This window comes from Streptomyces sp. 3-6 (genome assembly GCF_056323165.1).
In genome coordinates, this window is record NZ_JBWHZP010000010.1 from 168,095 (window position 1) to 224,335 (window position 56,241).

48 protein-coding genes and 1 pseudogene (2 of these 49 only partly in view) are annotated in these 56,241 nt (G+C 75.0%); 15 read left to right on the top strand and 34 right to left on the bottom strand.

The window, feature by feature from the left end; translation table 11 throughout:
* Positions 1-313 carry the 5' portion of an apotyrosinase chaperone MelC1 gene (melC1, locus tag AC02VZ_RS15645; protein WP_476475637.1) on the bottom strand. Its footprint begins 128 nt before the window's first position, so the window shows 313 of its 441 coding nt (coding positions 1-313); its start codon is at positions 311-313; its stop codon lies off the left edge, out of view.
* A gap of 393 nt (positions 314-706) precedes the next feature.
* On the opposite strand from melC1, the gene AC02VZ_RS15650 reads away from it, so the two are divergent.
* Both AC02VZ_RS15650 and AC02VZ_RS15655 read left to right on the top strand, forming a co-directional pair.
* Complete coding sequence (locus AC02VZ_RS15650; protein WP_476475663.1) at positions 707-1,933, top strand: FAD-dependent monooxygenase; 1,227 nt, start codon at positions 707-709, stop codon at positions 1,931-1,933.
* A 13-nt stretch (positions 1,934-1,946) separates the two neighbouring features.
* The gene (locus AC02VZ_RS15655) at positions 1,947-2,930 is read left to right on the top strand and encodes an aldo/keto reductase (protein ID WP_432057496.1); all 984 of its coding nucleotides are present in this window, start codon (positions 1,947-1,949) and stop codon (positions 2,928-2,930) included.
* A 293-nt stretch (positions 2,931-3,223) separates the two neighbouring features.
* Here the strand turns inward: AC02VZ_RS15655 and AC02VZ_RS15660 are convergent, their stop codons facing one another.
* Entirely contained in the window at positions 3,224-3,568 is a 345-nt protein-coding gene (locus AC02VZ_RS15660; RefSeq protein WP_432057497.1) for a hypothetical protein, read from the bottom strand.
* Between the two features lie 139 nt (positions 3,569-3,707).
* On the opposite strand from AC02VZ_RS15660, the gene AC02VZ_RS15665 reads away from it, so the two are divergent.
* Complete coding sequence (locus AC02VZ_RS15665) at positions 3,708-4,265, top strand: DUF6328 family protein (protein WP_432057498.1); 558 nt, start codon at positions 3,708-3,710, stop codon at positions 4,263-4,265.
* 113 nt (positions 4,266-4,378) lie between these two features.
* Here AC02VZ_RS15665 and AC02VZ_RS15670 read toward each other — a convergent pair whose 3' ends face one another.
* Together AC02VZ_RS15670 and AC02VZ_RS15675 are read right to left on the bottom strand one after the other, a co-directional pair.
* Entirely contained in the window at positions 4,379-4,804 is a 426-nt protein-coding gene (locus AC02VZ_RS15670) for an SsgA family sporulation/cell division regulator (RefSeq protein WP_432057499.1), read from the bottom strand.
* Between the two features lie 221 nt (positions 4,805-5,025).
* Positions 5,026-5,997, bottom strand: a complete 972-nt coding sequence (locus AC02VZ_RS15675) for an LLM class F420-dependent oxidoreductase (RefSeq protein WP_432057500.1) — start codon at positions 5,995-5,997, stop codon at positions 5,026-5,028.
* Positions 5,998-6,068: 71 nt separating this feature from the next.
* Here AC02VZ_RS15675 and AC02VZ_RS15680 point away from each other — a divergent pair, with 71 nt between their 5' ends.
* Positions 6,069-7,511 (top strand): serine hydrolase domain-containing protein, encoded by a 1,443-nt coding sequence (locus AC02VZ_RS15680; protein WP_476475638.1) that lies wholly within the window; start codon positions 6,069-6,071, stop codon positions 7,509-7,511.
* A gap of 61 nt (positions 7,512-7,572) precedes the next feature.
* On the opposite strand, the gene AC02VZ_RS15685 is transcribed toward AC02VZ_RS15680, so the two are convergent.
* The 9 genes from AC02VZ_RS15685 to AC02VZ_RS15725 form a co-directional block, all read right to left on the bottom strand.
* Entirely contained in the window at positions 7,573-9,204 is a 1,632-nt protein-coding gene (locus AC02VZ_RS15685; RefSeq protein ID WP_476475639.1) for a serine/threonine-protein kinase, read from the bottom strand.
* Positions 9,205-9,605: 401 nt separating this feature from the next.
* Complete coding sequence (locus AC02VZ_RS15690; RefSeq protein ID WP_476475640.1) at positions 9,606-10,565, bottom strand: threonine/serine dehydratase; 960 nt, start codon at positions 10,563-10,565, stop codon at positions 9,606-9,608.
* Between the two features lie 174 nt (positions 10,566-10,739).
* Positions 10,740-11,417, bottom strand: a complete 678-nt coding sequence (locus AC02VZ_RS15695; protein WP_432057504.1) for an AIM24 family protein — start codon at positions 11,415-11,417, stop codon at positions 10,740-10,742.
* 78 nt (positions 11,418-11,495) lie between these two features.
* Positions 11,496-12,701, bottom strand: a complete 1,206-nt coding sequence (locus AC02VZ_RS15700) for a serine hydrolase domain-containing protein (protein ID WP_476475664.1) — start codon at positions 12,699-12,701, stop codon at positions 11,496-11,498.
* 137 nt (positions 12,702-12,838) lie between these two features.
* Complete coding sequence (locus AC02VZ_RS15705; protein WP_476475641.1) at positions 12,839-15,832, bottom strand: helix-turn-helix transcriptional regulator; 2,994 nt, start codon at positions 15,830-15,832, stop codon at positions 12,839-12,841.
* Positions 15,833-16,054: 222 nt separating this feature from the next.
* Positions 16,055-16,405 carry a UBP-type zinc finger domain-containing protein gene (locus AC02VZ_RS15710; RefSeq protein WP_432057505.1) on the bottom strand — a complete coding sequence of 117 codons (351 nt, stop codon included), beginning with the start codon at positions 16,403-16,405 and terminating at the stop codon, positions 16,055-16,057.
* On the bottom strand, positions 16,402-17,946 hold the full coding sequence (locus AC02VZ_RS15715; RefSeq protein ID WP_476475642.1) for an ATP-binding protein: 1,545 nt from the start codon (positions 17,944-17,946) through the stop codon (positions 16,402-16,404). The genes AC02VZ_RS15710 and AC02VZ_RS15715 overlap by 4 nt, the downstream gene beginning before the upstream one ends.
* A complete protein-coding gene (locus AC02VZ_RS15720) occupies positions 17,943-19,619 on the bottom strand; it encodes an NAD(P)/FAD-dependent oxidoreductase (RefSeq protein ID WP_432057507.1) in 1,677 nt (558 codons plus the stop codon). The genes AC02VZ_RS15715 and AC02VZ_RS15720 overlap by 4 nt, the downstream gene beginning before the upstream one ends.
* A 102-nt stretch (positions 19,620-19,721) precedes the next feature.
* Positions 19,722-20,096 carry a VOC family protein gene (locus AC02VZ_RS15725; RefSeq protein WP_432057508.1) on the bottom strand — a complete coding sequence of 125 codons (375 nt, stop codon included), beginning with the start codon at positions 20,094-20,096 and terminating at the stop codon, positions 19,722-19,724.
* Between the two features lie 89 nt (positions 20,097-20,185).
* On the opposite strand from AC02VZ_RS15725, the gene AC02VZ_RS15730 reads away from it, so the two are divergent.
* Positions 20,186-21,058, top strand: coding sequence for a universal stress protein (locus AC02VZ_RS15730; RefSeq protein WP_432057509.1), 873 nt, complete (start codon positions 20,186-20,188; stop codon positions 21,056-21,058).
* 48 nt (positions 21,059-21,106) lie between these two features.
* On the opposite strand, the gene AC02VZ_RS15735 is transcribed toward AC02VZ_RS15730, so the two are convergent.
* The 3 genes from AC02VZ_RS15735 to AC02VZ_RS15745 all read right to left on the bottom strand — a co-directional run bounded on the left by AC02VZ_RS15735 (position 21,107) and on the right by AC02VZ_RS15745 (position 24,584).
* Positions 21,107-22,357, bottom strand: a complete 1,251-nt coding sequence (locus tag AC02VZ_RS15735; RefSeq protein WP_432057510.1) for a DUF4032 domain-containing protein — start codon at positions 22,355-22,357, stop codon at positions 21,107-21,109.
* Positions 22,358-22,589: 232 nt separating this feature from the next.
* Positions 22,590-23,858, bottom strand: coding sequence for an acyltransferase family protein (locus AC02VZ_RS15740; RefSeq protein ID WP_432057511.1), 1,269 nt, complete (start codon positions 23,856-23,858; stop codon positions 22,590-22,592).
* Between the two features lie 78 nt (positions 23,859-23,936).
* The gene (locus tag AC02VZ_RS15745; protein WP_432057512.1) at positions 23,937-24,584 is read right to left on the bottom strand and encodes an alpha-ketoglutarate-dependent dioxygenase AlkB; all 648 of its coding nucleotides are present in this window, start codon (positions 24,582-24,584) and stop codon (positions 23,937-23,939) included.
* 182 nt (positions 24,585-24,766) lie between these two features.
* Between AC02VZ_RS15745 and AC02VZ_RS15750 the strand changes: the two genes are divergently transcribed.
* Together AC02VZ_RS15750 and AC02VZ_RS15755 are read left to right on the top strand one after the other, a co-directional pair.
* Positions 24,767-25,483 carry a TetR/AcrR family transcriptional regulator gene (locus AC02VZ_RS15750; protein WP_432057513.1) on the top strand — a complete coding sequence of 239 codons (717 nt, stop codon included), beginning with the start codon at positions 24,767-24,769 and terminating at the stop codon, positions 25,481-25,483.
* Complete coding sequence (locus AC02VZ_RS15755) at positions 25,420-27,093, top strand: FAD-binding dehydrogenase (RefSeq protein WP_432057514.1); 1,674 nt, start codon at positions 25,420-25,422, stop codon at positions 27,091-27,093. The genes AC02VZ_RS15750 and AC02VZ_RS15755 overlap by 64 nt, the downstream gene beginning before the upstream one ends.
* A gap of 50 nt (positions 27,094-27,143) precedes the next feature.
* Here AC02VZ_RS15755 and AC02VZ_RS15760 read toward each other — a convergent pair whose 3' ends face one another.
* The 3 genes from AC02VZ_RS15760 to AC02VZ_RS15770 form a co-directional block, all read right to left on the bottom strand.
* Entirely contained in the window at positions 27,144-27,494 is a 351-nt protein-coding gene (locus AC02VZ_RS15760) for a DUF488 domain-containing protein (protein WP_432057515.1), read from the bottom strand.
* Positions 27,495-27,738: 244 nt separating this feature from the next.
* Complete coding sequence (locus tag AC02VZ_RS15765) at positions 27,739-27,987, bottom strand: WhiB family transcriptional regulator (protein ID WP_432057544.1); 249 nt, start codon at positions 27,985-27,987, stop codon at positions 27,739-27,741.
* A gap of 102 nt (positions 27,988-28,089) precedes the next feature.
* A complete protein-coding gene (locus AC02VZ_RS15770; protein WP_432057516.1) occupies positions 28,090-29,310 on the bottom strand; it encodes a saccharopine dehydrogenase family protein in 1,221 nt (406 codons plus the stop codon).
* Between the two features lie 165 nt (positions 29,311-29,475).
* On the opposite strand from AC02VZ_RS15770, the pseudogene AC02VZ_RS15775 reads away from it, so the two are divergent.
* Positions 29,476-30,165, top strand: a pseudogene (locus AC02VZ_RS15775) (TetR/AcrR family transcriptional regulator); the annotation flags it as partial.
* Between the two features lie 337 nt (positions 30,166-30,502).
* Here AC02VZ_RS15775 and AC02VZ_RS15780 read toward each other — a convergent pair.
* Positions 30,503-31,501 (bottom strand): LysR family transcriptional regulator ArgP, encoded by a 999-nt coding sequence (locus AC02VZ_RS15780; protein ID WP_432057517.1) that lies wholly within the window; start codon positions 31,499-31,501, stop codon positions 30,503-30,505.
* 70 nt (positions 31,502-31,571) lie between these two features.
* Between AC02VZ_RS15780 and AC02VZ_RS15785 the strand changes: the two genes are divergently transcribed.
* Positions 31,572-32,189 carry a LysE/ArgO family amino acid transporter gene (locus AC02VZ_RS15785; protein WP_476475643.1) on the top strand — a complete coding sequence of 206 codons (618 nt, stop codon included), beginning with the start codon at positions 31,572-31,574 and terminating at the stop codon, positions 32,187-32,189.
* Positions 32,190-32,399: 210 nt separating this feature from the next.
* On the opposite strand, the gene AC02VZ_RS15790 is transcribed toward AC02VZ_RS15785, so the two are convergent.
* From AC02VZ_RS15790 to AC02VZ_RS15800, 3 genes are all read right to left on the bottom strand, one after another.
* Positions 32,400-32,858, bottom strand: a complete 459-nt coding sequence (locus tag AC02VZ_RS15790) for a cyclic nucleotide-binding domain-containing protein (protein ID WP_432057519.1) — start codon at positions 32,856-32,858, stop codon at positions 32,400-32,402.
* 391 nt (positions 32,859-33,249) lie between these two features.
* Positions 33,250-34,728 (bottom strand): aminotransferase class I/II-fold pyridoxal phosphate-dependent enzyme, encoded by a 1,479-nt coding sequence (locus AC02VZ_RS15795; RefSeq protein ID WP_476475644.1) that lies wholly within the window; start codon positions 34,726-34,728, stop codon positions 33,250-33,252.
* Between the two features lie 224 nt (positions 34,729-34,952).
* Entirely contained in the window at positions 34,953-35,171 is a 219-nt protein-coding gene (locus AC02VZ_RS15800) for a hypothetical protein (RefSeq protein ID WP_476475645.1), read from the bottom strand.
* Positions 35,172-35,331: 160 nt separating this feature from the next.
* On the opposite strand from AC02VZ_RS15800, the gene AC02VZ_RS15805 reads away from it, so the two are divergent.
* The 5 genes from AC02VZ_RS15805 to AC02VZ_RS15825 all read left to right on the top strand — a co-directional run bounded on the left by AC02VZ_RS15805 (position 35,332) and on the right by AC02VZ_RS15825 (position 38,841).
* Positions 35,332-35,778: an ATP-binding protein gene (locus tag AC02VZ_RS15805; protein WP_476475646.1), complete on the top strand. Its 447-nt coding sequence runs from the start codon at positions 35,332-35,334 to the stop codon at positions 35,776-35,778.
* 216 nt (positions 35,779-35,994) lie between these two features.
* Entirely contained in the window at positions 35,995-36,849 is an 855-nt protein-coding gene (locus AC02VZ_RS15810) for a SigB/SigF/SigG family RNA polymerase sigma factor (protein ID WP_432057522.1), read from the top strand.
* A 233-nt stretch (positions 36,850-37,082) separates the two neighbouring features.
* Positions 37,083-37,349 (top strand): DUF5133 domain-containing protein, encoded by a 267-nt coding sequence (locus AC02VZ_RS15815; RefSeq protein ID WP_476475647.1) that lies wholly within the window; start codon positions 37,083-37,085, stop codon positions 37,347-37,349.
* A 145-nt stretch (positions 37,350-37,494) separates the two neighbouring features.
* Positions 37,495-38,331 (top strand): DUF1206 domain-containing protein, encoded by an 837-nt coding sequence (locus tag AC02VZ_RS15820; RefSeq protein ID WP_476475648.1) that lies wholly within the window; start codon positions 37,495-37,497, stop codon positions 38,329-38,331.
* Positions 38,332-38,412: 81 nt separating this feature from the next.
* Positions 38,413-38,841, top strand: a complete 429-nt coding sequence (locus tag AC02VZ_RS15825; RefSeq protein ID WP_476475649.1) for a hypothetical protein — start codon at positions 38,413-38,415, stop codon at positions 38,839-38,841.
* A gap of 256 nt (positions 38,842-39,097) precedes the next feature.
* Here the strand turns inward: AC02VZ_RS15825 and AC02VZ_RS15830 are convergent, their stop codons facing one another.
* From AC02VZ_RS15830 to AC02VZ_RS15875, 10 genes are all read right to left on the bottom strand, one after another.
* Complete coding sequence (locus tag AC02VZ_RS15830; protein ID WP_476475650.1) at positions 39,098-41,341, bottom strand: FUSC family protein; 2,244 nt, start codon at positions 41,339-41,341, stop codon at positions 39,098-39,100.
* 78 nt (positions 41,342-41,419) lie between these two features.
* Entirely contained in the window at positions 41,420-42,796 is a 1,377-nt protein-coding gene (locus AC02VZ_RS15835; RefSeq protein WP_432057527.1) for an NAD(P)/FAD-dependent oxidoreductase, read from the bottom strand.
* A 182-nt stretch (positions 42,797-42,978) separates the two neighbouring features.
* Entirely contained in the window at positions 42,979-44,688 is a 1,710-nt protein-coding gene (locus AC02VZ_RS15840; protein ID WP_476475651.1) for a PP2C family protein-serine/threonine phosphatase, read from the bottom strand.
* On the bottom strand, positions 44,685-45,785 hold the full coding sequence (locus tag AC02VZ_RS15845) for an anti-sigma regulatory factor (RefSeq protein ID WP_432057529.1): 1,101 nt from the start codon (positions 45,783-45,785) through the stop codon (positions 44,685-44,687). The genes AC02VZ_RS15840 and AC02VZ_RS15845 overlap by 4 nt, the downstream gene beginning before the upstream one ends.
* Positions 45,785-46,225 carry an anti-sigma regulatory factor gene (locus AC02VZ_RS15850; protein ID WP_432057530.1) on the bottom strand — a complete coding sequence of 147 codons (441 nt, stop codon included), beginning with the start codon at positions 46,223-46,225 and terminating at the stop codon, positions 45,785-45,787. The genes AC02VZ_RS15845 and AC02VZ_RS15850 overlap by 1 nt, the downstream gene beginning before the upstream one ends.
* Positions 46,225-46,650 carry an STAS domain-containing protein gene (locus AC02VZ_RS15855; RefSeq protein WP_432057531.1) on the bottom strand — a complete coding sequence of 142 codons (426 nt, stop codon included), beginning with the start codon at positions 46,648-46,650 and terminating at the stop codon, positions 46,225-46,227. Before AC02VZ_RS15855 ends, AC02VZ_RS15850 begins: the two co-directional genes overlap by 1 nt.
* Positions 46,647-47,546: an STAS domain-containing protein gene (locus AC02VZ_RS15860; RefSeq protein WP_432057532.1), complete on the bottom strand. Its 900-nt coding sequence runs from the start codon at positions 47,544-47,546 to the stop codon at positions 46,647-46,649. The genes AC02VZ_RS15855 and AC02VZ_RS15860 overlap by 4 nt, the downstream gene beginning before the upstream one ends.
* A gap of 146 nt (positions 47,547-47,692) precedes the next feature.
* On the bottom strand, positions 47,693-48,094 hold the full coding sequence (locus AC02VZ_RS15865) for an STAS domain-containing protein (protein ID WP_476475652.1): 402 nt from the start codon (positions 48,092-48,094) through the stop codon (positions 47,693-47,695).
* Between the two features lie 408 nt (positions 48,095-48,502).
* Positions 48,503-50,878, bottom strand: coding sequence for a PP2C family protein-serine/threonine phosphatase (locus tag AC02VZ_RS15870; protein WP_476475665.1), 2,376 nt, complete (start codon positions 50,876-50,878; stop codon positions 48,503-48,505).
* A gap of 118 nt (positions 50,879-50,996) precedes the next feature.
* Positions 50,997-55,004: a HAMP domain-containing protein gene (locus AC02VZ_RS15875; protein WP_432057534.1), complete on the bottom strand. Its 4,008-nt coding sequence runs from the start codon at positions 55,002-55,004 to the stop codon at positions 50,997-50,999.
* A gap of 440 nt (positions 55,005-55,444) precedes the next feature.
* Between AC02VZ_RS15875 and AC02VZ_RS15880 the strand changes: the two genes are divergently transcribed.
* Positions 55,445-55,816, top strand: coding sequence for a PRC-barrel domain-containing protein (locus AC02VZ_RS15880; RefSeq protein WP_432057535.1), 372 nt, complete (start codon positions 55,445-55,447; stop codon positions 55,814-55,816).
* 43 nt (positions 55,817-55,859) lie between these two features.
* Here AC02VZ_RS15880 and AC02VZ_RS15885 read toward each other — a convergent pair whose 3' ends face one another.
* A protein-coding gene (locus tag AC02VZ_RS15885; RefSeq protein WP_432057536.1) for an ATP-binding protein crosses the window boundary here: on the bottom strand, positions 55,860-56,241 show its 3' portion. The gene runs 53 nt beyond the window's last position; 382 of the gene's 435 nt are visible here — the last part of the coding sequence; the start codon falls outside the window, past its right edge — the gene reads right to left on this strand; the stop codon is at positions 55,860-55,862.

Genomic DNA, 56,241 nt, shown 5'->3' on the forward strand with positions numbered 1-56,241 from the left:
GGACGGGGTCGTAGTGGCTGACCACGCTGATCCAGCTGCCGTCGGCGTTCTGCATCACGTGCAGCTCCACGCCGTCGACGAACACGGCGACCGCCGGACCGCCGTGATGGTGATGACCGCCGGCGGAGGCCGGCCGGCCCTGTATGCGGCGCCCCCGGTAGACCTCGTCGAAGTGGTCCGGCGAGGCATGACGGCCGTGGCCGTGGTCGCGGGCGTCGGCCCGGGCGGCGGGAGCGAGCGCCGCGGCGCCGCCCGCGCCGGCGGTGAGGGCCGCGGCTGCGGTGAGCGCGCGGCGACGGCTGAGTTCGGGCATGGGACCTCCTGGACGGGGCGTGTGCGTACGGACCCCGCATACCTACCGGGCGCGCCGGATTGCGGAGAAATCCCCCGGGGGCCGGTTGGCCGTGATCCGGGCAATTCACCGCAGGAGGTACAGGGTTGAACCAAGATGATCTTGCTTCGCCGGGGTGCCGAGTGGAGCGGAAGGGGTAATTCCTTGCGTGGTCGGGCCTCTTCGGCGCGAACCCTGGCGCCACGGCGGTGATCCCGTGGTGTCCGTCACGCCCGGAGAATGGCGCGATCCGCAAGCCCGCGGATCACCACCGCCCACCTGCTACTCTGCGTCAGAGTCCGGCTCCTGTCCGTCATGTCCGGAGGTCCGGCGGGCACGGAGGCCCCCGGAACCCACCGGAGTTCCCCCTCGGAGGTGCGCGTGAAGGTCGTCTGCGTCGGCGGTGGACCCGCCGGTCTGTATCTCTCGGTGCTGCTGAAGCTCCAGGACCCCGCCCACGACGTCACCGTCCACGAACGCAACCCCGAGGGCTCCACCTACGGGTGGGGCGTGACCTACTGGCAGACCCTGCTGGACCGCCTCCGGGCCCACGACCCCGCTTCGGCCGACGCCCTGGCGGCCCGGTCCGTGCACTGGCAGGAGGGCGTCGCCCGGGTCCGGGACCACGAGCGGGACCTGACCACCCGCCACCGCGGCGACCGCGGGTACGGCATCGGACGCCACCGGCTGCTCGACCTGCTCGCCGACCGCGCCCGCTCCCTCGGCGTTCGCCTCGTCTTCGACAGCGACGTCGCCGCCGACCGGCTGCCCGAGGCGGACCTGGTGGTCGCCGCCGACGGCGTGCACAGCGCCCTGCGCACGCGCCACGCCGACCACTTCGGCACCCGCGTCACCGCCGGGCCGCACCCCTACATCTGGCTCGGCACCACCAAGGTCCTCGACGCCTTCACCCACTCCTTCGTCGAGACCGCCCACGGCTGGATCTGGTGCTACGGCTACCCCTACGGCCCGCGGAGCAGCACGTGCGTGATCGAGTGCGCCCCCGGCACCCTCGCCGGACTGGGGCTCGACCGCGCCGGGGAGGCCGACGGGCTCGCCCTGCTGGAAGAACTCTTCGCCGACGTCCTCGACGGCCACCGGCTCACCGGCCGGCCAGGCCCGGGCGGTGCCGCCCGGTGGGAGACCTTCCGCACCGTGACCAACCGCACCTGGCACCGCGGCAACCTGGTCCTCCTCGGCGACGCCGCCCACACCACCCACTACTCGGTCGGCGCCGGCACCAGCCTCGCCCTGGAGGACGCCGTCGCCCTCGCCGGGGCCCTGCGCGACCACGCCGAGGTGCCCGCCGCCCTCGCGTGCTACGAACGCGAACGCCGGGCCGCCCTGCTGCCGGCGCAGAGCGCCGCCCGGCACAGCGCCCGGTGGTACGCGGACCTGCAGCGCTACATCCGCCTCCCCCCGGAGCAGATGTTCGCCCTGCTCGGCCAGCGCCACTCGCCCCTGCTGCCCTACGTCCCCCCGCAGCTCTACTACCGCCTCGACCGGGCGGCCGGGCGGCTGGACACCCTGCGGCGCCTCAAGCGCTGGGCGGGCCCCCGGCTCGCGCGCCGGGCACAGAGCCTGGCCGACCGGGACGGATGACAGACTGTCGCCCATGGACGAGCGCACATTCGAACGGTCCGGTCAGCACGCCTCCGTGATCGGACTGGGCACCTGGCAACTCGGCGCCGACTGGGGCGACGTGGACGACAAGCAGGCCCTCGCGGTGCTGGAGGCCGCCGCCGAGTCGGGCGTGACCTTCTTCGACACCGCCGACGTGTACGGGGACGGCCGCAGTGAGCAGACCATCGCGTCCTTCGTCAGTGGCCGCCCCGACCTGCACGTGATGATCGCCACCAAGATGGGGCGGCGGGTGGAACAGCTCCCCGAGCACTACGTGCTGGACAACTTCCGCGCCTGGACGGACCGCTCCCGCCGCAACCTCGGCGTCGACCGGCTCGACCTCGTGCAGCTGCACTGCCCGCCGACCGAGGTCTACTCCCGCGACGAGGTCTTCGACGCCCTGGACACCCTGGTGGAGGAGGAGCGCGTCGCCGCCTACGGCGTCAGCGTGGAGACCTGCGCGGAGGCCCTGGCGGCGATCGCCCGGCCGCACGTGGCGAGCGTGCAGATCATCCTCAACCCGTTCCGGATGAAGCCGCTGCGCGAGGTCCTGCCGGCGGCCCGGGAGGCCGGCGTCGGCATCATCGCCCGCGTCCCCCTGGCCTCCGGTCTGCTGTCCGGGAAGTACACCCAGGACACCGTCTTCCCCGAGAACGACCACCGGACCTTCAACCGGCACGGCGAGTCCTTCGACCAGGGCGAGACCTTCTCCGGTGTCGACTACGCCACCGGGGTCGAGGCCGCCGCGGAGTTCGCCGCGCTCACCCCCGAGGGGTACACCCCGGCCCAGCTGGCGCTGCGCTGGATCGCCGGCCTGCCGGGCGTGACCACCGTGATCCCCGGCGCCCGCTCGCCCGAGCAGGCCCGGGCCAACGCGGCCGCCGCGCGCCTGCCGGAGCTGTCGCGGGAGACCCTCGCGGCGATCGACGACCTCTACGCCCGGCGGATCCGGGGCCACGTGGAGTCCCGCTGGTAGGACCCGCCCGCCCGGCCCGCGAGGGGCGGCCCCGCGGGCCCGGGTGGGAGGACGGTACGCGCCCCCGGCGCTGACTGTGAGGGCGTCCCGCGCGCCCGGCGCTGACACGGGAACGCGCAGGTGGTACGCGACGGGAACGCCCACGACCCGCCGGGGAGCGGACACGGGCACGGCCCGCCGACGAGGCGGGAGCGCGCACGGCCCGCCGTTCGGACGGACCCTCGCCGTCCGTCGGCGACCTTCCGGCGAAAAGCCTCCCGGCGGAGAAGGGCGGCCCGTGGGAGGCGGGACGCTCACGGCTCCAGGAACAGCTGCCTCTCCTGCTCCTGGTCGCCGGCCGCCGTCCCGTCGTCGCGGACCGTGAACGCCGCCCCGAGGGTGTCGCCCGCCCGGCGCACCGCGTCCGGGGTGCCCTGCACCGTCACGGCCACGGGCGCCGTCAGCGGGGCGGCGTCCGCGGCCGACGCGCCGGTGTCCGCCGGGCCCTCGGCGCCGAAGGTCGCGGTCCGCACGGTCGCGTGCTCGTCGGAGGGGAGGCCGTCCGACGCGCCGAAGGTTCCCTCCAGGGCCCGGACGACCGCCCGCGCGTCGTCGATGCCCCCGCCGCTCAGCGTGACGGTGAGCTGGGTGTCCGACATGTCGTTCACAACCTCCCGGCCTCGGTGTCGTAGCGGTCCGTGTAACCGGGCGCCCGCCGGCCAAACCGGTGGTGCCCGGAGCGGGGAAAGCACCCGCGGACGGGGAACCCGGTGGGAAGAGACGCAGGCGGGCCGAGTCATGGGAGGCGGCGTGTCCGACGCGGAGCAGGGCCGCCCGGTGCGCGCGGAGAAGAGCGGGCCGGCGCGCGCCGAGCAGGCCGGTCCGGTGCGCCGGGGGCGCAACGAGACCGAGGACGAGAGAGCGGACCGGATGTGGCAGGAGCTGATCCAGGAGGTCCGCGTCGCGCAGATGGGCGTGCAGATCCTCTTCGGGTTCCTGCTGACCGTGGTCTTCACGCCGAAGTACGGCGACCTGTCCGACACCGATCAGACGATCTACCTCGTCACTGTCGTCCTGGGCGCGTGCGCCACCGGCGCGCTGATCGCTCCGGTCACCCTGCACCGCCTCGTCTCCGGACGGCGGATCAAGGCGCAGGCGGTGCGGCTGGCCTCCCGCGTGACCCTGCTCGGGCTGTTGCTGCTGCTCGCCACCACCAGCGCGTCCCTGCTGCTCATCCTGCGCGTGGCGACCCACGACGGCTTTGTCCCGTACCTGGTCGCCGGGGTGGTCTTCTGGTACCTGCTCTGCTGGTTCGGGCTGCCGCTGTACGCCCGGCATCGGCACTCGACCCGCTGAGCGACCGACCCCGCGAACGCCCGGTGCCGCCCGCGTCCGCGCCGGGCGGACCACGCCGACCGCGTCCCGGCCGGGCGGACCGCGTCGATCGCGCCTCGGGCCTGCCCGGTGGGTCAGCGTCCGGCGAGGAGGTCCGCCAGGAAGTCGTCGACGCCGGCGTCCTCGTGGCCCGGCGGGACCAGGCGCCGCGTCTCGTCGAGGAACTCCCCGACCGTCTCCGCCCAGGCGAACACCACCGCGTGGTGCCGGCCCCCGTCGGGGCGGGGCTCGCCCAGGAACTCCATCCGCAGCTCCCGGCCCGTGCCGCGCACCTCCGGGGACAGGCGGACGTCCCCGAGGCCGACCGGCCCCCGCAGGCCGTCCGCGACCATCTCGCGGTCGAGCTGCCAGCGCGCCAGGACCCGGCCGTCGTGACTGAAGACCGCGGTGACGGCGAACGGGTCGGCGGGTTCGTAGCTGAAGTGGGCGAGCACGGGGAAGCGCTCCGAACCACCCGCCTGGAGTTCCACCACCAGGGTCTTGTGCACGAACGAGTTCACGAAAGGTCCTCCGGGGCGCGTAGCGACGTAGAGCCCTCTAGTACCCCGCATCCCGGCGGAATGCTCCGTCGTCCGGGTGAATCCTTCCGGGCCCGCCCCTGTCCGCCCCTGCCCGTACCTGCCCGTCCCTGCCTGTCCACGCCCGCTCGGGCCGCTCGGCCGTGGGGAACCGTCCAGCGCCTCACCCCTGCCGTCTCCGCCTCGCGCCACCGCCTCCCGCCTCAGCCGAAGGCGTCCCGCAGCGCCGGGAGCAGCGTCTTCTCCGCCCAGTCCAGATAGGCCGGCTGGGAGTCGCCGCCGATCTGCACCAGCGCGATCTCGGTGAAGCCGGCCTCCGCGTAGGGGCGGACCGCCTCGACGAAGTCGTCCGGGTCGTCGCCGCAGGGGATCGAGGCGGCCACGTCGTCCGGCCGCACGAACTGCGTGGCGGCCTCGAAGGAGTCCGGGTGGGGGAGTTCGGAGTTGACCTTCCAGCCGTTGCCGAACCACCGGAACTCGGCGTGGGCCCGCCGCACCGCCGCGTCCCGGTCGGCGTCGTGGCACACCGGCAGCTGTCCCACCCGCGGCTTCCCCGCGCCGCCGTGCCGGTCGAAGGCGTCGAGCAGCCCGGCCTCCGGCTCGGTCGCGATCACCAGATCGGCGAGCCGCCCCGCGAGGGCGCAGGAACGCTCCCCGGAGACCGCGATGCCGATCGGCGGCGGCTGGTCCGGCAGGTCCCACAGCCGGGCCGACTCCACGTCGAAGTGGGTGCCGCGACGGTTGACGTGACCGCCGTCGAGGAGCGCGCGGATGATCTCCACCGCCTCCTCGAACATCTCGTGCCGCACGTCGACGGAGGGCCAGCCGCCGCCCACGACGTGCTCGTTGAGGTTCTCGCCCGAGCCCAGACCCAGCCGGAACCGGCCCTCGGACAGCAGCTGCAGGGTCGCCGCCTTCTGCGCCACCACCGCGGGGTGGTAGCGGAACGTCGGACAGGTCACGTACGTCATCAGCGGGATGCGCGAGGTGGCCTGGGCGGCGGCGCCCAGCACGCTCCAGGCGTACGGGGAGTGGCCCTGGGCCCGCAGCCACGGGAAGTAGTGGTCCGAGGTCACCGAGAAGTCGAAGCCCGCCTCCTCGGCCCGCACCACATGGTCGACCAGTTCCCGCGGTCCGGCCTGCTCGGTCATCATCGTGTATCCGATCTGCACCATGATGTCCGGGTCCCCGTCCGCGCCGGCCGGAAACGGTGGATCACCCGGCCCCGGCCGGGCAGGATCGCCGCATGAGCCGTACCAGTGCCGATCCGCTGCCCGCCGCCGCACCCGCCGCCCAGGGCGTCGACGCCGCCGGTGTCCACGCCCTCCTCGACGCCCTGGAGGCCGCCGGGGACATCGAGCCGCACAGTCTCATGATCCTGCGGCACGGCCAGGTGGTCGCCTCCGGGTGGTGGGCCCCCTACACCCCCGCACGCCCGCACCTGCTGTACTCGCTCAGCAAGTGCTTCACCGTGACCGCCGCGGCCCTCGCCGAGGCGGAGGGGCTGATCGACTTCGACGCGCCGGTGCTCTCCTACTTCCCGGAGTTCGCGGCGGACGTCACCGACCCCCGCAGCCGCGCGCTGCGGATCCGGCACCTCGCCTCGATGGCCAGTGGCCACGCCCGCGACACCGTGGACGAGGCGTACCGCCGCGACCCCGCCGAGCCCGTGCGCGGCTTCCTGCTGCTCCCGCCCGACCGCGACCCGGGCACCCTCTTCGCCTACAACCAGCCCAACACCTACACCCTGGGCGCCGTCGTCCAGCGCGTGACCGGGCGGTCGCTCACCGACTACCTGCGGCCCCGGCTGCTGGACCCGCTGGGCATCGGCCGGACCGGGTGGGTCCGCGACCGCACCGGACGCGAGATCGGCTTCAGCGGCCTGTACGCCTCCACCGACGCCGTCGCCCGGCTGGGCGCGCTGTACCTCGCCGACGGTGTCCACGACGGCCGGCGGCTGCTGCCCGCGGGCTGGGCCGCCCGCGCCGCGCGCCCGCACATCGCGACGGACGGCGCCCTGGGCGAGGACCGCCCGGACTGGGACCAGGGGTACGGCCACCACTTCTGGATGTCCCGGCACGGATACCGCGGGGACGGCGCCTACGGCCAGTTCTGCCTCGTGCTGCCCGAGCACGGCGCCGTGATCGCCGCGACCTCGGCGACCGAACGCATGCAGGACTACCTGGACCTGGTCTGGCGGCACCTGCTGCCCGCCTTCCACCCGGCACCGCTCGCCGGCCGGGACGCCGAGGACGCGGCGCTGCGCGACCGGCTCGCCCGGCTCTCCCTCCCACCGGCGCCGGGCGGCCCGGTGCCGTCGGAGCGCGCCGCGCAGTGGGCGGGCGCCGTCTTCGCCCCGGCGGGCGGCACCTGCGCCGACCAGCCCACCCTGGCCGGCGCGGAGGTCGCCGCCGGGGACGGCGGCTGGACGCTCACCCTCACCGACCGCGGCGAACCGCTGTCGCTGCGGCTCCCGGAGACGGGGTGGACGGTCACCGAGGAGCCCGTCCCGACCGCCGTCGGCGGCGGCTGGACCGGGCCCGGGACGCTGACGGCGGACGTGCTGTTCCTGGAGACACCGCACCGCCTGCGCCTGACCTGCTCCCTGGCCGACCGCACGTTCACGGCACGCTGGGCGACCCGCCCCCTCCCTCCGACACGCCTGCGCAGGCTGCGGTGCCCGGGGTGAGGAACCGCCGGGTGAGGAACGGCCGGGTGAGGGGCGGACCGTGCGGAAGCGTGCGCGCTGGTCAGTCCGTGCCGGGCCGGAAGGTCCGCAGGACGGTGCGCAGCGCCTCCTGCCCGGCGGGCTCGTCCCAGTCCGCGACCGGGGTCGTCCAGCGCAGCGAGAAGCCGCGCCCGCCGCCGAGGAGGACCCCGCGGCCCAGGGTGCGCACCCTGGTGCCGTCGACGGTGGCGTACCACTCCATGTCGGCGGCCCTCCGCCCCTGGTAGGTCAGCTCCCGGATGGCGCCGATGCGCTGGTAGCCCGCGGTGCGCCGCAGGGCGGGCTCCACGTCGCCCCGCCACACCGCGACCGGGTCCGGGCCGACCCGCTCGCTGTAGGTCACCGCGAGCGTGCGCGGATCGCCGTCGGCGCCGAAGGTGGCACGGTAGGACCCTTCGGCCCCCGGTGTGGTGGCCACCCGTTGCCAGCCCGCCGGCAGCGCGACGGAGAAGCCCTCCGGCGCGCGCAGGACGCGGAATCCCGCGGGCAGCCCACCCGTGCCGGACGGGGACGGCTCGGCACGGTCCGGCGGGGTGGACGGCGTGTTCGGGTCCCGGTCCCCGCCCTCCGCGGTCCCGCCGGGCGACGGCGGGGCCGCCGGTGCCGACGGGGGAGCCGAGGGGGCGGCGGGCGGTGCGGCCGGGGGACCGGCGGCGGACGGGCCGCCGCCGGGCAGCGACTGCGTCACGACCAGCAGGGCGGCCGTCACGGCGACGACGGCCAGGGCGGTGCCGAGGAGCGTCGTCCGGCGGCTCCACCGCCGGCCCGCGCGCCGCACCACGGCGAAGCCGGCACCGCGCAGCCGGGGACGTCCGGCCTCCGCCGCCGCTCCCGCGTCCGGCTCCTCGCTGAGGACGCGGGTGAGGGCCTCGCGCACCACCGGACGGGTCAGTCGCTCCCGCGCGTCCTTGCGCAGCAGCCCCTGCACGACCCGCGTGAGCGGCCCGGCCCGCACGGGGGAGCGCAGCGGCAGCCGGTCCACGCCCCGCAGCGTCGCCTCGGGCCGCCCCCGGTCCCGGAACGGCGGACGTCCCTCCACCATCGTGTAGAGGAGGGCGCCCAGCGCCCAGAGGTCGGCGGCCGGGCCGACGCGCTCGTCGCGGGCCTGCTCCGGTGAGGCGTACGACGGCGCGGTCAGCCGCGGTGCCAGGGTCGCGCCGACGAGCCCGTATCCGGTGACGACGACCGGGCCGGTGTCGCGCACGAAGACCTGGCCGGGGCTGAGTTCGCCGTGCGTGATGCCCTGGGCGTGGGCGGCGTCCAGCACGTCGAGCAGTTCCAGGCCGATACGGGCGGCCCGCACGGGGTTGACGGTGCCCTGCTCGGCGAGGAGCTGCCCGAGCGGGACGCCGTCGATCCACGCGGTGACCGTCCACAGCGCGCCGTCCTCGCCGACGGCGTCCACCACGGTCGCCACCCGCCCCGGTGCCAGCCGGTCCACGCTCTCGGTGGTGCGCAGGACGCGCGACAGGGCCCGGCGCGCGGTGTCGTCGGAGGTGTCCTCGGGCAGTCCGGTCCGGGTGACCAGGCAGGGGCGGCCCGACCGGGTGTCGTCGGCGTACCAGCAGACGCGGTTGGTCTCCCGGTGGAGGACCTCGACCAGCCGGAACCGACCACCGACCGACCCGTGCGTGGAGACGTGCGCCCTGCCCATGGCCATCCCTCGTCCGACCGCTGTTTCCGCCTTGGGCACAGGTACGGAGGACGGGGCCGGATCGGTTCAATGGAACGCGTCCGGATCACGGCACGGGAGAAATTCCGTCCCGCGTGTCGAAAACCGTGGCCCGCGCAGGTATCGGCCGATCTCCCGGAACCGGGCGGCACGCGGCTCACCTGGCACGCTGTGCCGTTCGGCGGGCCGTCCCGCTCCTTTTCCGGCGGCGGTGAAAGAACCGCTCCCGGCCCACCTGGAGTAACCCGCGGTAAATCCCCCGGCGGGCGGGAAAGGACCCGGTCGCGCGGGAACGTGGAATGCGGTGGAAAGGCGGCGGCCCACCCGGTGGGGCCACCGCCCGAAGGGGCGGCCCGGTCCGGGTGCGGCCCCGCCGGCGGGGGTCAGCGCAGTCCGAAGCGGTCGGCCCAGGCCGCCATGTCGGCGGTGGTCGCGTTGCCGCCGCAGACGACCAGTGCGAGCCGGGCGCCGTCGCCGACCCGCTCCCGCACCTGCCGGGCCGCCGGCAGCAGACAGCCGGCGGCCGGTTCCGTCCACACCTTGGCGTGCTCGGCCAGCTCCAGCGACCCGCGCACCGCCTCCCGGTCCGGCACCACCAGCACCTCGGTGACCAGCTCGGCGACGTGCTGGTAGGTCAGCGCCGACACGCTCGGAGCGCTCAGCGTGGAGACGATCGACGACAGCTCCACCGGCACCGGACCGCCCGCGGCCAGCGCCTCGGACATGGCCTCGGCACCCCCGGTCTCCACCCCCCACACCCGCACGCCCGGCCGCCGGGCCCGCAGGGCCGCCGCCACACCGGAGATCAGCCCCCCGCCCCCGATGCTGACCAGCACGTCGGTGACCTCGTCGACGTCCTCGGCCAACTCCAGTCCCACGGTGCCCTGTCCGGCGATCACCTCGGGATCGTCGAACGGGTGGACCAGGGTCAGTCCCTCCTCCTGGAGCCGGGTCATCAGCGCGAAGGCGCCGTCCATGTCCTCGGTGAGCCGCACCGTCGCCCCGGCCGACTCGGCGACCTCCACGGCACGCGCCGGAGCCGAACGCGGCATCACCACCGTCGCCTTGACGTCCAGGGCGGAGGCCATGACCGCGAGTGCGATGCCGTGGTTGCCGCCGCTGACGGCCACCACCCCGGCGGCCCGCTCGGCCTCCCCGAGCGCCAGCAGCTTCGAGGCCGCTCCCCGGGCCTTGAACGACCCGGTGCGCTGCAGCAGTTCCAGCTTCGCCGTGACCGGGACGCCCAGCAGTGCCGACAGTCCGGGGCTGGGGACGGTCGGCGTCCGCACCACGTGCCCGGCGATCCGTTCGGCCGCCGCCTCGATCCGCGAGATCCCGATCATGTCGGTCACCTTTCCGGCGCGGGGGTCGTGATCCACGCCGTGACGCACTCTCACCCCGGTGCGCGGCCCCGGTCAACCGTGGCGGCACCGGGCCGCACGGCTCCCGCGCGGCGGACCGCCCCGGCCGGCCGCACGGCCCGCGGCGCGACATACACCGTCCGACGGCCGCCCCCCTCAGTGCTGCTGCGGCTTGTGCGGGGTCGCCTCGCTGGGCCGCACCACGACGTACCCCTCGCCCTGGAGCACCAGCTGGACCGCCTCGCCCGAGCCCCCGCGGAGCATCGACCCCAACGACTGCGACCGGTTCAGCGAGGTGGTCAGCCCCGCCGTCCAGCCCACGACGGCGTCGGTGTCCACGTGCACCGGCTGCTGCGGCGAGACCGGGATGACCAGGGGATCGCCGTCACACACCAGCCCCAGTCGGCCGTGCCCGGTGAACACGCTGTTGAACAGGCCGCCGCCGGTGATGCCGGCGCCCTTCACCGTGCTGATCCGGTAGGCCAGGGTGGGGTCGAAGCAGAGCACGTTGCGGCCGTTGACGGTGAACTCGTCACCGGGCTCGACGTCGACGATGAAACAGTTCTGCGCCTCCTGCGCGAACCACGCCTCACCCTGCCCGCGCACCGCCATCAGCGGCAGCCCCTCACCGGTCACCGCTCGCTTCAGCATGCCGCCCACGCCCTGGCCCTTGCGTTCGAACTGCAGGGAGCCGCGGTAGGCGACCATGGCGCCCTGCCGGGCGAGCATCTCCCCGTCGACCACGTACCGGATGCACTTCGCGCTCTCGACGGTCATGCCCGGGGCCGTAGCGGGCTGCACCATGTGCCGGCTGGAAAAGAGATCACCTTTCATGGCGTCATCCTCACCCGGACGCCTGCCCTCCGCCAAGAAACCGGAGGGACCGTCCGCCCCCGGCGGAACCGGCCGCCCTCAGGGACGGGCCACCTGCGGCGCCACGTCCTCGTGCACCGGGGCGGCCGGTGCGGCGCTGCGGGCGGCCGAGCGCCCGCAGAACGCCGCGTCCAGCGTCCGCAGCATCGTGCCCATCACCTTCGCGTTGTTCGAGGTGGTGGCCAGCGCCGTGAGGGAACGCCGTCCGTCCTTCGACGTGAACGCGTAGGAGTAGTAGCCCTGTACGGCACCGGTGTGCCCGTACACCGACACCCCGCACGACAGGTCGCGCCGCCGCAGCCCCAGCCCGTACGCCTGCCCGGTGCCCGCCGGCACCCAGCGCCGCATCTCCCGCAGGGCCGCGGCCGAGACCAGCCGCCCCGACATCAGCGCCGTGAGGAACGTGTTGACGTCCCGCGTGGTGGAGATGACGGCGCCCGCGCTCTGCGCCCAGGACACCGTCTGCTCGGTGGCGTCGACGAGGGCCCCGCCGGCCGCGTCCGGGGTGAGGTAGCCGCGGGTGTGGCGGCCCGGGAGCGCGGTGCCGGGATGCACGTAGAACGTGTCGCGCAGTCCCAGCGGTCCGACGATCCGCTCCCGGTACTCGGTCGCCAGGGACCGGCCCGTCACCGTGCGGATCAGCATCCCCGCGACGACGAAGTTGGTGTTGGAGTAGCGGTAGGCGCCGCCCGGCGCCGTGGTCCGCGGGTGCTGCAGCGACCTGCGTACCAGCGCGCGCAGCGTGAACACCTTCGTGCGGACCGCCTCGAAGCCGGACACCGTCCGGGCGAACATGTCGTTGGTGTAGTCGTACAACCCGCTCCGGTGGCTCAGGACGTGACGGACCGTGATGCGGTCGTCGGGCAGCAGCCCCGGCAGGTGGCGGTTGACGGGGGAGTCCAGCTCCAGCCGTCCCTCGTCGACCAGTTGCAGCAGCACCACGGCGGTCATCACCTTGGTGACGCTGCCGATGCGGAAGCGGTCCGCGTCGGTGAGGGCCCGCCCCGTCGCGCGGTCCGCCACACCGGTGGCCGCCCGCAGCACCGTGCCGTGGTCGTCGATCCGCGCCATCGCCCCCGGCGCGCCCTGTGTCCGCGCCGTGCCCAGCAGCTTCTGCAGGCCGGCCAGATCGGGCGCGTCGAGCGCCGGGGCCGACGCCGGGGCCCGGGCCGCCCCGCCGGCGGCGTGCGCCGGAACCGCCAGGAGGGACAGGGCGGCCACCGCCGCCACCGCACCCGTACGCATCGTCGCCGCTGTCGAGACCATCCGCCGCCGCTCCGCTTCCGCCGCACCGCCATCCGGGCCCGGCGGCGCACGGTCACCCTGTGATCACCGAGCGTCGCCGATCGCCACAGTATGGCGACGCGACGCGGCGGAAAGGGTCAGGCGGACGTGGGGCGGCGGGGCGTGTCGGCCACCCGGCCCGGCCCGTCGGACTCCGGGGCGACCAGATCCTCCCGATAGGCGATCGCCACCGCCTCGGTGCGCCCCGACGCGCCCAGTTTGGCGAGGATGTTCGACACGTGGACGCTCGCCGTCTTGCCGCTGATGAACAGCTCCTCGCCGATCTGCCGGTTGCTCCGCCCCCGGGCGAGCAGCCGCAGCACCTCCCGCTCGCGCGCGGTCAGCACCCCGGCCCGCCCCGCCCCGGACGGCCCGCCGAGCCCGCCGCGCGCCGCCAGCGCCTCGGCCCGCTCCACCAGCGGTACGGCGCCCAGCCGTCCGGCCGCCTCACGCACGGCGCCGACCTCGGCCGCCGCCTCCTCCCGCCGCCCGGCGGCCAGCAGGGCCTCGGCGTACCGCAGCCGGGACCGCTCCCGCTCGTACACGTCCCCGAAGCCGAACGCGGCCACCGCCCGCTCCCACACGGCGGTCTCCGGCCCCGACACCGCCCGGCGCCACTCGGCCTCCGCCCGCGCCAACCACGCCTGGCCCTCACTGCCCTGCGGCCCGCCGTCCTCGCCGTGCGCGGCCGACGCCCGGGCCCGCTCCACCAGGTCGTCGGCGGTCCCGGCCCACCGGCGGACACCGGCCTCGTCACCGGCCGCACGCCGCTCTGTCGCCGCGTCCGCGACCGCCGCCAGCGCCAGGGCCGCCAGCCGCACCGTGACGTCCGGGGCCGTCCCCGACGCGTCCGTGAGCGACGTGATCGTGCGGCGCATCCACCGCACGGCCTCCTCCGGGTCGCCCCGCAGCGCGGCCGCGTCGGTCAGCAGGATCCCCGCCACCAGCGTCGCCATCCAGTCGAACGGCCCGTCCAGGGTGGCCCGGACCCGCTCCACGGCCGAGAAGTCACCCCCCGCCAGCGCCACGTACAGCGCGGGCGCGACCGCGTACCCGCCCAGCGGGGGAAGCTCCCGGGCATCGGCCTCCGCGGCCCGCGCGCACGCGTCCCAGCGGCCCGTCGCGTACAGCACCAGCAGCCGCAGGTACCGCATCGCCAGCGGATACGGCGACGCCAGCAGCCCGGCGCGGCGGGCCCGGTCCAGCCCCTCCGTCAGCAACGGCAGGCACGCCTCCAGCTCCCCGGCCTCGTGGGCGCCCATGGCCAGGTTGTACAGGGCCCGCAGCTCCACCGCCGCGTTGCCGGCCTCCCGGGCCAGCTCCCTCGCCCGGGTGAGCCGTTCCCGCCCTTCGGCGGAGTGGCGGCTGAACTCCTCCAGACCGACCACCGAGATCAACAGGTCCGCCTGCGCGTCGGCCATGCCCAGCCGTTCGGCCGCCGCCAGCGCCCGGTGGGCCACCGACAGCGCCGTGTCGTTCTCCCCGACCTGCCGCGCGGTCATGACGTGCGTGGCCGCCGCCCACACCCAGGTCGGCGAGGCCGGTTCCCCGGGGATCATCGCCAGCGCCTCGCTGCTGTGCGCGAAGGCCGCGGCCAGGCTGTCGACCCGCAGCAGGTTCCCGGCCAGCGTGTACCGCACCCGCGCGGCGAGCTCCAGGTCGGCGTCCCGCCCGAGGTCCGCCAGCGCGGACCGGGTGAGGGCGACCGCGCGGTGCAGTTCACCGGCGTGCGCCGCCGCGGCCGACGCCCGCAGGGTCAGCGTCACCGGATCGGCCGGCGTGCCCTCGGGCAGCCCCTCCGCGCCCACCGCCGGCCACAGGTCCAGGGCGGTCTCCAGGTGCCGCAGCTCCTCGGCGGGCGCGCCGAGTCGCTGGGCGTGGTCGGCGGCCTCCAGCGACGCGGCGAGCGCCCGCGCCGGGTCGTGGCTCTCCCGGTGGTGGTGCGCCCGCTCCGCCGCCGTCTCCGCACGCGGTCCGCGCCAGGCCAGCAGCCGGGCGAACGCCCCGTGCAGCCGCGCCCGTTCACCCGGCAGCAGGTCCGCGTAGACCGCCTCCCGGGCCAGGGCGTGCCGGAAGGAGTACGTGCCGCCCTCCCCGGCGACCAGCAGCTGCCGCCCGACGGCCTCCCGCAGGGCCGGCTCCAGCTCGTCCTCGGGCAGCCCGACCGCCTCGCGCAGCACCTCGTGGTGGACCCGGCGTCCGGCGACGGCCGCGGTGCGCAGCACCCGCTGCGCGGTCTCCGACAGCTGCTCCACCCGGATCAGCAGGACGTCGGCGAGGCCGCTGGGCACCCCGGTGGCGGGGGTGCCGGCGGCGGCCACCAGTTCCTCGGCGTAGAAGGCGTTGCCCTCCGCGCGCTCCACGATCCGGCGGACCGTGGCGTCCGGCAGGGGCCGCGCCTCCAGCGCCCGCACCAGCCGGGTCACGTCGGCGTCGGGCAGCGGTCGCAGCTCCAGCCGCTCCACCACGGGCAGCCGCACCAGCTCCGCCAGCACCGGCCGCAGCGGATGCCGCCGGTGCAGGTCGTCCGCCCGGTACGAGGCACAGACCGCCAGCCGGGGCGCGGGCGACCCCACCGCGGGGCGCTGCAGCACCCCGCGGCCCAGCAGGAAACGCAGCAGGTCGCGCGAGGACTGGTCGGCCCAGTGCAGGTCCTCCAGCACCAGCAGCAGCGGCGCGACGTCCGCGACCTCGGCGAGCAGCTCGGCCACGCCCTCGAACAGCCGCAGCCGCGCGTCCGCGTCCCGCATCGCGTCGGTGCCGCCGCCCAGCAGCCGGCCGACCGCCGGGCGGCCGGCGACGACCGCCGCGAACCGCTCGTCGGCGGCCAACCGCCCCAGCACCTCGGTGAACGGCAGGTACGGCAGGCCCACGTCGCCCAGGTCCACGCAGTGCCCGGTGACCACCGTCATCCCGTCCGCGGCGGCCCGCACGGCGACCTCGTCCAGCAGCCGGGTCTTGCCCACCCCGGCGTCCCCGGCGAGCAGCACGGCACGTGCCTGACCGCGCCGGGCGCCTTCCAGCACCCCGGCGAGACGGGCGAGTTCGTCGTCCCGGCCGACGAGCGGACCGGCGAAGGAGGTCGCTGACACGCCCCCATCCTGGCACGGTGCCGCGACGCCCGGGGCGGGGCGGGCAGGGGCGCGGGTGTGCGGGGTCCGGCAGGTCGGGGGCGGGACCGGGCGGTCGTCGGTGGGGGCCGGTCCGTCGGTCCGGGTGCGGGGTCCGGCAGGTCAGGGGCAGGGCCGGGCGGTCGGTCGCGGGCCGCCCGGCCTGCCGGTCCGGGGTGGGGGCCGGGCAGCGGGGCCGGCCGGTCAGTGGTGCAGCCGGGCGGTCCAGTCCGCCGGGACCCGCTCCGCCGGTCCGGGGGCGGGTTGCGCGGCCGGGTGGCTGTCCGGCGGGGCGAGGGCCGGGCCGGACTCGTACAGCTCCTCGGTGGTGTAGTCGAAGAACCAGTCCTCACCCGGCTCGTAGCTGTGCACCAGCGGGTGCCCGGTGGCGCGGTAGTGCGCCGTGGCGTGCTGACCGGGCGAGCTGTCGCAGCAGCCGACGTGGCCGCACGCGGCGCACCGCCGCAGGTGGAACCACCAGCCGCCGGTGGCCTCGCAGTCGGCGCATCCGGGGCCGCTGGGCGGGACGGAGGGGTCGACGGGGACGCTGGTCATGCCTGCTCCTCGGGGGACTCGGGGGACTCCGGGGGCTCGGGGAACTCCGGAGACTCACGGGACTCGGCAGTGTCGGGGGACGCGTGGGACCCGGGGGTGTCGTCGTCGGGGGGCGGGGCGGTGAGCGGCAGCAGCACCTGGAAGCGCGTGTCACCGGGCTCGGAGTCGAACCGCAGGACGCCGTGGTGCTTGTCCACCACGATCCGCCACGAGATGTCCAGGCCGAGCCCGGTGCCCTCACCCACCGGTTTCGTGGTGAAGAAGGGGTCGAAGACGCGCTCGCGGATGTCCTCGGGGATGCCGGTGCCCGTGTCGCGGAACTCCACCAGCAGCCGCCCGGCCTCCCGCGCGGTGCGCACGGTCAGGGTGCCCCCGCCGCTCGCCGCGTCCATCGCGGCGACCGCGTTGTCCACGAGGTTCGTCCACACCTGGTTCAGCTCCGCCGGGTAGGCGGGGATCCTCGGCAGGGTGCGGTCGTAGTCCCGGACGACCTCGATGTGCTGCCCGGTCTTGGCGGACAGCATCACCAGCGTGCTGTCCAGGAGTTCGTGCACGTCGACGACCTGGAAGGGCGCCCGGTCGAGCTGAGCGTACTGTGTGGCCGCGTCCACGAGGTGCGAGACGCGTTTCGCCGCGTCCTCGATCTCGTCCATCAACAGCTCGGTCTCGACGGTGTAGTTGAGCCAGCCCACCGCGCCCGGCAGCAGTTCCTCGTCCACGACGGCGGCGACCCCGTCCAGCCAGTCCGGGTCCAGCCCCGCCTGCACGAAGGTCGGGGCGATGCGCCAGCCCTCGGGCACCCCGTGCTCGTCGAGCCAGTCGGCGAGCGCGTCCTCGCGGTCCGCCGCCTCCAGCGGGCTCAGGGCGGGCGCCTTCGCGACGCGTTCGGCGGTGCGCTCCTGGAGGTCGATGAGGTTGCCCAGGGTCTCCGGCTCGTAGGTGCCGGTGGAGATCACCCGCAGCTTGTGCCGCATCCGGCCCACCCGCTCGCGCAGCGACGCGGTGGCCCGCACGGCTGCCGCCGCGGGGTTGTTCAGCTCGTGGGTCAGACCGGCCGACAGCGAACCGAGCGCCAGCAGCCGTTCGCGCTGCCCGATGGCCCGCTGGGTGCTCTTGGACCCGAAGAACAGCCCCTCCAGCAGGTGGACGGCCATCGGGAACCATTCCCGCATGACGGCCGCGAACGTGTCCGCGGGCAGCACGAAGAACCGCGACGGCTCCGTCACCCGCATCGTGTTGGTGTACACCTGCGGCACCCGGTCGCCCAGGTACGCCTGCATCGCCCCCGCGTACACCCCGCGCTGGGACGTGCGGTTGACCTCGACGTCCTGGCCGCCGACCCGGCGCGACAGCACCACCGTGCCCTGAAGCATCACGTAGAAGCAGGTCGCGGGCTCGCCCTCGGTGTACACGGCACCGGGCTCGAAGCGTTCCACCCGCCCCTCGTCGCACAGCCGTCCCAGCTGTTCGGGGGTGAGCCGCTCGAACAGGAACAGCGAGCCGATCTCCCGCGGGCTGCACGGCGCCGGCCCGCCGTTCACGACTGCTCCAGGTAGCGGTGGACGAGCATGACGGCCATGGCTCCCTCTCCGACGGCGGACGCGACCCGCTTCGCGGACTCGGCGCGGGCGTCGCCCGCCACGAACACGCCGGGCACGCTGGTCTCCAGGTGGTAGGGCGGCCGGTCCAGCTCCCACTCGTCCGGTGGCCGTCCGTCCGCGGTCAGATCGGGCCCGGCGAGCAGGAAGCCCCTCCCGTCCCGCCGCACCGTGCCGTCGAGCCAGCCGGTCAGCGGGGCCGTCCCGATGAACACGAACAGCCAGTGCGAGTCGACCCGTTCATCCGCGCCGGTCCGCGTGTCGCGCAGCGTCAGGTGCTCCAGGTGCCCGTCGCCGTGCGCGGCGGCGACCTCGGTGCCGGTGCGCACCGCGATGTTCGCCGTCCGCTCGATCTGCCGGACCAGGTAGTACGACATCGACGCGGACAGGTCCGGCCCCCGCACCAGCAGCGTCACCGACTTGGCGCCCCGCGCCAGGTGCATCGCCGCCTGCCCGGCCGAGTTGGCGCCGCCCACGATGTACACGTCCTCGCCCCGGCAGGCCGCCGCCTCGGTGAGCGCCGACCCGTAGTACACCCCGCGGCCGGTCAGCTCCGCGCAGCCGGGGACCGACAGCCGCCGGTACGACACCCCGGTCGCCAGGATCACGCTGTGCGCGGCGACCGCCGAACCGTCCGAGAACCGCACGACCCGGGCGGAGCCGCACACCTCCAGCCCCGTCACCTCCCGCGCGGTCAGGATCTCCGCCCCGAAGCGGGTCGCCTGGCGACGCGCCCGGTCGGTGAGCTGCGCCCCGGACACCCCGTCCGGGAAGCCGAGGTAGTTCTCGATGCGGGAGCTCTGGCCCGCCTGGCCGCCCGTCGCCGACCGCTCCACCAGCACGGTGCGCAGCCCCTCCGAGGCGCCGTAGACGGCCGCGCCCAGCCCCGCCGGGCCGCCGCCGATCACCACCAGGTCGTAGAAGTCGGCCTCCGGGGTCGTCGCCAGGCCCACCCGGGCCGCCAGGTCCACGGGTTCCGGCTCCACCAGCGGCGTCCCGTCCGGGACGATCACCACCGGCAGCCGCGTCCCGTCCTCGCCCGCGGCGGTCAGCAGCCGGCGGCCCTCCGGCTGGTCGGAGGAGTACCAGCGGTAGGGCACCTGGTTGCGGGCCAGGAACTCCCGCACGTCCGAGGACCGCGCCGACCAGCGGTGCCCCACCACCTTGGTGCTGGGCACCGGCCGGTGGTCGCCGGCCCGCCAGGCGGCGAGCAGATCGTCGACGACCGGGTAGAGCTTCTCCTCCGGCGGGTCCCAGGGCTTGAGCAGGTAGTGGTCGAGGTCGACCACGTTGATCGCGTCGATCGCCGCGCCGGTGTCCGCGTACGCCGTCAGCAGCACCCGGCGGGCACCCGGGTGGATGTCGAGGGCCTGCTCCAGGAACTCGATGCCGTTCATCCGCGGCATCCGGTAGTCGGCGAGGAGCACGGCCACCGGTTCCCCGCGCAGCTTCAGCTCGCGCAGCGCCTCCAGGGCGGCCTCACCCGACTCGGCGCGCACGATCCGGTACGCGGCGCCGTAGCGCCGCCTGAGGTCCCGCGCGACGGCCCGGGAGACCCCCGGGTCGTCGTCCACGGTCAGGATGACGGTGCGCGCCGCGTCGGTGGCCTCTGCCATGGGTCCCCCACATCGCGTGGTCGGGTCCGGCACGGCGGACCCGCTGCGACGTCGGTCACCGCGCCGACTCAGCCCATCGTAGGGGCCCCCGCGCGGGTCCGCTCAGGCTGCGCCGGGCCCCCGGCCGGAGCGGGCGGCGAGCACGCAGAACTCGTTGCCCTCCGGGTCGGCGAGCACCACCCAGGGTTCCTCGCCGCTCTGGCCGACGTCGGCGTGCCGGGCGCCCAGGGCGAGCAGCCGGGCCACCTCCGCGTCCCGGTCGTCCGGCCGGAAGTCGAGGTGCAGGCGGTTCTTCACCGTCTTGCGCCCCGGGTCCGCGCCGAACAGCAGCCCCGGCAGCCGGTCCGGCGCCGGACGGATCTCCATCTCGTCGGCCGACGCGTCCACCACCACCCAGCCGAGCGCCTCGGCCCACCAGCGCCCGAGGGCGTGCGGGTCGGCCGCGTCCACCACCACCTGCTCCCACTGCAGTCCCATCCGCACAGCGTAGGGAAGACTGGGTCCCGCGCGGGGGACGGACCGGCCCGCCGCGCGCAGACGCATCAGGGAATCGAGGAGGGGGCCGCATGACGCGCCCGATCACGGCAGGGGTCGACGGAACCGGGGAGAGCCTCGCCGCACTGAAATGGGCGGCACGCGAGGCGGTCCGCCGGGGGCTGCCGCTGCGGGTGGTGCACGCCTGGCGGTTCCAGGCGTACGACACGGTCGACGCGGGGGACGCCGCCACCCAGGAGCGCTGGGTGTGCGAGTCCGTGGCGGAGGCCGTGCGCGAGGTGACCGGGCGGCACCCCGGCCTCGACGTGAGCGGCGACGCCCTGGAGGGGGACGCCGTCGACACCCTGGTCGAGGTGGCCGCGGACGCGGAGATGCTGGTGCTGGGCTCGCGCGGGCACGGGCGCATCATGGGCTTCCTGGTCGGCTCGGTCGGCCAGCAGGTCATCGTCGACGCGCCGAGCCCGGTCGTGCTGGTCCGTGCCGAGGACCGCCCCTCGGGCGAGGTCGCCGGGCGGGAGATCGTCGTCGGCCAGCAGGGCGACCCGGAGGACAGCGCCGCCGCGCTGGGCTTCGCCTTCCGCACCGCCGCCGCGCGCGGCGCCACGGTCCGGGCCGTACGGGCCTGGACGCTGCCGCCGGTGTTCGCCTACAGCCCCGGTGCGCTGCGCCTGATGGACGAGGCGGGCGGGCTGGAGCCGTACGAGCGGAACGCGCTGGCGGCGGCGCTCGCCCCGTGGCGCGAGCGCCACCCGGACGTGCACGTCGTCGAGCACGTGGAGATGGGCAGCGCCGGGCAGGTGCTGCTGTCGGTGGCCGGCAGCGCCCAGCTGATGGTCGTCGGCCGGCGCGCCCGCCGCACCGCCGTCGGCGCCCGGATCGGTTCGGTCGCGCACGGCGTGCTGCACCACGCGGACTGCCCGGTGGCCGTGGTGCCGCAGGTCTGAGGCGCCCGGGGAGCGGGCCCGTCCGGCCCGCTCCCGGCCGCCTGGCGCTCAGTCCCCGGGAGGTCCCGGCACCGACCGGGTGCGGGGCAGGATGTTCTCGATGTAGTCGGCGACGGCCGTGTCCAGGCCGATGTCGTGCTGGGCCCGCTCCGACAGGTACCAGCGGTGCTCCAGCAGCTCGTGGTAGATCTCCGCCGGGTCCATCCCGCCCCGCAGCTCCGGCGGGACGGCCCGCACGGTCGGGCGGAACACCTCCCGCACCCAGCGGTGGGCGAGGACCTCGGTGCGGGCGCCGCCGCCGTCCGGCCGGTCCCCGCCGGCCTCCGGCGCGTAGTCGTCCTGGGTCGCCATCCAGCTCTCCAGGTCGCTCAGCAGCCGCCGTGCCTGGTTCTCCTCGGCGTCCAGCCCGGTCAGGCGCAGCAGCTGGCGCGGATGGTGCCCGGCGTCGACCACCTTGGGCACGAAGGTGACGGAGTCGCCGAGCGGGGAGTGCTCGATCTGCATCTCGGCCACGTCGAAGCCGAGCGCGTTCAGCCGCCGGATGCGGTGCTCGATGTAGTGGTACTTGCCCGCCGGGTACACCGACGTGCGGGTCAGCTCCTGCCACAAGCCCTCGTAGCGGGCGCAGATCTCCGAGCCGAACTCGACCGGGTCGACGGAGGGGTGCAGCGCCCCGGACGCCTCCAGGTCCATCAGCTCGCCGCTGATGTTGACCCGGGCCAGCTCCAGGTCGTAGGAGCGCTGCCCGGAGGTCAGCTCGGGGTGCAGGTCGCCGGTCTCCGCGTCGACGAGGTAGGCGGCGTAGGCGCCCGCGTCCCGCCGGAACAGGGTGTTGGACAGCGAGCAGTCGCCCCACGCGAACCCGGCGAGGTGCAGCCGCACCAGCAGCACGGCCAGGGCGTCCATCAGCCGGTGCATGGTCGCCGGCCGCAGCGTCGTCTCGAACAGCGACCGGTACGGCAGCGAGCCGGCCAGGTGCCGGGTGACCAGGACGGACTCCAGGGGCTCCCCGGCGGCGTCGGTGCGGCCGGTGACCACGGCGAGCGGGTCGACCGCCGGGATGTCGATCCGGTCCAGGTCGCGCAGCAGCCCGTACTCGCGCTGGGCGGGGCGCTCGGCCAGCTCCTTGACGGCGACCACCTCGTCCCCGGCGCGGGCGTAGCGCACCACGTGCCGGGAGATGCCGCGCGGCAGCGGCACCAGGTACTTCTCGGGCCACTCCTCCAGGGGGAGGTGCCACGGCAGTTGAAGCAGCAGCGCCGGGTGCTCCGGCTTGGTGGCGTTGATCTGCAGGGCCATGGGTCGCGCGTCGTCCTCTCGCGGTGGTCGTGCTGCCAGCCTATGGGGCCCGCTCGCGGGCGTCCGGGGCGGCGGCACGCACCGGCCCGCGGCCCGCGGGCCCGTGCCCGGGCAGCGGCAGGCCGCCGTCCAGGTCCGCCGGGACCTCGGGGAGGCCACGGCGGCGGCCCGGTCGTGGTGCGTGGTGCGCGGTCCGCGGGTTCGCAGGTTCGCGGTCGGACGTACCGGCAGGTCAGGGTGCCGGGCCGCGGGCGGGCGGCCCGGGGGCGGGGGGGTGCATCCCGAACAGGAACCGGGTGGGACGGCTGCGGCGCACCCCGGCCTCGTACAGCAGGAGGATCACCGCGAGCGAGCCGGTCACGATCACCGCGTACTCCACGGCGATCGGCGCCCGCCACCCGGTCACCCCGTAGGCGAGGGCGACCACCACCGGCTGGTGCAGGACGTACAGGGGGAGGGCGGCGACGGAGAGGTGGCCGAGGAGGGCGGCCCGGCGGGAGGCGGCGGGGGGCGGCCCGCCGTCCGGCGCGTCGGCGGCGGCCCGTTCCGCGGGCCGGTCCGGCCGGTCGCCGGACCGTGGGCGGGGCCGGTCGAGCAGGCCCAGGATGGCCAGCACCCAGCACCAGCCCGCGGCACCGAACAGGGCCCGGGTGGTCACGGCGGCCGGGGTCCAGGCGGTGAACGGGTCGTCGCCCGCGAGGAAGCCGGGTGCGGTCCCGGCGAACAGGGCCAGGCCGAGCAGCCCGGCCGGCACCCGCACCCGGCGGGTCGCGGCCCGGACCCGCCCGTCGTCGGCGAGGGCGAAGCCGTACAGGAGGAACAGCAGGTAGGCCCAGCGGTTCCAGCCGGCGAAGCCCTCCTCCATGCCGAGCAGCGCGTTGACCGCGGCCAGGGGCAGCGCGGGCAGCAGGAGCAGCCCCGGCCGGCGGCGCAGCGCGGGCACCGCGCGGCCGGCGGCGTCGGCGAGCCGCCCGGCGACCGGGGCGAGCAGCAGGCTGAAGGTGAGCAGCAGGACGACGAACCACAGGTGCCCGGTCTCGAAGTGCTCCCCGTCCAGCACGAAGGGGAAGTCCGCGAGGTCCGGGCGCACGCTGAGGAACCGGAGCCAGAACTCCCCGTACGACAGGCCGTCGGCGCTCCCGGCGGCGCGCAGCCGCAGCCACGGGGGGAGGGGGCACAGGACGAGGGTGCCGAAGACGAGGGGGACGCCGAGGCGCAGCAGGCGTTCCCGGGCGAACCCGCGCGGCCCGCGGCGGCGGATCGAGTGCCGTGCGCCCAGCCCCGCGACGAGGAACAGCATCGGCATCGCCCACACCACGCCGAAACCGGCGAGCACGGTCACGGCACCGGTGGTCTCGGCGTTCTTGACGTAGAAGTCGTCGTCGGGGGAGAAGACCAGGGCGGCGTGGAAGAAGACCAGACCGACGACCACCAGGGCCCGCAGCACGTCCAGTTCGCCGCGCCGTCCGGTGCCCTCCGCCTGCCCGGGGTCCGCGCCCATGGTCCCTCCCCGCACGGTGTGCGCACCAGTGTGGGGGAGTACGGCGGGGGAGGACAGGCTTCCGGTGCGTGCGGTACGTCAGTTGACGCCGCGCGGGCGGAACTGGACGCTGATGCGCGGCCCGGTGGCGCGGGTGCTCTTGGGCACCGCGTGCTCCCAGGTGCGCTGGCAGGAGCCGCCCATCACGATCAGGTCGCCGTGCCCGAGCGGACGGCGCACCGTCCGGCCGCCGCCCACCGGCCGCAGCAGCAGGTCGCGGGGGGTGCCCACGGAGAGGATCGCCACCATGGTGTCCTCGCGGGCACCCCGCCCGACGCGGTCGCCGTGCCAGGCGACGCTGTCCCGGCCGTCGCGGTAGCAGCAGAGTCCGGCGGTGGCGAACGGCTCGCCCAGTTCGTCGGCGTAGTACCGGCCGAGGGCGTCCCGCGCCTCCTCCAGCACGGGGTGCGGCAGCGGGTCGCCGACGCCGTAGTACGACAGCAGCCGGGGCACGTCCACGGTCCGGTCGTACATCCGGCGGCGCTCGGCCCGCCAGGGCACCTCGGCGGCCAGCCGTGCGAACAGCGCGTCGGAGCCGTGCAGCCAGCCCGGCAGCACGTCGATCCAGGCGCCGTGCCCCAGTTCGGTGCGGCGCACCCCGTCCAGGGGGCCGAGCCGCACCTCGTCCGCCTGGTCGAAGAGCGATCCCTGGAGGGCCTGGAGCGCTTCGGGGTGGTGCGTGGTCATGGCCCCAGCGTACGTCGAATCGAAAGGGTGTTCTAGTCGTGCCCGTCGCACGACCCGAGGTACCGCCCGTCGACGCCCCAGGAACCCGAGAAGTCGAGGGCCCGGAGGTCTTCGGATACACCGCCGTATCGGATACGTTCTCGTATCGAACGCAGGGGGAGGACAGGGCAGGGGAGGGGAGCATGACGACACCGGGTGCGGACGGCCCCGTCAGCGGGCGTCGCGCGCGCACGCGGGCCCAGCTCCTCGCCGCCGCCTTCTCCGTGTTCGCCGACAAGGGCTTCGGTCGGGTCTCCATCGAGGAGGTCTGCGCGGCCGCCGGCTACAGCAGGGGCGCCTTCTACTCCAACTTCACCACCCTGGACGAGCTGTTCTTCGCGCTCTACCGCGAGCGGGCCGGGCTCATCGCCGACCAGGTCGCCGAGGCCCTCGCCCAGGACGGACCTGGCCTCGACGTGCCCGCCGCCGTGGAACGCGTCACCGAGGTGCTGCTGCTCGACCGGGACTGGCTGCTGGTGAAGACCGACTTCCTGGTGCACGCGGCCCGCCGTCCCGAGGTGGCGCGCGGCCTGCTGGAGCACCGCGACCGGCTGCGCCGGGCTATCGCGGACCGGCTCCGCCGCGCCCGCACCCCGCTGCCCGCCGTGCTCGGCGACGCCGACGGCGCCGCGCACGCCGTGGTCGCCGCCTACGACGGCGTCACCACCCGGCTGCTGCTGGACCGGGACACGGCGGGCGCCCGCACCTGGCTGGGACAACTGCTGACCGCGCTGCTCACCGACGGCAGCGCCGAGCCGGCCGCGCAGCGGCACGGACCAAGGAAGGGACGGTCGCCATGGACGCCGACGTCATCGTCGTCGGAGCAGGACTCGCGGGCCTCGTCGCGGCCCACGAACTGACCAGCAGGGGACGCAGGGTGGCCCTCGTCGACCAGGAGAACGTCGCCAACCTCGGCGGCCAGGCCTTCTGGTCCTTCGGCGGGCTGTTCCTGGTCGACTCCCCGGAACAGCGGCGGCTGCGCATCAAGGACTCCTTCGACCTCGCCTGGAGCGACTGGCGGGGCAGCGCGGGCTTCGACCGGATCGACGACGAGGACAGCTGGGCGGTCCGCTGGGCACGGGCGTACGTCGAGTGGGCGGCGGGCGAGAAGCGGTCCTGGCTGAACGGCCACGGCATCACCTTCCTGCCGACCGTGGGCTGGGCCGAACGCGGCGACCTGCGCGCCGACGGCCACGGCAACACCGTCCCCCGCTTCCACATCGCCTGGGGCACCGGCACCGGAGTCGTCGACCCCTTCGTCCGCTCCGCCCGGCAGGCCGCGCGCGACGGGCTGCTCACCTTCCACCACCGCCACCGCGTCGACGACCTGGTCATGACGGACGGCCGGGCCCACGGCGTGCGCGGCACGGTGCTGGTACCCGACGACTCGCCCCGGGGCGTCGCCTCCAGCCGCGAGGCGGCCGGCGAGTTCGAACTCACCGCCCAGGCCGTGATCGTCACCAGCGGCGGCATCGGCGCCGACCACGACATCGTCCGCCGGTACTGGCCCGAGCGGCTCGGCACCCCGCCCCGCGAGATGGTCACCGGTGTCCCCGCCTACGTCGACGGGCGGATGCTCGACATCACCGCCCGGGCGGGCGCCCGGCTGGTCAACCGCGACCGCATGTGGCACTACACCGAAGGCGTACGGAACTGGGACCCCGTCTGGCCGGGGCACGGCATCCGCATCCTGCCCGGCCCCTCCTCGATGTGGTTCGACGCCCTCGGCCGCCGGCTGCCCGCGCCCTGCCTGCCCGGCTACGACACCCTGTCCACGCTCCGGCACCTGCGCACCACCGAGGACATCGCCGGGTACGACCACTCCTGGTTCGTGCTCACCCAGAAGATCATCGAGAAGGAGTTCGCGCTGTCGGGCTCCGAACAGAACCCGGACATCACGGCCAAGGACCGCGCCGCCTTCCTGCGCGAGCGGGTGCTGGGCAAGGGGGCGCCCGGACCGGTCGACGCCTTCCTGCGCCGGGGCGCCGACTTCGTGTCCGCCCCGACCGTGGAGCAGCTGGTCGAGAAGATGAACGCGCTCACCGACGAACCGCTGCTCGACGCGGCCCGGATACGCCGCCAGATCGAGGCCAGGGACCTGCAGATCGGCCACTCCTACGCCAAGGACGCCCAGGTGCAGGGCATCCGCAACGCCCGCCGCTACCTCGGCGACCGCCTCGGCCGGGTGGCGTCCCCGCACCGCATCCTGGACCCGTCGGCGGGCCCGCTGATCGGCGTCAAGCTGCACGTCCTGACCCGCAAGACCCTCGGCGGCATCCAGACCGACCTCGACTCCCGCGCCCTCGGCGCGGACGGCCGCCCCGTCGACGGCCTGTACGCGGCCGGCGAGGTGGCCGGCTTCGGCGGCGGCGGGGTCCACGGGTACAACGCCCTGGAGGGCACGTTCCTCGGCGGCTGCCTCTTCTCGGGCCGGGCGGCGGGACGCGCCGCCGCCGACCGGACCGCCTGAGCCGCCGGGCGGGGCCCGGGGAGCGTACGGTCCCCGGGCCCCGCCCCGTGTCAGTCCTCCAGCAGCCGCAGCAGGACCTCGGCGTGGCTGCGCTCCGGGGTCTTCGACGCGGTCAGCAGCGTCACGTCCCCGTCCCGCGCCAACTGCCGTACTTGGTCCAGGAGTTGAGCGGCCCCGGGAGCGGCCAGCTCCGCCTCGTACCGGGCCCGGAACTCCTCGTACGGCCGCTCCTCGGCGTGGTACCAGCGGCGCAGCTCCGTCGACGGGGTCAGCTCCTTGGGCCACTCGTCCACCCGGGCCGCGTCCTTGGCCAGTCCTCGCGGCCACAGCCGGTCGACGAGGACCCGGACCCCGTCCTCCGGCTCGGGCGGCTCGTAGACCCGGCGCACCCGCACGGTCATGCTCGGACCCCTTTCCGGTCGGGTCAGGTGTCCCGCGAGCGTACTGCCGTGCCCGCCAAGGGGCACGGCGACGGGTGCGCGGCCCCTCCCCGGCGGGCCCCCGGCCCACGGACGGGCGGGGCCCTGTGCGGGAGGCGGCGGGGGAGCACCGGGCGCTCTCCGCGGAAGCCACCGAGCGCCGGCGAGGGCGCCGCCCAGGGCCCGGGCGCCGTCTCCGGCCGGGACGCCGGCCGGGCGCGCCGTGTCAGCCGGACGTCCGCCGCGCAGCGCGCCGCTTCAGGGCGCGCCGTTCGTTCTCGCCCGTGCCGCCCCACACGCCGATGGTCTGACCGGTCTCCAGCGCCCAGTCCAGGCACTGCTGTTGGACGGGGCAGCGCCGGCACACCGCCTTGGCCTGCTCCGTCTGCAGCAGGGCCGGGCCGGACGTGCCGATCGGGAAGAAGAGGTCGGGGTCCTCGGTCCGGCAGGCCGCGCGATTCCGCCAGTTGTCCATGTCGAGAGTCACCTGCGATCGCAGTAGATCCGCACCCTGGGATGCCTTACCGCATGTCGGGTGACCTGTCGCCGCCGGGCGAAACCGCGGCGGCGGTCACGCTCACTGCTCGCGCAGGCCCCATGGGGAGCCGTAGTCGTTCAGCAGGTCCAGGAACGGCCGGGCCGGGAACGCCTCGGGACCGAGCACCCCCTTCCCCGACCAGACGCCCGTGGCGAGGAGTTCGAGGGCGACGACCGGATTGACGGCGGTCTGCCACACCACGGCCTGGCTGCCGTACTCCGCCATGGACCACTGGTTGTCGACGACGTGGTAGAGGTACACCTCGCGCGGCTTCCCGTCCCGGACCCCGCGCACCCAGGTCCCGGCGCACGTCCTGCCGTGCATCCGCTCGCCCAGGGTCGCGGGGTCGGGCAGGCAGGCGGCCACCACGTCCCGCGGCGAGACCGCCACCGGTCCGTCCGGACCCGGCACGGTCACCGGCTCGGTGCTGTCCAGGCCCAGCCGGTGGAGGGTCCGGAGGGTGTCGATGAACTCGCGGCCCAGGCCGTACTTGAAGGTCACCCGGCCGGTGTCCACCCAGCGGGGCACGAGCAGCACCTCCTCGTGCTCGACGTTCACGCACTCCACCGGCCCGATGCCCTCGGGGAAGTCGAACACCTCGGGCTCGCTGAACGGTTCGGTGGTGTACCAGCCGCGGCCGGCCTCGTGGACGACCGGCGGGTTCAGGCATTCCTCGATGGTGGTCCAGATGTTGAAGGACGGGGCGAAGTCGTAGCCGTCGACGGTGAGGTTCGCGCCGTCCCGGACCCCGATCTCGTCGATCCGGTCGAAGAGTTCGTCGGCCGCGTACCGGGCGAACACGTCGGACAGCCCGGGCTCCACCCCCATGCCGACGAGGGCCAGCGCGCCCGCCCGCTCCCAGTCCTCCGCCAGGGCGAACTGCTCGTCGCCCAGCTTGACCCCGCACTCCTCGTACGGCCGCTCGGGATGCGGCCGCGACAGCGACATCGCCATGTCGACATAGGTGGCCCGAGCGTCCAGTGCCGCACGGAACAGCGGCATCACGAACCGCGGGTCGGTGGCGTTGAGCAGCACGTCGCACGCGTGCTCCCGCAGCAGGGCCGCCACCGCCGCCCGGTCGCCGGCGTCGACCCGCTCGGCGCGGAACCGGCCGCCCTCCTCGCCGAGCGCCGCCACGGCGGCCTCCGCGCGGGCCGGGTCGTAGTCGGCGACCACCATCCGTTCGAAGAACGGCCGCCGGGCCGCCACCCGGGTGATGGCCGTTCCCACCCCGCCCGCTCCCACCAGCAGTACACGCATGACGAACACTCCCTTTCCAGGACGTACCAGGACGATACGAGGAGCCCCTGTGCGCCCGATACAACGCCTCGCGGCGACGTAAGGTCAATGGCGTTGGCATAAGGCCCCCGCGCCGCGCGGGCCCGCGGACGCCCGTCCGGTGCCGGGGCGGAGGGAGGAGCCGAGATGGCCAAGCGGGTGGTTCCGGAGGAGAAGCGACGGCGCCGTCGGCCGACCCGGAGCGGCCGGGTGCTGTCCGAGACGCTGATCGTCGAGACCGCGTTGCGCCTGCTGCGCGAGCACGGGAGCACCGGTCTGACGGCCCGGCGGCTCGGCCTCGCCCTGGACTGCGATCCGAGCACGCTGTACCGGTACTTCCGCGGCATGGACGACCTGACGCTCGCCCTCGGGGACGCGCTCGTCGGACGCGCGCTGAGCGGCTGGCGGCCGACGGGCCACTGGCGCGCCGACCTGCGCGCCCTGGGGCTGCGCATCCACGCGGCCTACGTCTCCCACCCGCAGGCCGCGGTGCTCACCGCGAGCCGGGTCTCGGGCCGCGCCCACGAACTCGCCGCCGACGAGGCCGTACTGGACATCCTGCGCTCGGCGGGCTTCCCCCCGGCGGAGACGGTCCGCGTCTACCACGCGTTCATCGACACCACCCTGGGCTTCGCCGCGCTGGACGCCGCGTCCCTGGCCCTGCCCGGTGACGCCCGGCGCGCCGACGAGGACCGGTGGCGGTCGACCTACGCCCGGCTGCCCGCCGCCACCCATCCCCGCATCGCCGAGGTGGCTCCGCTGCTGGCCGCCCGCATGAACACCAGCGCGTATCCGACGGCGCTGGACATGCTGCTGGACAGCGCGGCCGGCCGCCTCCGCCCGCCCGGCGGGCCGGGCGCAGGTCCGGGGGAGACGGCCGCTCCGGACGGCGGGCCGGGCGCGGAGCCGCCGGAGGCGCCCGGGACGCCGGGCGGACAGCCGTCCGGACCCGGGGCCGTCCAGGGCCGCCGGGAACCGGCGGCACCCGCGTCCGGCCCGGACCACCGGGAACCGTCCGCCCCTCGGTCCGTCCCGGACCACGGGGATCCGTCCGTCCCGGGCCACCGGGAACCGTCCGCCCCTCGGTCCGGCCCGGACGACCGGCCGCTGTCCGTTCCCGGGTCCGACCCGGACCGCCGTGACCCGTCCGGCCCGGGACGGACGGCCGGTCCCGTCAGGGGCGCAGTTCCTCCGCCGCCGTCGCGGTGACCGCCTGGGCCAGGGCGGCCAGGGCCGGGGAGTCCAGCTTCCACTGCTGCCAGTACAGGGACACGTCCACCTGGAGCTGCGGGGCGAAGCGGACGACCCGCCCGGCGCGCAGCAGGGGGACGGCCTGCGCCTCGGGGACCATGCCCCACCCCAGTCCCGCCGCGACCGCGTCGGCGTACCCCTCCGAGGTCGGGATCCAGTGCCGGTCGGCGCTCGCCCCCGAGCGGCCGCGGGTGACCCGCCGGACGAAACTGTCCTGGATGTCGTCCAGGCGGTCGAAGACGATCACGGGCGCCGCGGGCAGCACCTCGCGCAGCGGCCCGTCGAGGTGCCGCGCGGTGAAGTCCGGGTGGGCGACGGGCAGGTAGCGCATCCGCCCCAGGTGCCGGACCGAACAGCCCGGTACCGGCTCCGGCGAGGAGGTCACCGCGGCCATCACCGTGCCCTCCCGCAGCAGGGCGGCCGTGTGGCCCTCGTCCTCCCGGCGCAGCTCGAAGCAGATCCGCGCCTCGGGCGGCACGCGGCCGAGGGCGGGCAGGAACCAGCTCGCCAGGGAGTCCGCGTTGACCGCCACCGGCACCCGCGTGGCCCGGCCGGTGCCGCTCAGGCCCAGTTCGGCGTGTGCGTCCCGCTCCAGCAGCCCCACCTGCCGGGCCAGCCGCACCAGCACCTGGCCCGACTCCGTCGGCCGCACCGGTTTGGTGCGCAGCAGCAGGACCCGACCGGTGCGCTGCTCCAGCGCCTTGACCCGCTGGCTGACCGCGGAGGGCGTCACGTGCAGGACGGCAGCGGCTGCCTCGAAGGTCCCCTCGTCCACCACGGCGAGCAGGGTCCTGACCTGGTCCAGCGGCAGCTCCGACGCGGGGGAGGGCGCGGCACCCGTCCCCCGGGCGGGCGCGGGATCGGTCGGGGGACGGGAGGAGGAGCCGGACGCGAAGAGGACCGGTGGTGAAGGCTCTGACATCACAATTCCTAAGGGTACGTAAGAATCCTTAGGTGTACTGCACACACCCCCCGCGACTAGCGTCTTTCCCATGACCAGCAGCCTCACCACCGCCGCCGCCGGCTTCGGCACCGGACTGTCCCTGATCGTGGCCATCGGCGCCCAGAACGCCTTCGTGCTGCGCCAGGGAGTCCGCCGCCACGCCGTCCTCGCCGTCGTCGGCATCTGCGCCCTGTCCGACGCCGCCCTGATCGCCCTGGGCGTGGCGGGCGTCGGCGCGGTGGTGGTCGCGTGGCCGGGGGCCCTGACAGCGGTGGGCTGGATCGGCGGACTGTTCCTGCTCGGCTACGGCGCCCTGGCGGCGCGCCGGGTCGTCCGGCCGGAGGCGGAGGGGCTGCGGACCGAGGGGGAGGCGGCCGGCTCGCGCCGCGCGGCGGTGCTCACCTGCCTCGCGCTGACCTGGCTGAACCCTCACGTGTACCTGGACACCGTGTTCCTGCTGGGCTCGGTGGCCGCCGACCACGGTCCGCTGCGCTGGACCTTCGGCCTGGGTGCCGTGCTGGCCAGTGTCTGCTGGTTCGCCGCGCTTGGCTTCGGTGCCCGGCTGCTGAGCCGCTTCCTGGCGCGTCCCGCCGCCTGGCGGGTGCTGGACGGCCTGGTCGCCGCGACCATGATCGTCCTGGGGGCGAGCCTGCTGGCCGGCGCCTGAACGGGCCGGAGTGGCCGGACCGTGCCCGGCCTCCACGGCACCTCCGGGGCGCGGGCCGCCGAGGGGAGGCGCGGTACGACAGGCGGGCCGGACGGCGCGTCCCGCATCGGCGGGCCGTCGCCGCACCGGTGCCGGTGCCGGCGCCGCCCGCCCGCTGCCGGGGGCCGCGCTTGCGACACGGGGGCGCGGCTTCGGCCCGGCCGGTCCGGGCTACGGCACCACGCCCCGCCGGTGCAGCGCGTACTGTTCCAGCAGCAGGCCGCGGGTCATCTCCAGCCGCTGGGCGAGGATCTCCGCGACCCCGCGCACCAGGGTCAGCCCGAGCCGCGGGTCCTGCTCGCACAGGTCGAGCACGGCCCCCGCGTCGAACTCGTAGGCGCGCACCTGGCTGAAGGCCACGGCGCCGAAGTCCCAGCGGTACGGGGGGAAGAGCCAGGACCAGCCGAGCAGGTCGCCCGCACCGAGACCGGCGACCGTCGTGCGGTGCAGGTGGTTGACCCGCTGGTCCAGCGAGACGGCGCCGGACCGGAGGACCCAGAAGCGGTCGGCGGTGCCGCCCGCCTCGAAGATCCGGGCGTCCTCGGGGAAGTGGACCTCCCGGGCGAGGCTCATCAGGCGCTCGCGCTGGTCGGGAGGGAGGACGGTCAGGAGTTTGATCGCTTGAGTCATGACGCGGCGCTCCTAGCCGTACGGGCGGTTCCAGGGTATTTACCCGTCTTGTTCGCCTTTGCCCCTCTTGTTCGTCTTTCCATTGGAGTCGCTCCGGGCGTGCGGAGCGCGCCGGGGAACGTGAGGGGTCCGGGTGGGAGTGCGCCGAGCGGGCATGAGAAAGCCCTGGCTGGACGGGGGAAACCAGCCAGGGCCGTACGAAGTGGTGCCGGAGGACCGGGCGTCGACTCCGTCACCACGCGTAGATGAAGGATAAACCAACCCTCGTCCACTTGGGGAGCCGGAACCCGGTCACGTGACCTGTTTCACTCCCGTGGCGCCGGGGTCCGGAGGGTTCCGTTTCCGGACCGCCCCGGCCCGGCCGCGGGGGCCGCAGGCCGTGCGAGGGCGGTCACCCCGTACGCTCGTCGACGACCCGGACGGTCTCCAGGGACGGCTCCGTCGGGTCGGGCAGGAACATGCCCGCGTCGAGCCCCGTCCGCAGGTAGCGCAGTACGGGCTCGGTCAGCCGCTCGCCGGGCAGCACCGCCGGGATGCCCGGCGGGTACGGCGTGATCATCTCCGCCGCGACCCGGCCGGCGGCCTCGCCGACGGGAACCTCCTCGGCCGGGCCGAAGAACGCGTCGCGCGGCAGCAGGACCTGCTCCAGGCGCAGCTCGCCGGGGTCGGGCACCTCGACCCGCGACCCGTGCGTCAGATCCGGCGCCGCCTGCGAGAGGTCCTTCAGTGCGGACAGCAGCTGACCGGCCGTCTCCCGGTCGTCGGCGTGGGTGATCTGCATGCCGATCCGGCGGTGGTCGACCAGATGGGCGTCGACGCCGCGGTGCTCACGCAGCCAGTCGGCCGCCCGGTACCCGCTGACGCCCAGTCCGTCGAGGTCGATGACGCAGGGCAGCGGATCGAAGTCGTCGGCGCGGCCGGGCCCGCAGAAGTCGGCGCGATCGTTCACATGCATCCCGTCGATCTCCTCGACCGCCGCCCGCACCTCGCCGCAGAGCTCCAGCGCGGCGCCCATGAGCTCCTCGCCGCGCAGGGCCATCTGCCGCCGCCAGCCGTCCAGGCCGGCGTGGATCAGGACCGAGGGGCTCGTGGTGTCGAGGAGGTCGGCCCGGATCCCGAGCAGCGCCGGTGTCACCAGCTCCCCCCGCAGGTGGAAGACCGATCCCTGCTCCAGACCACTGCCCATCTTGTGGATGCTGGTCACGCAGATGTCGGCACCCGCGTCCATCGCCCAGGACGGGAGGTCAGGGTGGAAGGGGAGGTGGGCGCCCCACGCCTCGTCCACGATCAGTGGACGTGCGCGCCGGTGACAGACCTCGGCGACGGCCGCCAGGTCGGCGCAGGCCCCGTACGGGGTGGGGCTGGTGATGAGCGCGCCGCGGGCGTCCGGGTGCGCTTCGAACGCCTGCTCGAACTCCGCGGCCGACGGTGGATGCGCGAGGTGCCGCTCGGCGTCCCAGCGGGGTTCCACCCACACCGGTTCGATGCCGGACAGGATCAGGCCGGACACCACGGACTTGTGGGCGTCCCGCCCGATCAGCAGCTTCTCGTGCGGCCCGGCCACCGTGAGCATGGCCGCCTTGACCGACAGGGAGCTGCCGCAGGTGCTGAAGAAGGTGTGGTCGGCGTGGACCGCGTCCGCCATCAGCTCCTGGGCCCGCTGCAGCACGCGGCCCCGGGTGAGCCGGTCGTCCAGGCCGCCGATCGCCAGCACGTCGCCGAGGAACACCGCGTCGCCGAGGACCTCGCGCACCGCCGGATCGGCGCCACGGGCCTGCTTGTGCCCCGGGGGTGTGAAGGACAGTTGCCCCGTACGGCGGTACTCCTGCAACGCTTCGAGAACCGGCGCCCGGTGGTGGTCGGCAGTCATGCCCGCCGGGTGCCCGAGCCGCACGGAGCCATTCCGCCCTGCCGCGCTCGGGAGCGCGGCTCGCCCCGCCGCCCGCGGTCGCCGCTGCCGCGCCCGCCGTCGTCCGCGATCCCCGCCACCGCCCTGGTCGCCGTCCGCTGCTGGCCGCGCCCGCGGCGCTCCGGGCCGCTCCCGCCGCCGTCCGCGCTCGCGGCCGTCGCCCTCGCGCCGTCCGCGGTGCCGACTCAGTCGCGCACGTCGCGCCGGCCCGGGGTGAGGATCTCGTCCAGCACGCGCAGGACGACCTCGTAGGCCACCCTGCGGGCCTCGGTGTCGCCGGCGCCCGTGCCGCCGCCCGCCCCGGAGTCGTCCCCGGACCGCAGGGCCCGTTCCTCCCGCGCCGCGCAGGCCCGCGCCCGCTGGATGCGCCGCAACAGTTCGTCCGAGTCCACCACATCCGCCATGTCGGGCCGGGTACCCCGGCCTGCCGACCGCATGACAGCGGCGCCCGGATGGGGGCCGGGAGGTTTGCCGCCACCGGGACAGGTGAGCCGAAAAAGGAAGTACGCGGCATCTGTCCGACCGGGCGGGCCGCCGATCCGACCGAGAACCAGGAGCCCGAGGATGCGAGAGGCGCAGACCACCCTGCCCGTTGCCGATCCGCCGGACGACGGCCCGGTCCGGCGCACGTCACCGTGCCGGCCGGGCGACGTCCGGGAAGCCGTCGCCCGCGCGGTGTCCGAGCAGTGCCGGACCACCCACGCGCCGTGCGACGCCGACGCCCTCTCGGACGCGCTGCTCGTCGCGTCCGAACTGACCACCAACGCCATCCTGCACGGCGGCGGCGTCACCGAGGTCCGGGTCGACGTCACCGGACCGTCGGTCCGCGTCTCGGTGAGCGACCGCAGCGACGAGCTGCCGGTCACCCGCACCGCGGCCGAGCGGGCCCGCGGCGGCCGACGGCCCGGCGGCCACGGCTGGCCCATCGTCTGCCGCCTCTCGCGCGACGTGCTCGTCGCCGACCTGCCCACCGGCGGCAAGTGCATCACCGCCGTGGTGCCCCTCTCCTGACGTCCCGGCCCGGCGTCACCAGGCTCCGGAACGCTTCCGACGATTGTCCGGCACAGGTGTGTTTGTTCGTTTGCGGGCGGGGCAACCGGAGTTTCGTGCTTCGGACCGGAGGCGCGCCAGCGGGACCGCTGTGACTGCTGTGGACTCCCTCCGGGTGTCCCGGCGTCCGCGTCCCGCGGTAGAACCCCCCAACCACCGCTCGGGAGCGATACCGCAATGCTCATAGACACCCCGGCCGGCCGCCCCGCGACCCAGCCCACCGAGACGGCCCGCGCCCGCAGGCGGCACGACGACGCCCCTGACACCGCCGCCCTGTTCAGCCGCCTGGCCGTCCTGGAGGACGGGCCGGAGCGGGACGCCGTGCGCGACGAGCTCGTCACCGCGTGGCTGCCCATGGCGCACCGCATCGCCGGCCGCTTCCGCGACCGCGGCGAGTCCGTCGAGGACCTGCGCCAGGTCGCCGCGCTGGGCCTGGTGAAGGCCATCGACCGCTTCGACCCGTCCCGCGGAGCCTTCGAGAGCTACGCCGTCCCCACCATCACCGGCGAGGTCAAGCGGCACTTCCGGGACCGCATGTGGGCCCTCAGGGTGCCGCGCCGGGTGCAGGAACTGCGCAACAAGGTCCGGGTCGCCCGCCGCGAACTGACCCAGAACCCCGGCAGCCCAGAGCCCTCCGTCGCCGACCTCGCCGCCCACACCGGGCTGACCGAGGACGAGGTCCGGGCCGGGATCGAGGCGCTGGAGAGCTTCAGCACCCTGTCCCTCGACGCCGAGCTGTCCACCGAGGACGACGGCTACAGCCTGGCCGACACGCTCGGCGCCTCGGACGGCTCCTACGACACGGTCATCGACCGCGAGTCGGCCAAGGAGGGCCTGCGCCGTCTCCCCGAGCGCGAGCGCGCCATCCTCTACATGCGGTTCTTCGAGGACATGACCCAGAGCCGCATCGCCGACCGGCTGGGCATCTCCCAGATGCACGTCTCCCGCCTGATCAGCCGCAGCTGCGCCCGGGTGCGCGCCGAGGCGATGGGGCACCGCCACGGCCCCACGCGCCCGACGCCCGGCGCCTGACCTCCCGAGCGGCCGCCGGGCGAGCGACCGCGTCGCCCGCCCGGACCGGTCACCAGCACCACCCCCGCACCACCGTCCGCACCTCCTGCACGGACCACTCGGACCACTCGCACCACCGCACGGACCGCCCGGCGCGGCCCGTGCGGCTCGTGTGGCCCCTGGGGCCCGTGCGACCCGTCCCACCCCCCGTACGACACGGACGCCCTCGTCCCCCGGACCGGAGAACGAAACCCATGCTGAAGCCACACCCCGTCGTGCTGCGCCGTCTCGTCGACGAGTACGAGGCCCTCGTGGGCGCCGACACCCTCCCGGGCCCCGCCGGGCCGAACCCCCGGCTGCGCGACCTCGCCTACACGCTGTGCGTGTCCACGGGCACCCGGGACGTGCGCCAGGCTCTGGAGACCGCGCACCAGTGGCTCGGAAGCACCGCGGACGTGGCCCGGCCCCGCCCCGCGGTCGACGCGGCCCGGCCCCGCCCCGCGGCCCTGGCCGCCGACTGAGAGCGCGGACGTCCGCCACACGGGGCGCCGGACCGCCGTCCGGCGCCCCACGTGTGCGCGCCGCGGACCGGGGCATCCGCAGGTCTGCCGGCATCTCGAAGCGAGGCTCCGGAGCGGGGCCGCAGGAACGACGTGGGGGGCACACATGAACATGGGGACGCTGGCCCGCAGAGGCCGCACGGACGCCCGGCGGGCCGCGAACGGCTCGGTACGGGAAGGCGCCGCGCGCGCCGGCCTCACCGCGCGGGGCGTCATCTACCTGCTGGTCGGCGTGCTGGCGCTGCGGATCGCCTTCGGCGACGGTGAACGCCAGGCCGACCGGGGCGGAGCCCTCGCCGAACTCGCCGACAAGCCGTTCGGCGCCGTCCTGCTGTGGGCGCTCGGCATCGGCCTGGCCGGCATGGCCGTGTGGCGCCTGACCGAAGCGCTCTTCGGCGCCGCCGGCAAGAACGGCCGCAAGGCCCGCAAACGGCTCACCTCCGCCGGCCGCTGCGGCTTCTACACGTTCGTCGCCTTCTCGGTCCTGGCCTTCGCCCTGGACCGGGGCAACGGCAGCGGTTCGAGCGACCGCCAGTCCCGGGACGTCACCGCCCGGGCCCTGGAACTGCCCGCCGGACCGTGGCTGGTCGCCCTGGGCGGCGCCGTGGTGGCCGGCGCCGGGGTGTGGATCGGCGTGCGCGCCGCCCGCCGCAAGTACCACGACCAGCTCCGCCTGGGCGAGCTGAGCCGCCGCGCCCGGACCCTGGTGGACGTGACCGGCGTGGGCGGCGGCATCGCCCGCGGTCTGGTGTTCGCCGCGGCCGGGGCGTTCGCCGTCCGGGCGGCCGTCGACTACGAGCCCGACCGGGCCAAGGGCCTCGACGACACGCTGCGCAGCTTCGCCGGCACCCCCGCGGGACCGTGGCTGCTGGTGGCCGTCGCCGCCGGACTGGTGCTGTTCGGAGTGTTCTCCTTCGCCCTGGCCCGCTGGCGCCGCGTCTGACGGACCCCGTCCCGCCGCCGCCGTCGCGCCCCGGTGCGGCGGCGGCCGTATGCCCGGCCGCTTGTGGGGAACCCGTGTGCCATGAGCGAATCCGAGATACCCCCGGAAGGCCGGCCCGTGGACGTCTACCTCGACCTCCTGCGCGTCCGGATGGACACCGAGGACTACCGGCTTCTGCTCCGTGTGGTGGAGCCGGTCCTGGAGGCGATCGAGGAGCATCGTCTCTCCGGCCTCGACCTCGCCCTCGACGGCGGGGACGACGAACTGCCCCAGGAGGTCCGCGACGAGGCCGCCCTCGTCATCGCGACCGCCGTCACCGGCCGCCTGGACAACGAGGTGGTCGAACTCGAGGTGGACGACACCGGCACGGTGCGTGTCGTCACCGACGCCCAGACCGCTGCCGACCCCTCCCGCCTGGGAGAGATCGCCGACTACATCAGGGACCGGCACCGGCAGAACGAGGAACTGCGCGGGATCGCCGCCGCCAGCGGGCTGCCCACCGACTTCTGAGACACGGACCGCCCCTCCGGCCGGACGACCGGCGCCGCGCCGGCCCCCCACCGACCGACCGTGCCGCACCGGCCCGACCCCGCACCGACCGCCACCGCGCGTCCCCGACCCCGTACCGATCCCGGCCCGGCCGCCGACCCACCCGGCGTCCGGGCCGGCGCCGTCGCCGAGCCGTCGAGGGTCGGCGGGTACGCCCCGGAGGGCGCGTGAGAGCGGTCACCGGCGGTCGGCACGCCCGGACGACGCGCCCCCGTCCTCACCGGTCCTGCTGCGCGAGCGGCACCTCCAGCGGGCGGGCGAGGCCCACCACGGCTTCGTCCAGCCGCTGCAGGTGCCGCAGCACGCGGTCGGTGACCCGGCCGAACCGCGGGGTGCCGTCCGCGGCCAGCCCCTCCAGCAGCGAGGCGATGCTCGGACCCGTCTCGATCTTCGCGGTGGTGTCCTCCTCCGCGACCCGGGCGGCGATCGCCTGGATGTTGCGCACCGTCCGCCCCGCCGCCCCGCTCAGCCGGGGGTCCGCCGCGATGGACGGGTGGGCGGGCAGCAGCTCGGCCGTCGCCGCCAGGGCCCGGGCGTGGTAGGCGCAGGTCTCCAGGAGGGCCACCACGTACCGCGCGTTGGCGCGCCGGGCCCGCATCGGGGTGACCGGGTGGGTGAGCGGCTTGGTGGCCGAACGCAGGTCGCCCAGCGCCTGGTCCAGCTCCCGCGCCTTCTCCAGCAGGTCCGTCACGTCCCCGCCGCTGAGCTGCGCGGCGGCCGCCTCCGTCACCTCGGCGAGCCGATCCAGCACGGTGCCCAGCAGCTCGTTGGTCCGCCGGTCGGTGCGGATCGGCAGGACCAGGACCGCGGCGACCACCCCGCAGGCCACCCCCAGCGCCGTCTCCTCCAGCCGCAGCACCAGCACCTCCCAGCTGTAGGTGTGCAGCAGCGTGTACAGCAGGCCCAGCATCGCCGTCACGAAGAACGACATCAGCGTGTACGACAGCGGCGCCGTGTAGAACATCGCGAAGATCAGCAGCAGGACCAGCGCGAACGCCGCCCACGTGTTGCGGCCCACCACCGCGGCCAGCAGGATCCCGGCGACGACCCCGAACACCGTGCCCAGCAGCCGCCGGTAGCCCTTGACCAGGATCTCGCCCGTCGACGCGGTGTTGATGAAGACGATCCAGCAGGTGAGGACCGCCCAGTACCAGCGGTGCGCGGACAGCAGTTCGCCGCCCACGATCGCGAGCGACGACCCCACCGCCACCTGCACGGCGGCCCGGGTGGTGGGCCGCCGCAGTCCCGTCTCCTCCGCCTCCGCCCCGGGCTCCTCCGGGGCGTCGAGGGCGGCGTCCTCGGCGTCCAGCTCCTCGCGGGAGCGGGCGGTCGAGGGAGTGTCGTCGGACTCGTCCTGCGGCCCGTCCAGGGCGATCCGCAGCCCCATGACGGCCCGCGCGGCCTCACCGACGGCCCGGAAGACGTCCTGGACGGCGCGGGAGGCGGGCGGCAGGTTCTCCTCGTCGCGGTAGGCGAGCAGCCGGTTGCGCAGATGGGCCACCGCGGTCCCCTGCGTCCCGGTGTGCAGGATCAGGGTGCGCAGCGCCAGCAGGTCCCGGCGCAGGGACGCCACGGCCTCGTCCGGTCCCGGCAGCCGGCCCACCTCGGGAGCCGGCGCGCCCGGCAGGTGCAGGGTGAGGGTGTCCGCCCGCTGGGCGCTGCGCGCCGACAGCAGCAGCAGGCCGAGCCGCTCGGCGGCGATCTCCGCCTCCGCGATGCGGCGCTGCACCAGCCGGGCCGCCGACTCGTCCGGGGTGCCCTCCTCCAGCCGGGACTGGATCATCAGGGCGGTCTCGTGCAGCCGGGCGGTGCCCTCGCGCATGTCCTCCAGTGCCTTGTCGGCCTGCTCCGGGGTGGCGTCGAGCAGCGTCAGCTGGGCGGTCACCAGTCGCGCCAGCCGCGCCCGGAAGGCGTCGCGCAGCCGCCCCATCAGGCCCGTCGGCGTCACCGGGAACAGGGCGAACCGCGCCAGGGCGCTGCACGCGAACGCCACGGCGATGGCCGCCCACAGGCCGGGCAGCCCACCGGGCTCCGCGCCCACGAACAGGGACAGGAAGTAGACCTGGAAGGCGATCAGCCCCAGCGCCGTCCCGCGGTCGCCGAACCGCCGCCCGTAGACCGCGCAGAAGATCAGGACGACGAAGCACAGGTCGCCCACCACGACCCGTTCGCTGAGCAGCGCCGCCAGCGACACGGACGCGAGGGCCACCGGCAGACCGAGGGCCAGGGTGACCGCCTGGGCCGGTCGCTGCCGCTCCCGGATGGAGAAGGTGGAGACCATCGCGGAGATGGCGCCGGCCACCATGAGGCTGGTCGACGCGCCCGCGAGGCCCAGCACGGCCAGGGTGAGGGCGAGGGCCCCCACCGTCCGCAGCGCGCCCGTCAGGCGCAGCAGCCCCGGGTCGGACGCCACGAAGCGCTCCCGCAGCCCGGTCCGCGCCGGTCGTCCCGCAGCCTTCACGCCCCCGCACTCTCTCCTGTCACCCGCGGCGGACCGGAACCCGGCCGCTCCGCCGCACCGTCCGGACCGCCGTCCGGATCACCGTACCGGGCGGCCCTCCTCCTCGACGTGGGCCCGCACCTGCTCCGGCGTCAGATAGGCGTCCGTGAACTCGAAGTCCCGCAGCTTCGCGCGTTTGCGCGCCTGGAAACCCATGCGGACGAAGTCGTCGCCCGCCACCGAGTTGAGCATCCAGCTCGTCAGCACCCGCGTCTTGGCGACCCCGGTCCGCAGCGCCCCCAGGTGGTACCCGCGGGCCACCACCTGCGCGGGCAGCCCGTGCAGTTCGACGCCCAGCGGCTTGGAGACGGCGTCGGTGCCGCCGAGGTCCACCACGAGCCCCAGGTCGTGGTGGGTGTAGCGGCGCAGCGGCTGGCCGCGCAGGGTCGCGATGACGTTGTCGGCCACCGTCCTGCCCTGGCGGTGGGCGTGCTGGGCGGTCGGCGGGCAGACGGCGCCCTCCTCGCCCTTCGCCAGGTCGGGCACCGCCGCCGAGTCGCCGAGCGCGAACACGCCGTCGTAGCCCGGCAGGGTCATCTCCGCGGTGACCGCCAGCCGTCCCCGGACGGTGTCGGCGCCGAGCGTGGCGATGAGCGGGCTGGCCACCACCCCGGCGGTCCAGATCAGCGTGCGCGTGGGCACCACCCGGCCGTCGGTGAACGTGACCTCCTCCGGGCCCGCCTTCGCGATGGACACCCCGAGCGAGATCTCGATGCCCCGCCGGGTGAGGATCTCCAGCGCGCTGCGGCCCAGCTTCTCGCCCAGCTCCGGCATGAGCTTCGGGGCGATGTCGATCAGGTGCCACTTGATCAGGCCCGGGTCCAGCCGCGGGTAGCGCTCGACGGCGGCGTGCGTCAGCCGTTGCAGGCAGGCCGCCGTCTCGGTTCCGGCGTAGCCGCCGCCGACCACCACGAACTGCAGCCGGGAGGCGCGCTCGGCCGGATCGTGACTGGCGTCGGCGAGGTCGAGCTGGGCGATCACGTGGTCCCGGATGTACGCGGCCTCGGCCAGCGTCTTCATGCCGAAGGCGTGGTCCGTCAGCCCCGGGATGTCGAAGGTCCGGGTGACGCTGCCGGGAGCCAGCACGATGTAGTCGTACGGCTCGTTGACGATCTCGTCGGTGATGGTGCGGATGACGCACACCTTCGCCCGCAGGTCCACGCCGATGGCGCCGCCCGGGATGATCCGGGTGCGGTACTTGGTGCTCCGGCGCAGCGACAGCGCGACCGACTGCGGGGTCAGCACCCCGGAGGCGACCTGGGGCAGCAGCGGCAGATAGAGCTGGTAGGAGACCGGCGTCACCAGCGTGATGCGCGCCTCGTGCGGCGCCAGCCTGCGTTCGAGCCGCCGGACGCACGCCACGCCGGCGAAGCCTGCGCCCACAACCAGGATCCTGGGTCGAGTCACGGTGGTCATCCCTCTCCCGCTGCGTGTGTCCTGCCTCGTACGTCGACGCCCTTCGCGTGCCCCCGTATCGCACCACGATGCCCGCAGGCACGCCCGGGCGCACCGGGAGAGGGCGGCAGGCGGCGGGGGCAGGGCGCCGGTCCGCACGGCGTGGCGGGACCGGGCGCCGGGGACGGTCCGGCCGCCGTCGTTCAGCCGTGCAGGTGACAGAGCAGCAGGCAGATGTCGTCGTCGCGCTCGGAATCGCTGAGCAGCGGGCTCAGCAGCCGGTCCGCGGACGCGTCCGGATCGGCGTCCAGCTCGCCGCCGCGGAGCGAGCCGAGCACCGCCGACAGCCGCGCGATGCCCGGGTCTATGCCCTGCGCGCGCCGCTCCACCAGCCCGTCGGTGTACAGCGCCAGCGTCGACCCGGGCGCCAGCGGCTCGGTGTGGTCGGCGATCTCCTGGTGCAGCGGGATGCCGAGCATCGCGCCCGGCTTGGCGTCCAGGATGCGCACCCGCCCGTCGGGCAGCCGCAGCACCGGCGGCGGATGGCCGGCGGCGGCCCACGTCAGCGTCGGCTCGTCCGGGTGGAACCGCGCGATGACCGCGGTGGCGAACAGGTCCGGCTGGAGGTGGTGCAGGAACTGGTGCAGCCGGGTCAGCAGCCGGCCCGGGCTGCTGCCGTCGACGGCGTAGGCCCGCAGCGCGGTGCGCAGCTGGCTCATCATCACCGCCGCGTGCAGCCCGTGCCCCGTCACGTCACCGACCACGGTGATCAGGCTGCCGTCCGGGCCCCGGAACGCGTCGTACCAGTCACCGCCGATGTTCAGCCCGTGGGTGGCCGGCAGGTAGCGCGCGGCGAGGCTCAGCCGGGGGATGTGCGGCAGCTCGGTCAGCAGGGCGCGCTGCAGGGTCTGGGCGATGTCCCGGTTGTGCTCGAAGCGCCGCGCGTTGTCCAGGGCGATGCTGGCCCGCCGGGCGAGCTCGATCAGCATGACCGCGTCGTCGGGCGCCCAGCGTTCCCCGGGCGGCGACAGGGTCAGCACGCCCAGCGGGGCCTGGCGCGTCAGCAGCGGCACGCACAGCAGCGGCCGCCGCGGGTCGAGCGCCGACGGGGGATGGTCGTCGACCCCCGGCAGCCCGCCGGGGTGGGACGCCGCGTACTGCGGGCGCCCGGTGCGGGCGGCGCGGACCGCGGCGGCGGCGTGCGACGCCGGGTGCACCTGCTCGCTCTCGTCGTCGAACAGCCACACGTCGACGCACGAGGCGTACGACGGCACCAGCAGCTCCGGCAGCCGGCGCACGATCTCGTCGAGGTTCAGCGAGGCGTTCAGCACGGCGCTCGCGTCCGCCAGGAACGTCAGCCGGCGGCGGGCGTTCTCCGCCTCCTTGCGCGCCCTGCGCTCGGCCGCGAACGCCGTGCGCTGCGCCCGCCCGGCGGCGTCCAGCTCGGCGTGCAGCGCGAGCACGCCCTGGTTGGTCTGGTGCAGTTCCTCCCGGTGGAAGGCGACCAGCGCCTCCTGCGCGGTCAGCTCGTCCAGCACCGCGGCCGTGTCCTCGTCGGCGTCCAGCAGCGCCTCGGCCAGGTCGACGGCCCCCTCCGCCCCGGTGCCCGCGGCCTGCGCGGCGTCGGGCGCGGTGACCGCCGCCTCCCACGGGATCTCCCCGGCCGCGACGAGGTCCCGCGGCGGCGTCACCACCACGCGCAGCGAACCCGCGGCCGGACCGGTGGACGGCAGCTCCAGGGTGAGCACCCAGGTGCCGCCCTTGGCCAGGCAGTGCCGCAGCCGGCCGGTGAGCGACGCCGCCAGCCGGGCCCGTTCGACCGCCGGCACGCCGCACCGCGCGGCGGCCCGCGTCACGGCGGCCCGCGCGCCGGCCGCGTCGGCGGGGCCGGAGACCGGCCAGGTCCGGGTCATGGGCGGTCCGGGGGGTCGGGGGCGAGGACGGCCACCGCGGTGTCGTCCCGGACCGGCAGCGCGGAACTGCTCGCGTCCCGGACCGTCACCGCGGCGGTCACCGCCGGGTCGGCCGGCGGGCGGCCGGCGTCCGGGGCGGGACTCCAGCGGCTGGGCAGACCGTCGGTGTGCAGGATCAGCAGGCTGTCACCGGTCCAGGGCAGGTCGTCCTCCCGTACCCGGCCCGGGCGGTGGACGCCGACGATGCCGGGTCGTGACAGCAGGGCCCGCCACCGGTCGCCCTCGCGCAGCCGGGCCCCCACGTTGCCGATCCCGGAGAACCGCAGCCGCTCGGTGCGGGTGTCCACCTGGGCGACCGCGACGGCGGCCCCCCGGGTCCCGGTGAGCGCCTCGTGCAGCCGGCCCAGGATCTCGCCGGGCGGCAGGTGCGCCCACTGCCGCAGCGCCTCCACCGCGGCCGTCGAGGCCCGCGCGGCCTGGGTGCCGTGCCCCAGCCCGTCGGCGAGCAGCAGGGTGCAGCGGTCGCCGCTGCGGTGCCAGGCCCACGCGTCCCCGGAATGGGTGGCCGAGGCGTAGGGGACGTTCACGCCCCCGGCCCGCACGCCCGCCGCCCGCCACTCCCCGTTGCCGCCGGGACCGGCGTGCGGGCCGGGGGACCGCCCGGCCGCACCGGGGGCCGGGCCGCGGGTCAGCCGGGCCACCGCCACGGTGCCCCGGCCCGGCGCGCTGTGCAGGGCGAAGTCGTCGGCCAGACGCCGGCAGGTGCCCAGCCCCGCCCCCAGGGAACGGGTCGTGGTGTACCCGTCCCGCAGGGCCGCGGGCACGTCCGGTATGCCCGGCCCGTGGTCGAGGGCGGCGATCTGCACGGACCGGGCCGCGGGCCCCTCCGGCAGCACGGGCGGATCCACCACGTCGATCAGCATCGTCCCGCCCTCCGCGTACTTCAGCAGATTCGTGGCCAGCTCGGTCGCCACCAGCGCCGCCGCGGCGGTCCGGCGCTCGTCCAGCCCGGCCACCGCGGCCGCCTCCTCGGCGGCGACGCGGGCGTCCCGCACCCGGGTCGAGTCCCGCACCGGCACCTCCCACACGCGCGGCATCAGACGTCCTCCCGCGTCCGGGGAGGCCCGGACACCCAGGATGTCACCCGCACGGTGGTCCCGGACCCGGGGGAGCTGTCCACCGCGAAGTCGTGCACGAGGCGCCGGGCCCCGCCCAGGCCCATGCCCAGGCCGTCGCCCGAGGTGTAGCCGTCGCTGAGGGCCCGGTCCAGGTCCGCGATGCCCGGGCCCTCGTCGATGAAGACCAGCCGCAGCCCGGCGACGCCCGCGGTGGTGATCGCGGAGCTCTCCATCCGGCCGCCCCCGCCGTGCACCAGCGTGTTGCGGGCCAGCTCGCTGGCGGCGGTGACCAGCTTCGTCTGGTCCACCAGCCCGAACCCGAGCGCGGCGGCCGACTGCCGCACGTGCTGGCGCACCCACGCCAGATCCATGTCCGTCCGGATCGGCAAGCAGGCGTCCACGCCTGCCGACGTGTCCATTACGCGCCCTCCCCGCGCCTGCCGCCCGGACGGGACCGTACGACCGGCTGCGAGAGCATCTCCAGCGCGACCTCCGTGCTCAGCGCCGTGCGCAGGCCGGGCAGCGTCAGCCCCAGCTCCACCAGGGTGATGGCGACCGCCGGCCGCATGCCGGCCACGACCGTGCGCGCGGCCAGCAGTTCGGTCTGCGCCGCGATCTCCGCGAGCACCCGCCCCAGGAAGGAGTCGATCATCTCCACGCCGGAGATGTCGATGACGACCCCGGTGACCCCGCTGCGCACGATGGTCTCCGCCAGGTCCTGCTGGAGCTGTTGGGCGGTGCTGTCGTACAGGTCGCCCTGGAGGGTGACCAGCAGGATGTCGCCGAGCCGGAGGACCGGCACGGCGACCTGGCCGGGCGCGCTGCGCGACGGGTACTCGCTCACCGCCGCCCCTCGGCCGTCGGGGACGCGGCCACGATGTCGGCGCCCAGCTCGTGCAGGCAGTAGCCCAGCGCGTCGGCGAGGCTCGCCCGGGTGAGGACCGAACCGAGGTCCAGCCCGAGGTGGACCATGGTCTGCGCGATGGCGGGCCGGATGCCGGAGACCACGCACTCCGCGCCCATCAGCCGGGCCGCCGCGACGGTCTTCATCAGGTGCTGGGCCACCAGCGAGTCGACGGTGGGGACCCCGGTGATGTCGAGGATTGCGAACCGGGCGCGCTGCTCTACCACCGCGTCCAGCAGGGTCTCCATCACGACCTGGCTGCGCGCGCTGTCCAGCGTGCCGATGAGCGGGACCGCCACGATCCCGTCCCACAGCTTGATCACCGGCGTCGCGACCTCCATCAGCTGCAGCCGCTGCCGGTCGATGAGCGCCTGCCCCTCGGTCAGCGCCGTCTGCATCGCGACCAGTCGCAGCGTCCCCATCAGCCGGCTCAGCGTGGTCGAGCAGCTCCGCAGCCGCTCGGGCTCCGCCTGCTCCAGGTCCGCGACCAGCAGGTTCTCGGCCGGCGGCCAGAGGGCGGACAGCTCCGCCGACACCTGCGTCGAGGACAGCCCGGCACGCGACCGGGACGCCCCCATCCGGGCGAGCTGCTCACGCACCCCGCTGAACCCCGCCGCGTCCGGGTCCTCGACCTTCCCGGCCTCCGCGACCTCGGCCAGGGCGTCCACGACCGTGCGGCCCGCCTCGACGGCCTCGTCCCGCGAGACGGTGAACACCGTACGGAACAGGGGTTCGTCCGCCCACCGCTGGGCGATCTGCTCCCGTCGTCGCCGCAGGAAGTCCGCGACCTCGTGCGACGGCGTCCCGAGCGCCCCGTCCGCCTCGTGCTCCGGCACCTGTCTTCTCCTCGTCGTCTCGATGTCCCCCGTGCGCGGCGCGGCGACCGGGCCGTGCGGCCGCCGGCCGCCCGCACCGGCCGGCGGCACGCCGTCGGGTGGTGGTGTTGCTCGAAAGGTGCCCGGTCCTCGCCGGGCCGGTCCGCTCAGACCTCGGGTTCCTCCCGGGGGGCGGACCCGTCCCGCATCCCGTCGACGCGCTCCAGCGCCTCGTCCACGCTCTCCGAGACGGGGACCGTGATGCTGACCCCGGTCAGGTCCAGGATGCGGCGCACCGCGGACGTGGGGGAGATGATGTGCACGCTCCCCGGCAGTTCCCGGGCCTCCTGGTAGACGCGGAGGATGATGTTCATGCCGGAGGAGTCCATGAAGGGCACGGCCGACAGGTCGAGCAGGAAGTGGCGCCGGCCGTGGTGCAGCTGGTTCGCCAGGTGGTGCTGGAACTCGGTCGCGGTGTCGACGTCCAAGTACCCCTCCACCGTGAGCAGGGCGACATCCTCGCGGGGCAGCGTCACCTCGACGGACAGCGGGTTCTGGGCAATGGGCACGGGTACCTCCAACAAGTACGGACGTCCGGGGCGGGGGTCACCCCGGGGGCCACGCGGTACGGGGCCGGGACGCGGAAGTGATCAAGCTCTCAACGGCGACGACCTGCAAGGACACGTCCCCGCTGCGGGGCCCGAAACCCCTGTGCCGCCTGCCATCCGCACTCCTTCACTCCCGGCCGAGTCGCACCGCGCAGCCGCGCGTACCCCCTGATCGGCGTTTCATGCCCGGCACCGCCCCGACGGAACCGGCCCCGGCCGGAACGGCGGGGGACAGGCGGCCCCGGTACCGGGCCGGGCGGGGGAGGGCGCGGCGCGATGGACCCAGCGCCGGGGCCCGGCGGGACCGCGTGGCCCCTGCCGGACCCCGAGGGCGGCGGGGGCCACCCCGGGCACCCCCTGGCCCGTGCCTCAGCCCACCCGGATGCCGACGATGCAGGTGTCGTCGTCCGTGTCCGACCTGCTGTGCGTGAGCATGCGGTCCAGCTGCTGGTCCAGCGACCTCGGGGCGGTGCCGACCGTGGTCAGGAGCTGGGTCAGCGCCTCCTCCATCGTCCGGTCGCGGCGCTCGATGAGGCCGTCGGTGTACATCAGCAGCGTGTCCTCCGCTGCCAGCGTCACCTCCGCCTCCTCGTAGTCGGCCTCCGGCACCGCGCCGAGCAGCAGCCCCTTGACCGTCGGCAGCGGAGCGGCACCGTCACCGCGGACCAGCACCGGCGGCAGGTGGCCCGCGCGGGCCCAGCGCAGGGTCCGCACGTCCGGGTCGTACAGCCCGCAGACGGCCGTGGCGGTGACCGCGCCGGTCAGGTGGTGGGCGACGATGTTGAGCCACGACAGCAGCTGCCCCGGCCCCGCCCCGGTGACGGCCAGCCCGCGCAGCGCGTTGCGCAGGACGACCATGCTGGTCGCGGCCTCGATGCCGTGCCCGGCCACGTCGCCCACGCACAGCAGCACCAGCCCCGACGGCAGCACCACGGCGTCGTACCAGTCACCGCCCACCAGCTGCTCCGCCTCCGCCGGCCGGTAGCGCACCGCCACCGAGAGGTCCGGCACCCGCAGCGGGGCCTGGGCGGGCGGCATGATGGCCTGCTGGAGCTGGAGCGCCAGCCGGTCCCGCTCGCTGGCGTGCTGCTCGGTGTGCGCGAGCTGGTCCCGGGTGGCGGCCAGCGCCACCTCCGTCCAGTGCTGGGCCGAGACGTCCTGGTAGGCCCCGCGCACCGTGAGCACCCGGCCGTCGGTGTCCGTGACCGGCTCGGCGACCACCCGGATGTGCCGGGTCACCCCGTCGGGCCGCTGCAGCCGGAAGGCCGCGGAGGCGGGCCGGCCGTGGTGCATCACGGTCCGCAGGAAGCGGCCGATGGGCACCGCGTCGTCGGGGTGGGCGTGCGCGGGAAGGTCCTCCAGAGGCACCGGCAGGCTGGTCTGCGGACGCCCGTAGAGGTCGAACAGCTGGCCGTTCCAGGTGATCTCGCCGGTGAGCAGGTTCTCCTCGAACCCGCCGATCCGGCCGAGGCGCTGGGCGTGCTGGAGCAGGCTCGCCAGCCGCGCCGCCTCGTCCTCGATCCGCCAGATGAACAGCACGCTGGTGCCGTGCCGGCTGATGCTGAGGTCGGCGACCGCCGACAGCGGCACCTGGTCGACGAGCGCCGTCAGGTTCGTCCGCCCGGCCCGGAACGGCTCACCCGTCGCGTAGACCCGCTCGATCCGCTGGAACAGCCCGCTCTCCCCGGCGGCCAGCGGGTACGCCTCCAGCAGCAGGGCCCCGTTGATCATCGCCCGGGAGCGGCCCGCCGGGTCCTGGAAGCGGCCGTTGACGTGCTGGATGCGGAAGTCCACCAGGTTCCCGGCGGCGTCCAGGTGCGGCACCAGGACGAGGGCCGGGTCCTGCAGCCCGTCGGCCAGGTCCATCAGCTCGGCGGCGTCCGGCAGCACCCGCGGCGGCTGGGCCGGGTCGCCGGGCGCCGTGTACGTCTCCAGCGTGTGCGCGCACAGCTCCGCCAGCGCCTCCACCTGGCGCACTATCTGCGGCGGCTGCTCGGGCAGCGGCACCGGCCAGGCGATCTCCAGCACGCCGTGGATCCGGCCGCCGGTCCCCGCCGGGACGGCCGCCCGGCCGCCGTCCGGGTGCTGGTGACGGCCGACGCTGGGCAGACCGGTGTCGGACAGCGAGGTGATCCACAGCCCGTCCCGCTCGGTCAGGCCCGACCGGGCCACCGTCGCCACGTCCGGCGGCACGTACCGCCAGCGCGCCGCCTCCGCGGGGGAGAAGCCGGCACTGCCCGCCAGGGTGAGCGAGCCGTCGAAGCCCGCCGACCAGATGGCCACGGCCGTCGCGCCGATCGGCCGCAGCGCGTGCTGGAGCAGGGACTCCGCGACGGCCTGGGTGTCGTCGGCCGCCAGCACCCCGCTCTCCGCCGCCCGCAGCCGGACGGCCGCCGCCGCCTCGCTCTCCGCCTCCTCGGCCGCCCGGGTGGCGGCCAGGAACGCGCTGGTCACCTCCGACATCCGGTCCCGTGCCGCCTGGTTGATCACCTCGACGGCGAACTCCAGCGGCGTGGTCCCGGCCTGCTCGGTCAGCTCGGCGAGCTGACGGGCCGCCTGCGCGGGACCGCACTGCAGCCGCTCGACGAGGATGCCCTTGGCCAGTTCCAGCAGGGCCCGCCCCTCGGCCTCCGCCTGCGCGGCCCGCACTTCCCGGCTCAGCCGGTCCACGGTCGCCGCGAGCCGCCCCACGGGGGAGTCCGCGGCCACTCCGGCGGGCCCGGTCCGGTGCGCGGCCGCCGGCAGGCCGGAGCCGTCGGGCGGCTCCTCGTGCGGCGGCAGGATCGGCCGGTCGGTGGTGCTCACGGTGCGGATGCTCCTCGGTTGCGGGGACCTGGGGCGCGGTGGGACGGGCGCGGGCGGCTCACGCCGGCAGCCAGCGCCGGACGCACGCCATCAGGGCGTGCGTGTCGACCGGCTTGGTGACGTAGTCGCTGGCGCCCGAGGCGAGACTCTTCTCCCGGTCCCCGGGCATTGCCTTCGCGGTCACCGCGATGATCGGCAGCTCCGCGTACTGCGGCATCGCCCGGATCTCCTCCGTCGCGGTGTACCCGTCCATCTCGGGCATCATCACGTCCATCAGCACCAGCGCCACGTCCGGGTTGGCCATCAGCGTCTCGATGCCCCGGCGCCCGTTCTCCGCGTGCAGCACCCGGAAGCCGTGCAGCTCCAGGATCCCGCTGAGGGCGAACAGGTTGCGCGCGTCGTCGTCGACGACCAGGACCGTGCGGCCGGCGTGCGAGACGTCCACCACCGGATCCGGCGCCTGCCGCTGCGGGTCGTCCGGCCGGACCAGGGACAGCACGTCACCCGGCTCCTCGGCGGACAGGTGCAGCGCGATGCGCTCCCGCAGCTCGTCCAGGCTGGAGAGGAACTCCAGCGCGGTCCCCGCGGAGCGCGAGCGCAGTGTGTCCTCCATGGCGGTGTCCGCCCGGTGCCCGCTGTGCACCAGCACCGGGACGGCGGCCAGCGCGGCGTCGCCCCGCAGCGCCTCCAGGAAGCGGGCCGCCTCGCCCTCCATGCCCAGCTCCAGCACCACGCAGTGGCACGGCTCCGCCGCCAGGGCGCCGGCCGCCTCCTGGGCTCCGACCGCGGTGATGATGTCGACCACGGGCCGGCTCCCCCCGTGCCCCCGGGCGCCGGCGACGTCCTGGACGACGCTCTCCGCGACCAGCGTGAGCAGCCCGCGCGGGCGCTCCTCCACCACCAGCAGCCGCCGCGGACGCCGCTGCGCGTCGCCGCCGCCCTCCAGCGCCGGGACCGGCCGGGAGGGCGCGTCGGCGGGCAGCACGGACGCGTCGCCCCGCACGCTCGCGCCCGGGGTGCGCGTCAGGTCCTCGAAGTCCGGCCGGGCCACCGGCAGGAACAGGGTGAAGGTGCTGCCCTGGTCGGGCACGCTGTCCACGCTCACCGCACCGCCGAGCAGGTGCGCGATCTCGCGGGTGATGGACAGGCCCAGCCCGGTGCCGCCGTACTTGCGGCTGGTGGTGCCGTCCGCCTGCTGGAACGCCCCGAAGATCGTCTCCAGGTGCTGCTCCGGGATGCCGATCCCGGTGTCGCGGACCCGGAAGGCCACCACCGCGCCGTGACCCCGCACGCCGGCCGGCACCTCCTCCTCCGCCGCCGGTTCGATCCGCAGCTCGACGCTGCCCCGCTCGGTGAACTTCACCGCGTTCGACAGCAGGTTGCGCAGCACCTGCCGCAGCCGCGAGTCGTCGGTCAGCAGGTCCGCGGGCGCGCCCGGGGCGGTCGTCACCGTGAAGTCCAGGCTCTTCTGCATCGTCATCGGCCGGAAGGTGGCCTCGACGTACTCGATGAGCCGGCCCAGCTCCACCCGCTCGGGGCTGACGTCCATCTTCCCGGCCTCGACCTTGGACAGGTCCAGGATGTCGTTGATCAGCTGCAGCAGGTCCGAGCCCGCCGAGTGGATGATCTGCGCGTACTCGACCTGCTTCGGGGTCAGGTTGCGCGAGGGGTTCTGGGAGAGCAGCTGCGCCAGGATGAGCAGGCTGTTGAGCGGGGTGCGCAGTTCGTGGCTCATGTTGGCCAGGAACTCCGACTTGTACTTGGACGCCAGCGACAGCTGCTGGGCCCGCGTCTCCAGCTCCTGCCGGGCCTGCTCGATCTGCAGGTTCTTCGCCTCGATGTCCCGGTTCTGCGCCACCAGCAGCGACGCCTTCTCCTCCAGCTCCGCGTTGGAGCGCTGCAGCTCCTCCTGCTGCACCTGCAGCTCCGCGGACCGCTCCTGCAGCGCGCCGGTCAGCCGCTGCGACTCGGCGAGCAGTTCGTCGGTCCGGGCGTTGGCGACGATGGTGTTGACGTTGACGCCGACCGTCTCCATCAGCTGGGCCAGGAAGTCCTGGTGGATCTGGGTGAACGGGGTCACCGAGGCCAGCTCGATGACGCCGAGGACCTGGCCCTCCATCACGATGGGCAGCAGCACCAGCGCGGTCGGCACCACCTGGCCCAGACCGGAGGAGATGGTGACGTAGTCCGGCGGCAGGTCCTCGACCATGATCGTGCGGCGGCTGCGCGCCGCCTGGCCCACCAGGGTGCGGCCGAAGGCGATCCGGGTGGGCCGCTCCAGGCCGTCGGGGTAGCCGTAGGAGCCGACGAGCCGCAGCTCGGGCCCGTCGTCGCCGTCCTCCGCGAGGTAGAAGGCCCCGTACTGCGCCGACACCAGCGGCACCAGCTCGTCCATGATCAGCTCGGCGACCACGGGCAGGTCGCGGTGGCCCTGCATCAGCCCGGAGATCCGGGCCAGGTTCGTCTTGAGCCAGTCCTGCTCCTGGTTGGCGCGGGTGGTCTCGCGCAGGGACTCCACCATCGAGTTGATGTTGTCCTTGAGCTCGGCGACCTCCCCGGACGCCTCCACGTCGACGGACCGGGTCAGGTCGCCCTCGGCGACCGCGCTGGTGACGGCGGCGATGGCCCGCACCTGCCGGGTCAGGTTCCCGGCCAGCTCGTTGACGTTCTCCGTCAGGCGCTTCCAGGTGCCGGAGACGCCCTCCACCTCGGCCTGGCCGCCGAGGCGGCCCTCGGTGCCGACCTCGCGGGCGACGCGGGTGACCTCGTCGGCGAAGGCGGAGAGCTGGTCGACCATCGTGTTGATGGTCGTCTTCAGCTCCAGGATCTCGCCGCGCGCGTCGACGTCGATCTTCTTCGACAGGTCGCCGCGGGCCACCGCCGTGGTGACCAGCGCGATGTTGCGGACCTGGCCGGTGAGGTTGCTGGCCATGGAGTTGACGTTGTCGGTGAGGTCGCGCCAGGTGCCCGCCACGTTCGACACGTGCGCCTGGCCGCCGAGGCGGCCCTCGGTGCCGACCTCGCGGGCGACCCGGGTGACCTCGTCGGCGAACGCCGACAGGGTGTCGACCATGGTGTTGATCACCTCGGCCAGCGCGGCGACCTCGCCCGCCGCCTCCACGGTGATCCGCTGCGACAGGTCGCCCCGGGCCACGGCGGTGGCCACCTGGGCGATGGACCGGACCTGGCCGGTCAGGTTGGAGGCCATCACGTTGACGTTGTCGGTGAGGTCCTTCCAGGTGCCGGAGACGCCCCGCACCTGGGCCTGGCCGCCGAGGCGGCCCTCGGTGCCGACCTCGCGGGCGACGCGGGTGACCTCGTCGGCGAAGGCGGAGAGCTGGTCGACCATCGTGTTGATGGTGTTCTTCAGCTCCAGGATCTCGCCCCGCGCGTCGACCGTGATCTTCTGCGACAGGTCGCCCTGCGCCACGGCCGTCGCGACCAGGGCGATGTTCCTGACCTGGCCGGTCAGGTTGCCCGCCATGAAGTTCACCGAGTCGGTGAGGTCGCGCCAGGTGCCCTTGACGCCCTTCACGTCCGCCTGGCCGCCGAGGCGGCCCTCGGTGCCGACCTCGCGGGCGACGCGGGTGACCTCGTCGGCGAAGGCGGAGAGCTGGTCGACCATCGTGTTGATGGTGTTCTTCAGCTGGAGGATCTCACCGCGCGCGTCGACGTCGATCTTCTGCGACAGGTCGCCCTGCGCGACGGCGGTGGCCACCTGCGCGATGTCCCGGACCTGGCTGGTCAGGTTGCCCGCCATGGCGTTCACCGAGTCGGTCAGGTCCGCCCAGGTGCCCGAGACCCCCGGCACCTGCGCCTGCCCGCCCAGGGTGCCCTCGGTGCCGACCTCGCGCGCCACCCGGGTGACCTCGGAGGTGAAGACCGACAGCTGGTCCACCATTCCGTTGAACACCTTGGCGATGTCGCCCAGGAGCCCGTCGGCGTCGTCGGGCAGCCGGGTGCCGAAGTCCCCGTCCCGCACCGCCGTGAGCCCGGCCAGCAGCCGGAGCAGCTCCTGGTCCCCGGGCACCGTCTCGGTGCTCTCGGGACTGTTGCCGCTGGTCATGCGCACCCTCGTTCCGCTCCCCGGGAGTCCCCGCCGACGGGAACTCGACCATCCCTGCCGGGCCGCCGCGCGACCCGGCAGCCGTGCCCGCGTTTGTGCAGTTCACGGCTTCGCCAGATGAGAAATACGCCGAAGGCTAACCCAGTTCGCGGGTCCGGACCAAAGCGCGGGCACCCGCGCGGGAGAGGGCCGGAAGAAGGGCCGGACGGCAGGCATGACCGAGGCGCCCGGGGGTAATCGGACCGGTTTCGGTTCCGCGCGGCCGGGCGTCCCGGCGGGATGTCGGAGCACTCGGGTTTCCCGGACCTGACACGGTGTATGCGCAGGCCCGGAGCCGGGTATCCGGTGCTGTGAGTCGCGCGGACCGCGCAGATCCGACCGCGCGCCCCCCGCGCCGCCGGCTCCACGGAACCGTCACGCACCGAAAGGCAGGGGACAGCGTGCCCAACGACACCATCTGGTCCTACGCGTCGGACCTGGGTCCCGCCCGGGATCACGACCTGACCGGCTACTCCGTCGCCGCGAGCGACGGCACGATCGGGCACGTGGACCGGCAGGCCGACCACCACGGCATGCGGCACCTGGTCGTCGACACCGGGGTGTGGGTGTTCGGCCGGAGCCAACTCGTGCCGGTCGGCATGGTCGAGGGCATCGACACCGGGGAGCGGAAGGTGACGCTCGCCTGCACGCGCGCGGAGGTCAAGGGCGCGCCCCGGTTCCGCACCGACAGCGAGACCCAGGACCCGGTCTACCTGACCTCCGTGGGCGACTACTACCGGGGCCTGTCCGGCGGCGCCGGACCCACCTGCTGACCCGTCACGGGCGCACGGACCGGCGCCGGTTCACCGGCGCCGGTCACCACGGCAGGAAGACGTGGATGTCCTTGCCGTCGTCCTGCGTGACCACACTGACCTGGTCGCACAGCGTGTGGATCAGGTGCCAGCCGATGCCGCCGCCCCCGTGACTGGGATGGAACGGCCGCGGCGCCGGCTCGGTGGTGCTCGTGTCGTGCATCACCACGTGCACACCGTCGAACGTCCGGCGCAGCCGCAGCTCGAACGGCCCGGGCGCGTACTGCACCGCGTTGGCGGCCAGCTCCGTGACCACCAGGAGGATGTCGTCCCAGTGCTCCGGAGCGGACGGCGCCTGCAACCGGGCCAGGTCGAAGAGGAACTCCTCCGCGACCAGGCGTGCGTCCGTCACATCGTGCAGCTCCCCCGGGAAGCCGGCGACGCGA

Coding starts and splice junctions, on each gene's coding strand:
- AC02VZ_RS15710 (WP_432057505.1), bottom strand. CDS start 16,405: ATGACCAGCGTCCCCGTCGACCCCTCCGTCCCGCCCAGCGGCCCCGGA.
- AC02VZ_RS15665 (WP_432057498.1), top strand. CDS start 3,708: ATGGGAGGCGGCGTGTCCGACGCGGAGCAGGGCCGCCCGGTGCGCGCG.
- AC02VZ_RS15875 (WP_432057534.1), bottom strand. CDS start 55,004: ATGACCAGCGGCAACAGTCCCGAGAGCACCGAGACGGTGCCCGGGGAC.
- AC02VZ_RS15720 (WP_432057507.1), bottom strand. CDS start 19,619: ATGGCAGAGGCCACCGACGCGGCGCGCACCGTCATCCTGACCGTGGAC.
- AC02VZ_RS15750 (WP_432057513.1), top strand. CDS start 24,767: ATGACGACACCGGGTGCGGACGGCCCCGTCAGCGGGCGTCGCGCGCGC.
- AC02VZ_RS15795 (WP_476475644.1), bottom strand. CDS start 34,728: ATGACTGCCGACCACCACCGGGCGCCGGTTCTCGAAGCGTTGCAGGAG.
- AC02VZ_RS15685 (WP_476475639.1), bottom strand. CDS start 9,204: ATGGGCAGGGCGCACGTCTCCACGCACGGGTCGGTCGGTGGTCGGTTC.
- AC02VZ_RS15825 (WP_476475649.1), top strand. CDS start 38,413: ATGAGCGAATCCGAGATACCCCCGGAAGGCCGGCCCGTGGACGTCTAC.
- AC02VZ_RS15820 (WP_476475648.1), top strand. CDS start 37,495: ATGAACATGGGGACGCTGGCCCGCAGAGGCCGCACGGACGCCCGGCGG.
- AC02VZ_RS15840 (WP_476475651.1), bottom strand. CDS start 44,688: ATGACCCGGACCTGGCCGGTCTCCGGCCCCGCCGACGCGGCCGGCGCG.
- AC02VZ_RS15675 (WP_432057500.1), bottom strand. CDS start 5,997: ATGGTGCAGATCGGATACACGATGATGACCGAGCAGGCCGGACCGCGG.
- AC02VZ_RS15725 (WP_432057508.1), bottom strand. CDS start 20,096: ATGGGACTGCAGTGGGAGCAGGTGGTGGTGGACGCGGCCGACCCGCAC.
- AC02VZ_RS15755 (WP_432057514.1), top strand. CDS start 25,420: ATGGACGCCGACGTCATCGTCGTCGGAGCAGGACTCGCGGGCCTCGTC.
- AC02VZ_RS15805 (WP_476475646.1), top strand. CDS start 35,332: ATGCGAGAGGCGCAGACCACCCTGCCCGTTGCCGATCCGCCGGACGAC.
- AC02VZ_RS15735 (WP_432057510.1), bottom strand. CDS start 22,357: ATGGCCCTGCAGATCAACGCCACCAAGCCGGAGCACCCGGCGCTGCTG.
- AC02VZ_RS15740 (WP_432057511.1), bottom strand. CDS start 23,858: ATGGGCGCGGACCCCGGGCAGGCGGAGGGCACCGGACGGCGCGGCGAA.
- AC02VZ_RS15690 (WP_476475640.1), bottom strand. CDS start 10,565: ATGATCGGGATCTCGCGGATCGAGGCGGCGGCCGAACGGATCGCCGGG.
- AC02VZ_RS15845 (WP_432057529.1), bottom strand. CDS start 45,785: ATGCCGCGCGTGTGGGAGGTGCCGGTGCGGGACTCGACCCGGGTGCGG.
- AC02VZ_RS15730 (WP_432057509.1), top strand. CDS start 20,186: ATGACGCGCCCGATCACGGCAGGGGTCGACGGAACCGGGGAGAGCCTC.
- AC02VZ_RS15810 (WP_432057522.1), top strand. CDS start 35,995: ATGCTCATAGACACCCCGGCCGGCCGCCCCGCGACCCAGCCCACCGAG.
- AC02VZ_RS15660 (WP_432057497.1), bottom strand. CDS start 3,568: ATGTCGGACACCCAGCTCACCGTCACGCTGAGCGGCGGGGGCATCGAC.
- AC02VZ_RS15800 (WP_476475645.1), bottom strand. CDS start 35,171: ATGGCGGATGTGGTGGACTCGGACGAACTGTTGCGGCGCATCCAGCGG.
- AC02VZ_RS15835 (WP_432057527.1), bottom strand. CDS start 42,796: ATGACCACCGTGACTCGACCCAGGATCCTGGTTGTGGGCGCAGGCTTC.
- AC02VZ_RS15655 (WP_432057496.1), top strand. CDS start 1,947: ATGGACGAGCGCACATTCGAACGGTCCGGTCAGCACGCCTCCGTGATC.
- AC02VZ_RS15745 (WP_432057512.1), bottom strand. CDS start 24,584: ATGACCACGCACCACCCCGAAGCGCTCCAGGCCCTCCAGGGATCGCTC.
- AC02VZ_RS15700 (WP_476475664.1), bottom strand. CDS start 12,701: ATGCGTACGGGTGCGGTGGCGGCGGTGGCCGCCCTGTCCCTCCTGGCG.
- AC02VZ_RS15765 (WP_432057544.1), bottom strand. CDS start 27,987: ATGGACAACTGGCGGAATCGCGCGGCCTGCCGGACCGAGGACCCCGAC.
- AC02VZ_RS15780 (WP_432057517.1), bottom strand. CDS start 31,501: ATGTCAGAGCCTTCACCACCGGTCCTCTTCGCGTCCGGCTCCTCCTCC.
- AC02VZ_RS15785 (WP_476475643.1), top strand. CDS start 31,572: ATGACCAGCAGCCTCACCACCGCCGCCGCCGGCTTCGGCACCGGACTG.
- AC02VZ_RS15760 (WP_432057515.1), bottom strand. CDS start 27,494: ATGACCGTGCGGGTGCGCCGGGTCTACGAGCCGCCCGAGCCGGAGGAC.
- AC02VZ_RS15815 (WP_476475647.1), top strand. CDS start 37,083: ATGCTGAAGCCACACCCCGTCGTGCTGCGCCGTCTCGTCGACGAGTAC.
- AC02VZ_RS15790 (WP_432057519.1), bottom strand. CDS start 32,858: ATGACTCAAGCGATCAAACTCCTGACCGTCCTCCCTCCCGACCAGCGC.
- AC02VZ_RS15850 (WP_432057530.1), bottom strand. CDS start 46,225: ATGGACACGTCGGCAGGCGTGGACGCCTGCTTGCCGATCCGGACGGAC.
- AC02VZ_RS15695 (WP_432057504.1), bottom strand. CDS start 11,417: ATGAAAGGTGATCTCTTTTCCAGCCGGCACATGGTGCAGCCCGCTACG.
- AC02VZ_RS15680 (WP_476475638.1), top strand. CDS start 6,069: ATGAGCCGTACCAGTGCCGATCCGCTGCCCGCCGCCGCACCCGCCGCC.
- AC02VZ_RS15770 (WP_432057516.1), bottom strand. CDS start 29,310: ATGCGTGTACTGCTGGTGGGAGCGGGCGGGGTGGGAACGGCCATCACC.